46 protein-coding genes and 1 pseudogene (2 of these 47 only partly in view) are annotated in these 57671 nt (G+C 60.2%); 23 read left to right on the top strand and 24 right to left on the bottom strand.

Annotation, left to right across the window (positions count from 1 at the left end; genetic code table 11):
* On the top strand, nt 1-870 hold the 3' portion of the coding sequence (locus tag AC1MEW_RS05860; protein ID WP_201198356.1) for an acyltransferase. The gene continues 18 nt to the left of window position 1, outside the view; only the last 870 of its 888 coding nucleotides appear in the window; its start codon lies beyond the left edge, outside the window; its stop codon occupies nt 868-870.
* Nucleotide 871: 1 nt separating this feature from the next.
* Here the strand turns inward: AC1MEW_RS05860 and AC1MEW_RS05855 are convergent, their stop codons facing one another.
* A complete protein-coding gene (locus tag AC1MEW_RS05855; RefSeq protein WP_201198357.1) occupies nt 872-1423 on the bottom strand; it encodes a DUF2780 domain-containing protein in 552 nt (183 codons plus the stop codon).
* 344 nt (nt 1424-1767) lie between these two features.
* Between AC1MEW_RS05855 and AC1MEW_RS05850 the strand changes: the two genes are divergently transcribed.
* From AC1MEW_RS05850 to AC1MEW_RS05840, 3 genes are read left to right on the top strand one after another with little or no spacing between them, the layout of a single operon-like run.
* Nucleotides 1768-2361 (top strand): fasciclin domain-containing protein, encoded by a 594-nt coding sequence (locus AC1MEW_RS05850; protein ID WP_201256685.1) that lies wholly within the window; start codon nt 1768-1770, stop codon nt 2359-2361.
* Nucleotides 2362-2416: 55 nt separating this feature from the next.
* Complete coding sequence (locus tag AC1MEW_RS05845; protein ID WP_201256684.1) at nt 2417-3061, top strand: sigma-70 family RNA polymerase sigma factor; 645 nt, start codon at nt 2417-2419, stop codon at nt 3059-3061.
* Entirely contained in the window at nt 3058-3732 is a 675-nt protein-coding gene (locus tag AC1MEW_RS05840) for an anti-sigma factor (RefSeq protein WP_480425659.1), read from the top strand. Before AC1MEW_RS05845 ends, AC1MEW_RS05840 begins: the two co-directional genes overlap by 4 nt.
* Before the next feature lie 214 nt (nt 3733-3946).
* Here AC1MEW_RS05840 and fdhA read toward each other — a convergent pair whose 3' ends face one another.
* The 8 genes from fdhA to AC1MEW_RS05800 form a co-directional block, all read right to left on the bottom strand.
* Complete coding sequence (gene fdhA, locus AC1MEW_RS05835; protein WP_007947729.1) at nt 3947-5146, bottom strand: formaldehyde dehydrogenase, glutathione-independent; 1200 nt, start codon at nt 5144-5146, stop codon at nt 3947-3949.
* Nucleotides 5147-5353: 207 nt separating this feature from the next.
* Nucleotides 5354-6211: a formyltetrahydrofolate deformylase gene (purU, locus tag AC1MEW_RS05830; protein ID WP_201189863.1), complete on the bottom strand. Its 858-nt coding sequence runs from the start codon at nt 6209-6211 to the stop codon at nt 5354-5356.
* A gap of 197 nt (nt 6212-6408) precedes the next feature.
* Nucleotides 6409-7041, bottom strand: a complete 633-nt coding sequence (locus tag AC1MEW_RS05825; protein ID WP_201198360.1) for a sarcosine oxidase subunit gamma — start codon at nt 7039-7041, stop codon at nt 6409-6411.
* 156 nt (nt 7042-7197) lie between these two features.
* A complete protein-coding gene (locus tag AC1MEW_RS05820; RefSeq protein ID WP_480425656.1) occupies nt 7198-10215 on the bottom strand; it encodes a sarcosine oxidase subunit alpha in 3018 nt (1005 codons plus the stop codon).
* Entirely contained in the window at nt 10212-10541 is a 330-nt protein-coding gene (locus tag AC1MEW_RS05815; protein ID WP_201198362.1) for a sarcosine oxidase subunit delta, read from the bottom strand. The genes AC1MEW_RS05820 and AC1MEW_RS05815 overlap by 4 nt, the downstream gene beginning before the upstream one ends.
* 14 nt (nt 10542-10555) lie before the next feature.
* Entirely contained in the window at nt 10556-11806 is a 1251-nt protein-coding gene (locus AC1MEW_RS05810; protein WP_201190667.1) for a sarcosine oxidase subunit beta, read from the bottom strand.
* 23 nt (nt 11807-11829) lie between these two features.
* Nucleotides 11830-13083 carry a serine hydroxymethyltransferase gene (gene glyA / locus AC1MEW_RS05805; protein ID WP_201256681.1) on the bottom strand — a complete coding sequence of 418 codons (1254 nt, stop codon included), beginning with the start codon at nt 13081-13083 and terminating at the stop codon, nt 11830-11832.
* A gap of 291 nt (nt 13084-13374) precedes the next feature.
* The gene (locus AC1MEW_RS05800) at nt 13375-14091 is read right to left on the bottom strand and encodes a TraX family protein (protein WP_480425654.1); all 717 of its coding nucleotides are present in this window, start codon (nt 14089-14091) and stop codon (nt 13375-13377) included.
* Nucleotides 14092-14222: 131 nt separating this feature from the next.
* Between AC1MEW_RS05800 and AC1MEW_RS05795 the strand changes: the two genes are divergently transcribed.
* The gene (locus tag AC1MEW_RS05795) at nt 14223-15263 is read left to right on the top strand and encodes a threonine aldolase family protein (RefSeq protein ID WP_480425652.1); all 1041 of its coding nucleotides are present in this window, start codon (nt 14223-14225) and stop codon (nt 15261-15263) included.
* 249 nt (nt 15264-15512) lie between these two features.
* Nucleotides 15513-16337 carry an SDR family oxidoreductase gene (locus AC1MEW_RS05790; protein WP_322269837.1) on the top strand — a complete coding sequence of 275 codons (825 nt, stop codon included), beginning with the start codon at nt 15513-15515 and terminating at the stop codon, nt 16335-16337.
* Between the two features lie 122 nt (nt 16338-16459).
* On the opposite strand, the gene gbcB is transcribed toward AC1MEW_RS05790, so the two are convergent.
* Nucleotides 16460-17560 (bottom strand): glycine-betaine demethylase subunit GbcB, encoded by a 1101-nt coding sequence (gene gbcB / locus AC1MEW_RS05785; protein WP_201189876.1) that lies wholly within the window; start codon nt 17558-17560, stop codon nt 16460-16462.
* Between the two features lie 285 nt (nt 17561-17845).
* On the opposite strand from gbcB, the gene gbcA reads away from it, so the two are divergent.
* Nucleotides 17846-19141 carry a glycine-betaine demethylase subunit GbcA gene (gbcA, locus tag AC1MEW_RS05780; RefSeq protein WP_201198370.1) on the top strand — a complete coding sequence of 432 codons (1296 nt, stop codon included), beginning with the start codon at nt 17846-17848 and terminating at the stop codon, nt 19139-19141.
* Between the two features lie 123 nt (nt 19142-19264).
* Here the strand turns inward: gbcA and AC1MEW_RS05775 are convergent, their stop codons facing one another.
* The 10 genes from AC1MEW_RS05775 to AC1MEW_RS05730 all read right to left on the bottom strand — a co-directional run bounded on the left by AC1MEW_RS05775 (nt 19265) and on the right by AC1MEW_RS05730 (nt 35727).
* Nucleotides 19265-20509 carry a metallophosphoesterase family protein gene (locus tag AC1MEW_RS05775; RefSeq protein ID WP_480425650.1) on the bottom strand — a complete coding sequence of 415 codons (1245 nt, stop codon included), beginning with the start codon at nt 20507-20509 and terminating at the stop codon, nt 19265-19267.
* Between the two features lie 27 nt (nt 20510-20536).
* Complete coding sequence (locus AC1MEW_RS05770; RefSeq protein WP_480425648.1) at nt 20537-22396, bottom strand: c-type cytochrome; 1860 nt, start codon at nt 22394-22396, stop codon at nt 20537-20539.
* A 205-nt stretch (nt 22397-22601) separates the two neighbouring features.
* Nucleotides 22602-26054, bottom strand: a complete 3453-nt coding sequence (locus AC1MEW_RS05765) for a GMC family oxidoreductase N-terminal domain-containing protein (RefSeq protein WP_480425646.1) — start codon at nt 26052-26054, stop codon at nt 22602-22604.
* Between the two features lie 1142 nt (nt 26055-27196).
* Nucleotides 27197-27763: a GNAT family N-acetyltransferase gene (locus AC1MEW_RS05760; RefSeq protein WP_201189882.1), complete on the bottom strand. Its 567-nt coding sequence runs from the start codon at nt 27761-27763 to the stop codon at nt 27197-27199.
* 125 nt (nt 27764-27888) lie between these two features.
* The gene (gene etfB, locus AC1MEW_RS05755; protein WP_322269842.1) at nt 27889-28659 is read right to left on the bottom strand and encodes an electron transfer flavoprotein subunit beta; all 771 of its coding nucleotides are present in this window, start codon (nt 28657-28659) and stop codon (nt 27889-27891) included.
* Between the two features lie 15 nt (nt 28660-28674).
* The gene (etfA, locus tag AC1MEW_RS05750; RefSeq protein WP_322269843.1) at nt 28675-29895 is read right to left on the bottom strand and encodes an electron transfer flavoprotein subunit alpha; all 1221 of its coding nucleotides are present in this window, start codon (nt 29893-29895) and stop codon (nt 28675-28677) included.
* A complete protein-coding gene (gene dgcB / locus AC1MEW_RS05745) occupies nt 29895-31844 on the bottom strand; it encodes a dimethylglycine demethylation protein DgcB (protein ID WP_201198381.1) in 1950 nt (649 codons plus the stop codon). Before dgcB ends, etfA begins: the two co-directional genes overlap by 1 nt.
* A gap of 220 nt (nt 31845-32064) precedes the next feature.
* Nucleotides 32065-34125: a dimethylglycine demethylation protein DgcA gene (gene dgcA / locus AC1MEW_RS05740; protein WP_129440520.1), complete on the bottom strand. Its 2061-nt coding sequence runs from the start codon at nt 34123-34125 to the stop codon at nt 32065-32067.
* Between the two features lie 15 nt (nt 34126-34140).
* Nucleotides 34141-34671 carry a DUF5943 domain-containing protein gene (locus AC1MEW_RS05735; protein ID WP_201198383.1) on the bottom strand — a complete coding sequence of 177 codons (531 nt, stop codon included), beginning with the start codon at nt 34669-34671 and terminating at the stop codon, nt 34141-34143.
* Between the two features lie 78 nt (nt 34672-34749).
* Entirely contained in the window at nt 34750-35727 is a 978-nt protein-coding gene (locus AC1MEW_RS05730) for a dipeptidase (protein WP_201198385.1), read from the bottom strand.
* Between the two features lie 234 nt (nt 35728-35961).
* Between AC1MEW_RS05730 and AC1MEW_RS05725 the strand changes: the two genes are divergently transcribed.
* The 3 genes and pseudogenes from AC1MEW_RS05725 (at nt 35962) to AC1MEW_RS05715 (ending at nt 37050) form a co-directional block, all read left to right on the top strand.
* Entirely contained in the window at nt 35962-36363 is a 402-nt protein-coding gene (locus tag AC1MEW_RS05725; RefSeq protein ID WP_480425642.1) for a lysozyme inhibitor LprI family protein, read from the top strand.
* A gap of 7 nt (nt 36364-36370) precedes the next feature.
* Nucleotides 36371-36544 (top strand): annotated as a pseudogene (locus AC1MEW_RS05720) (helix-turn-helix domain-containing protein); the annotation flags it as partial.
* A gap of 89 nt (nt 36545-36633) precedes the next feature.
* Complete coding sequence (locus AC1MEW_RS05715; protein ID WP_322269847.1) at nt 36634-37050, top strand: DUF3010 family protein; 417 nt, start codon at nt 36634-36636, stop codon at nt 37048-37050.
* Between the two features lie 135 nt (nt 37051-37185).
* On the opposite strand, the gene AC1MEW_RS05710 is transcribed toward AC1MEW_RS05715, so the two are convergent.
* Entirely contained in the window at nt 37186-38130 is a 945-nt protein-coding gene (locus tag AC1MEW_RS05710; RefSeq protein WP_322269848.1) for a GlxA family transcriptional regulator, read from the bottom strand.
* 209 nt (nt 38131-38339) lie between these two features.
* Here AC1MEW_RS05710 and choX point away from each other — a divergent pair, with 209 nt between their 5' ends.
* The 6 genes from choX (at nt 38340) to AC1MEW_RS05680 (ending at nt 43885) form a co-directional block, all read left to right on the top strand.
* Complete coding sequence (gene choX / locus AC1MEW_RS05705; RefSeq protein ID WP_480425640.1) at nt 38340-39284, top strand: choline ABC transporter substrate-binding protein; 945 nt, start codon at nt 38340-38342, stop codon at nt 39282-39284.
* Nucleotides 39285-39360: 76 nt separating this feature from the next.
* Nucleotides 39361-40248: a 3-dehydrocarnitine:acetyl-CoA trimethylamine transferase CdhC gene (cdhC, locus tag AC1MEW_RS05700; protein WP_201198398.1), complete on the top strand. Its 888-nt coding sequence runs from the start codon at nt 39361-39363 to the stop codon at nt 40246-40248.
* A 212-nt stretch (nt 40249-40460) separates the two neighbouring features.
* Entirely contained in the window at nt 40461-41426 is a 966-nt protein-coding gene (locus AC1MEW_RS05695; protein WP_201198400.1) for an L-carnitine dehydrogenase, read from the top strand.
* 154 nt (nt 41427-41580) lie between these two features.
* Nucleotides 41581-42057, top strand: a complete 477-nt coding sequence (locus AC1MEW_RS05690; protein ID WP_201255499.1) for a thioesterase family protein — start codon at nt 41581-41583, stop codon at nt 42055-42057.
* 13 nt (nt 42058-42070) lie between these two features.
* Nucleotides 42071-43234 carry a gamma-butyrobetaine dioxygenase gene (locus tag AC1MEW_RS05685; RefSeq protein ID WP_201255498.1) on the top strand — a complete coding sequence of 388 codons (1164 nt, stop codon included), beginning with the start codon at nt 42071-42073 and terminating at the stop codon, nt 43232-43234.
* A gap of 387 nt (nt 43235-43621) precedes the next feature.
* Nucleotides 43622-43885 carry a hypothetical protein gene (locus tag AC1MEW_RS05680; protein WP_201255497.1) on the top strand — a complete coding sequence of 88 codons (264 nt, stop codon included), beginning with the start codon at nt 43622-43624 and terminating at the stop codon, nt 43883-43885.
* Nucleotides 43886-44054: 169 nt separating this feature from the next.
* Here the strand turns inward: AC1MEW_RS05680 and gbdR are convergent, their stop codons facing one another.
* Both gbdR and AC1MEW_RS05670 read right to left on the bottom strand, forming a co-directional pair.
* Nucleotides 44055-45158, bottom strand: coding sequence for a choline metabolism transcriptional regulator GbdR (gene gbdR, locus AC1MEW_RS05675; RefSeq protein ID WP_201198415.1), 1104 nt, complete (start codon nt 45156-45158; stop codon nt 44055-44057).
* A 613-nt stretch (nt 45159-45771) separates the two neighbouring features.
* Nucleotides 45772-47148 (bottom strand): L-serine ammonia-lyase, encoded by a 1377-nt coding sequence (locus tag AC1MEW_RS05670; RefSeq protein ID WP_201198417.1) that lies wholly within the window; start codon nt 47146-47148, stop codon nt 45772-45774.
* Nucleotides 47149-47583: 435 nt separating this feature from the next.
* Here AC1MEW_RS05670 and AC1MEW_RS05665 point away from each other — a divergent pair, with 435 nt between their 5' ends.
* The 3 genes from AC1MEW_RS05665 (at nt 47584) to choV (ending at nt 50618) form a co-directional block, all read left to right on the top strand.
* Entirely contained in the window at nt 47584-48531 is a 948-nt protein-coding gene (locus AC1MEW_RS05665; protein WP_201198419.1) for a choline ABC transporter substrate-binding protein, read from the top strand.
* A 66-nt stretch (nt 48532-48597) separates the two neighbouring features.
* Complete coding sequence (choW, locus tag AC1MEW_RS05660) at nt 48598-49443, top strand: choline ABC transporter permease subunit (RefSeq protein ID WP_201198421.1); 846 nt, start codon at nt 48598-48600, stop codon at nt 49441-49443.
* The gene (gene choV, locus AC1MEW_RS05655) at nt 49440-50618 is read left to right on the top strand and encodes a choline ABC transporter ATP-binding protein (RefSeq protein ID WP_201198423.1); all 1179 of its coding nucleotides are present in this window, start codon (nt 49440-49442) and stop codon (nt 50616-50618) included. The genes choW and choV overlap by 4 nt, the downstream gene beginning before the upstream one ends.
* Nucleotides 50619-50885: 267 nt before the next feature.
* Here choV and AC1MEW_RS05650 read toward each other — a convergent pair whose 3' ends face one another.
* Nucleotides 50886-52835, bottom strand: a complete 1950-nt coding sequence (locus AC1MEW_RS05650; RefSeq protein WP_322270815.1) for a BCCT family transporter — start codon at nt 52833-52835, stop codon at nt 50886-50888.
* 379 nt (nt 52836-53214) lie between these two features.
* On the opposite strand from AC1MEW_RS05650, the gene betI reads away from it, so the two are divergent.
* The 4 genes from betI to AC1MEW_RS05630 all read left to right on the top strand — a co-directional run.
* Nucleotides 53215-53808: a transcriptional regulator BetI gene (gene betI / locus AC1MEW_RS05645; protein WP_201198427.1), complete on the top strand. Its 594-nt coding sequence runs from the start codon at nt 53215-53217 to the stop codon at nt 53806-53808.
* A gap of 109 nt (nt 53809-53917) precedes the next feature.
* Complete coding sequence (gene betB / locus AC1MEW_RS05640) at nt 53918-55390, top strand: betaine-aldehyde dehydrogenase (RefSeq protein WP_201198429.1); 1473 nt, start codon at nt 53918-53920, stop codon at nt 55388-55390.
* A 217-nt stretch (nt 55391-55607) separates the two neighbouring features.
* Nucleotides 55608-57311: a choline dehydrogenase gene (gene betA, locus AC1MEW_RS05635; protein WP_201198446.1), complete on the top strand. Its 1704-nt coding sequence runs from the start codon at nt 55608-55610 to the stop codon at nt 57309-57311.
* Nucleotides 57312-57598: 287 nt separating this feature from the next.
* Nucleotides 57599-57671 carry the 5' end (the start) of a TldD/PmbA family protein gene (locus AC1MEW_RS05630; RefSeq protein WP_480425634.1) on the top strand. It continues 1370 nt past the right edge of the window, so the window shows 73 of its 1443 coding nt (coding positions 1-73); the start codon lies at nt 57599-57601; the stop codon falls past the right edge of the window.

Below are 57671 nucleotides of genomic sequence, written 5' to 3'. Positions count from 1 at the left end.
GGCTGTTTCGTTACCCTGCTGCTGTTACTCAACACCCTGGTCCTGTTCGGCCCGCTGATGGTGTTTGCCCTGCTCAAACTGGTCCTGCCCGGCCGTTATCGCGACTACGCCTCATGGTCGGTGATGTGGATCGCCGAAACCTGGGCCGAAATCGACAAGCTGATCTTCCGGCTGTGCATCCCAACCCAATGGGACATTCGCGGTGGCGATGACCTGCGTGGCGATACGTCTTATCTGGTGATCAGCAACCACCAATCCTGGGTCGACATCCCAGCGCTGATCCAGACCCTGAACCGGCGCACGCCGTTCTTCAAATTCTTCCTCAAGAGAGAATTGATCTGGGTGCCGTTCCTGGGCCTGGCCTGGTGGGCGCTGGATTATCCGTTCATGAAGCGCTACACCAAGGCGTTTCTGGCGAAGAACCCTGAACTGGCCGGCAAGGATCTGGAGATCACCAAAGCCGCGTGCGAGCTGTACAAACGCCAGCCGGTAACGGTGGTGAATTATCTGGAAGGCACACGGTTTACCGCGGCAAAAAGCGCTCAGCAGCAATCACCGTTCAGGCACCTGCTCAAGCCGAAGGCCGGCGGTGTGGCGTTTGTACTGGCGGCGATGGGCGAACAGCTGGACGCCATTCTGGATGTGACGATGGTGTATCCGCAGCAACGGATTCCGGGGTTTTGGGATTTGATCAGCGGCAACGTACCGAAGGTCATCATCGATATCCAGACCCGCGAACTGGACCCGGCGTTGTGGCAGGGGGATTACGAAAACGATCCGGTGTTTCGCGAAACGATCCAGAACTGGGTCAACCAGCTCTGGATCGAAAAGGATCAGCGCATCGACGCGTTGCGCGCCGAAAGCCGTTGAATCAGCTGCCAGCGCCCCAGATCCCGCCCAGGCTTTTCAGCAGTGGACCGCCAACGCCTTGGCCACCGAGGTACTGGAGGATCACCGGGGCAAATTTGCCGACCATCCCGCTGTCCATGCCCAGGGCGCCAAACGCGCTGTTCATGTCGCTGGTGCTTTTTACATTACCCAAGGCATTTTCCAGACCGGCCGATTTACCGGACGAACCGAGCATCCCGGCCAACGCCCCCATCTGACCGCCGCCGGACAGTTTGTCCAACCCCGGCACGTCTTTGGCCAGTTGCGAGTAATCGGTGGAGCTCAGTTGATTCTTCGCCAGCCCCAGCATTGCCCCGGTGCCGCCGACGGCTTGTTGCGGGGTAACGTTCAGTTGCGAAGTCAGCGCACCGAGCAGGCCCGCTGTTTGCGAGGTCGGCGCGGCATTAGTGGCCGCATCGCCGCCCTGCATGCTCGAAGCCGCTTTGGTCACATCGTCCAGGCTGAATGCTGCGAAGACCGGGCTGGCGGCCAGGGTCATGAGCGAAGCCAGTGCAAAACCGCGTGAAATCTTCATCGAGACAACCTCTTTAGGCATAAAACCGCCCACCCATGGACGGCGAAAAACTGTGTGTTGGACTGGCACCCCAGAGGATTGTTCCCTGTCCCCTGTAGGAGCGGGCTTTATGTGGCGAGGGGGCTTGCCCCCGTTCGGCTGCGAAGCAGTCGTCGGCCCGTTGAATGCGATCAGCCTGGAAAATGCGGGGGCCGCTTCGCGACCCAACGGGGGCAAGCCCCCTCGCCACAATTGACCACAGTCAGAAAAGAATTCCGTTGTGCTGCATCCAGTCTAGCCGCCCCTGCGTATATCAAGCACGGACAGACACTCCTGGCCGATTCTCCCCCACAAGGATCACCCCCATGAAACGCACTTCGATCAAAACCCCGTTGATTGCCAGCCTGCTGACCCTGGCCCTTGGCGGCGGATTCGCCCTGAACAGCGTGCAAGCGGCGAGCATGAGTCATGACAGCGTGATGGTTGGCGGCCAAGCCATGATGCCTAGCAAAGACATCATCGATAACGCCGTGAATTCCGCCGACCACACCACCCTGGTGGCCGCAGTCAAAGCCGCCGGCCTGGTCGACACCCTCAAAGGCAAAGGCCCGTTCACCGTGTTCGCCCCGGTCAACTCAGCGTTTACCGCCCTGCCCGCCGGCACTGTCGATACCCTGCTCAAACCAGCCAACAAAGCGACCCTGACCCACATCCTCACCTATCACGTGGTCGCCGGTAAGCTCGACATGATGACCCTGGCCGAGAAGATCAAGGCCGGCGGCGGCACCGCCGAACTCACCACCGTCGCCGGCGGCAAGCTGTGGGCGATGATGAATGGCCCGCACAACATCGTGATCAAGGATGAAAAAGGCGACGTCGCCGACATCACCACCTATGACGTGAACCAGTCCAACGGGGTAATTCAGGTCATCGACAAAGTGCTGATGCCCAAAGGTTGAGCAGTGCTCGCCGGCCCCGCGCATCGGGGTCGGCGTTTTCCTGAGGTATCCGCCCGTGAATGGAACAACTGCGCGCCGTGAACTAACCTCTGCCTGCAACCGGCACCGCTCGCAGCCAACCACCGCTATCTCGATTGCCCGGAGAACCGTTATTTCCATCGCCGACACCGATCAGCTCAGGCAGCTTCTGGCCCAGTGTTCATTGGGTGACCGCCGCGCGTTCGAGACGCTTTACCGCAGCGTCGGCCCGCGCTTGCACGGTGTCGCCCTGCGTTTCATGGGTCGGCATGACCTGGCCGAAGAGGTGCTGCAGGAAAGCTTCGTACGGATCTGGAACAACGCCTCGCGCTATGAATCGCACCTGTCGGCACCGCTGACCTGGATGATCAACATCACCCGCAATCAAGCCATCGACCAATTGCGCAAACACCGCGACCGGCCGCTGACCGATCTTGAAGAACAGGCCCTGGAGGATGAAAGCCCTTCGGCCCATGAATTGTTAAACCGCGCCCGCGAAGCCAAGGCCCTGAACCAGTGCCTGGAAAGCCTCGAAGGCATGCAGCGCCAATCGATCACCGTCGCCTATTTTCAGGGGCTGTCCTGCGCTGAACTGGCCGAACACCTGGCCGCGCCGCTGGGCTCGGTCAAATCCTGGATCCGCCGCGGTATGGAGCGCCTGCGCAGGTGCCTGGAATCATGAACTATCAAACCCCGACCTTGCGCCGCGCCCTTGCCGCCGATTACGCCATCGGCTTGATGCCTGCTGCGGCTCGCCGGCGTTTTGAACAGTTGTTGCTGGAGGACGCCGCTCTGCGTGCGGAACTGGCGAACTGGCAGGACAGCCTCACCAGCCTGACCGAAGCATTACCTGAACAACCGGTGCCGGATCGCGTGTGGCAAGGCATCACCGCACGCATCGATCCGCAAGAACTGCACGTGCCAGAGAAGCGTTCGTTCTGGAACTGGATACGGGTCACGGTCGCGGTGTGTGCACTGGCGGTGGTTATGTTCCTGAGCGTGCTTTATAACCGTGATGAAGCACGTTACAGCGCGACCCTGCTGACGGCCGATGCGCAACCGGCGCTCAAGGTACAAGCGCACGAGAATTACCTGCAAGTTGAGCCGTTGACGTTGGCGGCAGTTGATCCGGGACGCAGCCTGGAACTGTGGGCGATACCGGCGAACGGCAAGCCGATTTCCCTGGGGGTGATTCCGGCGGGCGGCAAGGGCAAGGTTGAGCTGAGCGAGGCGCAGAAGGCGCTGATCGGCAAGCCGATTGCGTTGGCGGTGAGCCTGGAGCCGAAGGGTGGTTCGCCGACCGGGCAACCGACGGGGCCGGTGTTGTATCAGGGGGCGTTGGCGGCACTCTGAAAGTACCGATGAGCTTTTGTGGCGAGGGAGCTCGCTCCCGCTCGGCTGCGCAGCAGTCGTAAAACCACCAGACACGTTCAGCCTGAAACAAAGCGGTGTGTGGTTTTGGGGTTGCTTCGCAACCCAGCGGGAGCAAGCTCCCTCGCCACAGGGTTTGTGTTCTACCAATAAAAAACGGCGACCCGAGGGTCGCCGTTTTGCATTGCGTGAAGCCTTACGCCGCGCTGAACAGCTTGTGCGGATCGATCACAAACTTCTTCGGTACGCCGGCATCGAACTCGCCGTAGCCACGTGGTGCGTCATCCAGGCTGATGACTTCCACGCCAACGATGTCGGCAATGTGGATACGGTCCCACATGATTGCCTGCATCAGTTGGCGGTTGTACTTCATCACAGGCGTCTGGCCGGTGTGGAAGCTGTGGGATTTGGCCCAGCCCAGACCAAAGCGAATGCTCAGGCTGCCCATTTTCGCGGCAGCGTCCACAGCACCCGGATCTTCAGTCACGTACAGGCCCGGAATACCGATTTTGCCCGCCACGCGAACCACGCCCATCAGCGAGTTGAGCACGGTAGCCGGTGCCTCGTGTTTCACGCCGTCATGACCGTGACCGCGCGCTTCGAAGCCTACGGCGTCGACGGCGCAATCCACTTCTGGCTCGCCCAGCAATGCAGCGATTTGTTCGTGCAGCGGAGTGTCGAGGGACAGGTCAGCGATTTCGAAACCCTGAGCCTTGGCATGCGCCAGGCGCACGGTGTTGACGTCACCGATGATCACCACCGCCGCGCCCAGCAGGCGAGCCGAAGCGGCAGCCGCCAGACCGACCGGGCCGGCACCGGCGATGTACACGGTGCTGCCTGGACCAACGCCGGCCGTCACTGCGCCGTGGTAACCGGTCGGCAGGATGTCGGAGAGGCAAGTCAGGTCGCGGATTTTTTCCATCGCGCGATCGCGATCCGGAAGTTTCAGCAGGTTGAAGTCAGCGTACGGCACCATCGCGTATTCAGCCTGGCCGCCGGTCCAGTCACCCATGTCGACATAACCGTAAGCACCGCCGGGACGGGCCGGGTTAACGCTCAGGCAAACACCGGTGTGCATCTCTTTGCAGGAACGGCAGCGCCCGCAAGCGACGTTGAACGGTACGGACACCAGGTCGCCGATTTGCAGGTTTTCGACGTCGCTGCCCTTCTCGATCACTTCACCAGTGATTTCATGCCCCAGCACCAGGCCGGTTTGAGCCGTGGTACGACCGCGCACCATGTGCTGATCGGAACCACAGATGTTGGTGGACACCACACGCAGGATGACAGCGTGATTAATCTTCCTGCCGCGCGGGTCCTGCATTTTCGGATAGTCGATTTTCTGTATTTCGACCTTGCCATTGCCGAGATACACCACACCACGATTGCCAGACATGCTTTCACCTCGCTGTTGTTTTTATGTAGCGGTCGCGTCGCCATGGAGCGGCGGCGCGTTGATTGCTCGGGTTAGTGCTTGTGTCTTTTGTTGTTTGTTATGGCCTCTTCGCGAGCAAGCCCGCTCCCACATTGGTTTTGCGGTGTACCCGAGATTTGTGGGCAGACACAAATCCCCTGTGGGAGCGGGCTCGCTCGCGAAGGCGTCCTAAAGAACGACCGTGCGATTGGCGTTCAAAAACACTCGTCGTTCAATGTGATAACCAACCGCTCGGGCCAGGGTCAGGCCTTCGATATCCCGCCCCTTGGCGATCAAATCTTCCGGGTAATGGCTGTGGTCCACCGCTTCCACGCCTTGGGCGATGATCGGGCCTTCGTCCAGGTCGTTGTTGATGTAGTGCGCCGTCGCGCCGACCAGTTTCACGCCTTTGTTGTAGGCCTGGTGATACGGCTTGGCGCCCTTGAAACCCGGCAGCAGGGAGTGGTGAATGTTGATCGCCTTGCCGTCGAGTTTGCGGCACAGTTCCGGCGACAGGACCTGCATGTAACGGGCAAGGATCACCAGTTCGGCGCCGGACTCTTCGATCACCTGCCACACCTGACGCTCTTGCGACGGTTTGTCGTTCGGGTCGAGCGGGAAGTGGTAGTACGGAATCTGGTGCCAGTCGGCCAACGGTTTGAGGTCCGGGTGGTTGGAGACCACGGCGGCCACGTCCATCGACAACTGGCCGATGCGCTGGCGGTAGAGCAAATCGTTGAGGCAGTGATCGGCCTTGGAGACCATGATCACCACTTTTGGCCGATAGTTCGGCGCGGTGAGTTCGAAGATCATGCCGAAGGCCTGGCCACGCTCTGCCAGGCCGGCGCGGAAGGCGAGTTCGTCGAAGCCGTCGGGCTGGCGGAATTCCACGCGAATGAAGAAACGGCCCGAGAGTCGGTCATCGAAGGAATGATGCTCGGTGACGTAGCAGCCCTGCTCGAACAGAAAGCGGGTCACCGCATCCACGGTGCCGAGGACGCTTGGGCAGTCGGCGGTCAGAATCCATGTGTCTGGGGCGCGGCTCATAGTGCGGTGACTCCTGTTCGAAAATACCTACGCGACTGCGAAGACCTGTGGCGAGGGGGCTTGCCCCCGTTCGGCTGCGAAGCAGTCGTAAAACCGGCAAACGCGGTGTGTCAGTCAAACCGCGTCTTGAGGATTTGGGGCTGCTGCGCAGCCCAACGGGGGCAAGCCCCCTCGCCACAGGTGGGAACGATCATCCATCAGGCCTGAACGCTAAGCCCGTATTCAGCGGCCGCATCCTGCAACCACAACCACCAGTAATCCGAGAAGCTGCGACGAATCAGCAGTTCCCAGGTGTCTTCGGCGGTGTGGCGGATCACCAGTTGCGACTTGGCAAACACGGTGCCAACAGCCTTGCCCACCGGGAAGCTGTTGGGGTGTACGTCGTAGCTGGTGGATTTCATCAGCACCTGGCGCACATTCGGGCCGCTCAGTTCGAGGATCTGCTGGCCGCCGCTGACGTTGACGATCTGGATGTGCAGGTCGCCCAGCGCTTCACGGAGTTTTTGCTCGGCGGCGAATTCTTCACCGCTCGGCACGATCAGCAGCCATTCATCCGGCCCCATCCATTGCAGGCTGGATTCGCCTTTGACGATGACGGTCAGGGCGCCGGGCAATTCGATGCCCAGGGCCTTGTGCACGCCAGCGCTGAACGCGGCATCGTGGCCATCGCCACGAATGGTCAGGTGGCCGAGGAGTTTTTTCTCACGCACGATCACGCCGGCGTTTTTGCGGCCCTTACCCACCAGGCTGGCGAGGTCGGCATGATGCAGCGACGACTCGGCCTTGGCCCCGGTGGTTGGGCGTTGTTGGTAAACATTGGCTGCGGTCATAAAGCACCTGTTCCTGAATTCTGTTGAGTCCGGCCCTTGTGGCGGCTGGTCTGACGCCATCGCGAGCAGGCTCGCTCCCACATTTGACCGCGTTCCCCTGTGGGAGCGAGCCTGCTCGCGATGGCGTCAGCAGGCACCCCACAGGACTCGAGGCCATTAGATGTTCTGGCGATCACCCTTCGGATCGAAGAACACCGAAGAAACAATCTCCGCCTCGATCACGCTACCGTCGGCCAGCGGTGCGAACACCCGCTCACCGATGCGTTTCAAGCCGCCCTTCACCACACCCATGGCAAACGAATAGCCGAGGGAGTTGTGCGCGTAGCTGGAGGTCACGTGACCAACCATGGTCATCGGGATGGTTTGCTTGGTGTTGAACACCAGTTGCGCCCCTTCCGGCAGCCATTTGGTCGGATCGATCGGCTTCAGGCCCACCAACTGTTTACGTTGATCACGCACGCAGTCTTCGCGGTTCATGCCACGCTGGCCGATCCACGAGAACGGTTTGGTGCGACCGACACACCAACCCATGTTCAGGTCGTCAGGGGTCATCGAGCCGTCAGTGTCCTGGCCGACGATGATGAAACCCTTCTCCGCCCGCAGTACGTGCATGGTTTCAGTGCCGTACGGAGTCAGGTTGTACTGCTTGCCAGCCGCGACGATTTTCTCGAGCACGCCCATGGCGTAGTCGGCTTGCACGTTGACTTCGTACGACAGCTCACCGGTAAACGAAATCCGGAACACCCGCGCCGGCACACCGCCCACCAGGCCTTCTTTCCAGGTCATGAACGGGAACGCTTCGTTGCTCAGATCAATGTCGGTAACTTCGCTGAGCAGCTTGCGGCTGTTCGGCCCGGACAGGGTCATGGTTGCCCAGTGATCCGTCACGGAAGTGAAGTACACCTTCAGGTCTGGCCATTCAGTCTGTTGGTAGATTTCCAGCCATTGCAGCACGCGTGCAGCGCCGCCGGTGGTGGTGGTCATCACGAAATGGTTGTCGGCGAGACATGCGGTTACGCCGTCGTCGAACACCATGCCGTCTTCTTTGCACATCAGGCCGTAGCGGGCTTTGCCCACGTCGAGCTTGGTCCAGGCGTTGGTGTAGATGCGGTTCAGGAACTCCCGCGCATCCGGGCCTTGAATGTCGATCTTGCCGAGGGTCGACGCGTCCAGCAGGCCGACGCTGTCGCGCACGGCTTTGCATTCGCGCTTGATCGCGGCGTGCAGGTCTTCGCCGTTTTTCGGGAAGTACCACGGACGTTTCCACTGACCGACGTCTTCGAATTCAGCACCGTTTTTTACGTGCCAGTGATGCAGCGCGGTGAAACGTACTGGTTCGAAGATGTGCCCACAGTGACGGCCGGCTACAGCGCCGAAGGTCACCGGCGTGTAGTTCGGGCGGAACATCGTGGTGCCCATTTGCGGGATGGTCACGTTCAGCGAGCGGGCGGCGATGGCCAGACCGTTGACGTTGCCGAGCTTGCCCTGATCGGTGCCGAAGCCCAGCGCGGTGTAGCGTTTGACGTGCTCGACCGACTCGAAACCTTCGCGGGTCGCCAGTTCGATAGCGGCGGCGGTGACGTCGTTTTGCAGGTCGACGAATTGCTTCGGCGCCCGTGCGGTCGCTTTTTCGTGCGGCACCTGGAACAGCGCCAGAGTCGGCTCTTCATGACGAGTCAGGGCTTTGGGCAGTACGCCCTCGACCACACTGAAACCGGCTTCGCTGGCAGCGCGAGCGCCCCCTTCAAAACCATCGGCCAGGGAATCGCCGAGACCATAGACACCGTTGATGCCACCGACGCACACGCGTTTCTGCGGTGCTTCGCCCGGTACGAAACCGAGGATGTCTTCACGCCAGGTCGGTTTGCCGCCCAGGTGCGAAGCCAAGTGGACCACCGGGCTGTAGCCGCCGGAAGTGGCAACGAGGTCGCAATCCAGCCATTCGCCAGGACTGGTCACAGCGTGGGCTTTGACATCAATCGCCGCCACGCGAGCCGCGGTAACGTGCTTGCTGCCACGGGCTTCGATCACGGCGCTGCCGGTCAGGATGCGGATGCCTTTGGCGCGTGCCTCTTCAACCAACGCACCGCGCGGGTTACTGCGGGCGTCGGCAATCGCGACGACTTGCAGGCTGGCATCGAGCCAATCCAATGCAACGCGGTAGGCGTGGTCGTTGTTGGTCGACAGCACCAGTTTCTTGCCCGGTGCTACGCCGTAACGACGAACGTAAGTCGACACAGCGCCGGCGAGCATGTTGCCCGGCACGTCGTTGTTGCCGTAAACCAGTGGACGCTCGCAAGCGCCGGTCGCCAGTACTACGCGTTTGGCGCGAACCCGGTGAATACGCTGACGGACCTGGCCAATCGGAGCGCGGTCGCCGAGGTGATCAGTCAGGCGTTCGTGAATGGTCAGGAAGTTATGGTCGTGGTAACCGTTGACGGTGGCGCGCGGCAACAGCAGCACGTCCGGGGTGTCTTTCAGTTCCGCGATGACGCTGGCAACCCATTCGGTCGCCGCTTTGCCGTCGAGGCTTTCGCGGGAATCGAGCAGGCTGCCGCCGAACTCTTCCTGCTCATCGGCCAGGATTACACGAGCACCGCTGCGCGCAGCGGCCAATGCAGCGGCCAGGCCAGCAGGGCCGGCGCCGACGATCAGCACGTCACAGTGCTGGTTCATGTAGTCGTAGGTGTCCGGATCGTTCTCGGTCGGCGAGCGGCCAAGACCGGCAGCCTTACGAATGTACTTCTCGTAAGTCATCCAGAACGATTGCGGGTACATGAAGGTTTTGTAGTAGAAGCCCGGCGGCATCAGCTTGCCGCCGACCTTGCCGAGAATCCCCATCATGTCGTTGTTCACGCTCGGCCAGCCGTTGGTGCTGGTGGCGACCAAACCTTGGTACAGCGCTTGTTGCGTGGCGCGCACGTTCGGGATTTGCGTAGCTTCGGTGGCGCCGATCTGCAGCACCGCGTTCGGCTCTTCGGCACCGGCGGCGAAGATGCCGCGTGGCCGGGAATACTTGAAGCTGCGACCGATGATGTCGACACCGTTGGCCAGCAAGGCTGCAGCCAGGGAATCGCCTTCAAAGCCTTTGTAGACCAGGCCGTTGAAGGTGAAGCTCAGCACTTTGTTGCGGTCGATCCGTCCGCCGTTGGACAGGCGATTGATCTGGCTCATACCTTCTCTCCCAGAGCCGTGGCGGCCGCTTTCGGGCTGTCGGTCTTGTCGGTGAATTGTGGCTTGGTGCCGATCTTGTAGGTTTCGAGAATCTCGTAGGTCACGGTGTCGCGGGTCGCGTTGAAGTACTGACGGCAACCGGCGGCGTGAATCCACAGTTCGTGGTGCAGACCGCGAGGGTTATCGCGGAAGAACATGTAGTCGCCCCACTCCTCGTCGGTGCAGGTAGTCGGATCCAGTGGACGCGGGATGTGCGCCTGACCGGATGCGTGGAATTCCTCTTCGGAGCGCAGTTCGCCGCAGTGAGGACAGAAGATATGCAACATGGGGATTTCTCCTGTTAGTGGGCAACCGCAGCAGCGCCGTGTTCATCGATCAACGCACCGTTGTGGAAACGGTCGATGGAGAAAGGTGCAGCCAATGGGTGCATTTCACCCTTGGCCAGGCTCGCGGCAAATACGTTGCCCGAGCCAGGTGTTGCCTTGAAGCCGCCGGTGCCCCAACCGCAGTTGAAGAACATGTTCGGTACCGGGGTTTTCGAGATGATCGGGCATGCATCCGGGGTGGTGTCGACGATGCCGCCCCACTGACGGTTCATACGTACGCGGGACAGCACCGGGAACATCTCGACGATGGCCTGGATGGTGTGCTCGATCACCGGGTACGAACCGCGCTGGCCGTAACCGTTGTAGCCGTCGATGCCGGCGCCGATCACCAGGTCGCCCTTGTCGGACTGGCTGATATAACCGTGCACGGCGTTGGACATGATCACGCTGTCGATAATCGGCTTGATCGGCTCGGACACCAGCGCTTGCAGCGGGTGGGATTCGATCGGCAGGCGGAAACCGGCAAGTTTGGCCATGTGCCCGGAGTTACCGGCGGTCACTACGCCGACGCGCTTGGCGCCGATGAAACCCTTGTTGGTTTCAACACCGATGCACACGCCGTTTTCCTTGCGGAAACCGATCACTTCGGTCTGCTGGATCAAGTCCACGCCCAAGGCGTCGGCGGCACGGGCAAAGCCCCAGGCCACGGCATCGTGACGAGCCACGCCGCCACGGCGCTGAACGGTTGCGCCCAGCACCGGGTAGCGGGTGTTCCTGGAGCAGTCGAGGTACGGAATCTCGTCGGCCACTTGCTTGGCATCGAGCAGTTCGCCATCGACGCCGTTGAGGCGGTTGGCGCTGACCCGACGCTCGGAATCACGAATGTCTTGCAGGGTGTGGCACAGGTTGTAAACGCCACGCTGGGAGAACATCACGTTGTAGTTCAGGTCCTGGGACAGGCCTTCCCACAGTTTCATCGCGTGTTCGTACAGGTGCGCCGACTCGTCCCACAGGTAGTTGGAGCGAACAATGGTGGTGTTGCGCGCGGTATTACCGCCGCCCAGCCAGCCTTTCTCGACCACGGCCACGTTGGTGATGCCGTGCTCCTTGGCGAGGTAGTAGGCGGTCGCCAGACCATGCCCGCCACCGCCGACGATGACCACGTCATAGACCTTTTTAGGGGTCGGCGTGCGCCACATTTTCTGCCAGTTTTCGTGATGGCTGAGGGAGTGTTTGAAGAGGCCGAAGCCCGAATAGCGTTGCATAGTCATTTACTCCAAAACCGCGCTCAGCGATAAACCGGAAAGTCCGCGCACAGGGCTGCCACTTGCTGCGCGACATTCGCCTCGACATCGGCATCGCCGAGGTTGTCGAGGATGTCGCAGATCCAGCCGGCCAGCGTCACGCACTGGGTAACCTTGAAGCCGCGAGTGGTCACCGCCGGGGTGCCAATGCGCAGGCCCGAGGTCACGAACGGCGACTGTGGATCGTTCGGCACAGCGTTCTTGTTCACGGTGATGTGGGCGCGACCGAGGGCAGCGTCCGCTTCTTTACCGGTGAGGCCCTGACGAATCAGGCTGACCAGGAACAGGTGGTTGTCAGTGCCGCCGGACACTACATCGTAGCCGCGTTTGATAAACACGCCGGCCATGGCCTGGGCGTTGTCGATCACTTGTTGTTGGTAAGCCTTGAAACCAGGCTCCAACGCTTCCTTGAAGCACACCGCCTTACCGGCGATCACGTGCATCAGCGGGCCGCCCTGACCACCGGGGAACACGGCGGAGTTGAATTTCTTTTCCAGTTCTTCGTTGGCCTTGGCCAGGATCAGGCCACCACGTGGACCGCGCAGGGTTTTGTGGGTGGTGGTGGTGACCACATCGGCGTACGGCAGCGGGTTCGGGTACAGGCCGGCAGCGACCAGACCGGCGACGTGAGCCATGTCGACGAAGAAGTACGCGCCAACCTTGTCAGCGATCTGACGGAAGCGCGGGAAGTCCAGAGTCTTCGAATAGGCCGAGAACCCGGCGATGATCATTTTCGGCTTGTGCTCGACCGCCAGGCGCTCGACTTCGTCGTAGTCGATCAGGCCGGTGTTGGTGTCGATGCCGTACTGAACGGCGTTATAGAGCTTGCCGGAGAAACTGACTTTGGCGCCGTGGGTCAGGTGACCGCCGTGGGCCAGGCTCATGCCCAGCACGGTGTCGCCTGCGTTCAACAGGGCCAGATAAACCGCGGCGTTCGCCTGGCTGCCGGAGTGCGGCTGGACGTTGGCGTAATCGGCGCCGAACAGTTGCTTGGCGCGCTCGATGGCCAGGGCTTCAACCTTGTCGACGTGCTCGCAGCCACCGTAGTAGCGCTTGCCCGGATAACCTTCGGCGTATTTGTTGGTCAGGCCACTGCCTTGCGCTTCCATGACGCGTTTGCTGGTGTAGTTCTCTGACGCGATCAGTTCGATGTGATCTTCCTGGCGTTGCTCCTCGGCATTCATCGCCGCCAGCAGTGCATCGTCGTAGCCCTTGATCTGGTCTTGCTTGCTGAACATCGCGTCTCTCCCAGCGGCGGCTTGTGCGCCTTTCGTCTCGGTGAGGCACGTACCTTTCGGCAGTGCCCTTTGGATGCGATGGTATGACCGGCGCAGACAGGTCAAATGCCTATGGACGCCACGCAAAGGTGCGTTTACGACATGGGCTGAAATGGCTGGCCGAACACGGTCATCGAATCAGCTGAGATCCCCTGTGGGAGCGGGCTTGCTCGCGAATGCGTCAGGTCAGTCAACATCGTTGGTGGATGACAAACCGCATTCGCGAGCAAGCCCGCTCCCACAGGGAATGTGTCAGGCGATGAGTTGGTGCAAGGCCAACAGTGCGAGGAAATGCGCGGGGTAGAGCACATACGCCCAGCGGCGCATCGGCGGCGGCTTGAGGCGACCGGCATGTCGCAACAGAAGTACGCCGGCCAGTGGCGCGATCAGACAAGCGGCGATCCCGAAGATCGCCACACTGTTGCCCAACTGCGCCGCCTCATATAGCACCTGCCACTGATTCGCCGCCAGACACACCAACCCCGGCAACAGGCTGAAATACCACGGCCGGCGGATCACCAGCAGCATCGTCAGCGGCAACAGCACGCCGAAGAAACCGAACATCAGTCGCTCCGGGAACAGCACCGCGAGCAACACGCAAGCGACCGCCAGCAGTCGCGATTGAAGCGTCGGACTTTGCCAGCCCCGCGCCACCAACAGGCCCAGCGCCAACGTCGGCAGCACGTTCAACGTGTCGGGATCAGGAATGAACAACCGATAGGGAATTTCACTAATCGCACTAAACAGCATCAACCAACCCAGATAGCGCCACTGACCGTCAGTCGTTACCGCACGCATGCGCGCCAGATTCGCCGCCATCGCCAGACAGAACCAGGGAAACGCCAGCCTGCCCGGCACATACAGAAAATCGAGGGAGTAACCGACATATCGCAGGTGATCGAGCACCATGCTCAGCAGCGCCAGCCACTTGAGCAGATCCAGCGCGCCGTCCCGTTGCGTCATGTGCATAATTGCCCGTCAATTGTGTAATTTTCTGACAGCATCATCGCGTGTGCTCTCCGGACGATCTTCGGTAAAGTGCGCACCATCATTGACCACAAAACCCTTCACCATAGGGGTTTTGAACACGGAATCAGGCCATGACCGATAAGAGCCAACAATTTGCCAGCGACAACTATTCCGGTATCTGCCCTGAAGCCTGGGCGGCCATGGAACAGGCCAACCACGGCCACCAACGCGCTTACGGCGACGACGAGTGGACCGCCCGCGCATCCGACGATTTCCGCAAACTGTTTGAAACCGACTGCGAAGTGTTCTTCGCCTTCAACGGCACCGCAGCCAACTCGCTGGCCCTGTCGTCGCTGTGCCAGAGTTACCACAGCGTGATCTGCTCGGAAACCGCCCACGTCGAAACCGACGAATGCGGCGCGCCGGAATTCTTTTCCAACGGTTCCAAACTGCTGGTCGCACGCACCGAAAACGGCAAGCTGACCCCGGAATCGATCCGCGAAGTCGCCCTCAAGCGTCAGGACATCCACTACCCGAAACCCCGCGTTGTGACCCTGACTCAGGCCACCGAAGTCGGCAGCGTCTACACCCCGGAAGAAATCCGCGCCATCAGCGTCACCTGCAAAGAACTCGGCCTGAACCTGCACATGGACGGCGCACGATTCTCCAACGCCTGCGCATTCCTCGGCTGCTCCCCGGCCGACCTGACCTGGAAGGCCGGCGTCGACGTACTGTGCTTCGGCGGCACGAAAAACGGCATGGCGGTGGGAGAGGCGATTCTGTTCTTCAACCACAAACTGGCTGAAGACTTCGACTACCGCTGCAAACAGGCCGGGCAACTGGCTTCGAAAATGCGCTTCCTGTCCGCCCCGTGGGTCGGCATCCTGGAAAACGACGCCTGGCTCAAATACGCCAAACACGCCAACCATTGCGCGCAACTGCTGGCGGAACTGGTCAGCGACATCCCAGGCGTGGAACTGATGTTCCCGGTACAAGCCAACGGCGTGTTCTTGCAACTCTCGGAGCCGGCCATCGCCGCACTGACCGCCAAGGGCTGGCGCTTCTACACCTTCATCGGCAACGGCGGCGCACGCTTCATGTGCTCGTGGGACACCGAAGAAGAGCGCGTGCGGGAATTGGCGGCGGATATCCGCGAAGTCATGTCCCGCTAAGAGCAACCTGCCCCCCTGTGGCGAGGGAGCTTGTCGAAACGTCGCACCGTCCCGCTCGGCGGCGCAGCCGTCGTAAAACCAGCCAATGCGGTCTGCCTGACAGACCGCATTCTCAGTAGTTAGGGCCGCTTCGCAGCCCAGCGGGAGCAAGCTCCCTCGCCACAGTGACCGCGTACACCTGAAGACTTCGTCTACATTGTCTGGCGAGCCGTTCCATCTGCTCAGACAATAATAATCAGGAGCGCACGCATGTCCTTACAAGGCAAAACCCTGTTCATCACCGGCGCCAGCCGGGGCATTGGTCGCGAGATCGCACTGAGGGCCGCGCGGGATGGGGCCAATATTGTGATTGCCGCCAAGAGCGCCGAGCCGCATCCCAAGTTGCCGGGCACGATTTTCAGCGTGGCCAAGGAAGTCGAGGCGGCGGGTGGCAAGGCGTTGGCGTTACAGGTGGATGTGCGCGATGAAGTGGCGGTGCGTGAGGCGCTGGCCCGGGCCAATGAGCATTTCGGCGGGATTGATGCACTGATCAACAATGCCGGGGCGATCAAGTTGACGGGTGTTCAGCACGTCGAGCTTAAGCGCTTCGACCTGATGCATCAGATCAACACCCGCGCGGTATTGCTCTGCAGCCAGGCTGCCCTGCCCTATCTGAAGAAAAGCAGCGGACACATTCTCAGCATTTCCCCACCGCTAAACCTGGCGAGCAAATGGTTCGCGCAATACAGCCCTTACACCGTGACCAAGTACGGCATGAGCATGCTGACCCTGGGCATGAGTGAGGAATTCGCCAGTTACGGCATCAGCGTCAACTCGCTGTGGCCGCAGACCATGATCGCCACCGCTGCCATCGAATTTCAGCTCGGTTCGCGGGAATCCTTCAAACACGCACGAACGCCGGCGATCATGGCGGATGCTGCTTACGCGATTCTGAGCAGTAGCGGTCGCAGCATTACCGGGCGGTTGCTGATCGATGAAGAGATTCTCGGAGAAAACGGGGTGACGGATTTTGAAGGCTATCGGTTTGAACCGGGCTCAACCGACAAACTGATGCCGGACCTGTTTGTCGACTGAAAACACCGACCCATGTGGGAGCGGGCTTGCTCGCGAAGGCGGCGTGTCATTCGACATCAATGTTGACTGATCCGACGCCTTCGCGAGCAAGCCCGCTCCCACATTAGGTTTTGCGCAGTGCGTTAGAACTCAATCCGCACATCGCCCTTCGGCACGCTGCAGCACGACAAAATAAACCCTTCGGCCTCGTCTTCCTCGGTAATCCCGCCGTTGTGGTCCATTTCGACCTCGCCACCCAACTTCATCACCTTGCACGTGCCGCAAATCCCCATCCCGCACGCCTTCGGAATCAGCAGGCCAAGCTTGGCCGCCGCCGCATGCACCGTCTCACCCGGCGCCACGCGAATGCTCTTGCCGGATGCAGTGAATTCCACTTGATGCAGGTCCGCCACGTCGATGTCCGGTGCGTCGGCGGCGATTTCGGCTTGTTCCACCGCATCGGCACGGGCTTCCGGTGGCGTCGCACCGAAGGATTCCTCGTGATAACGGCTCATGTCGAAGCCGACCGCTTCGAGCATGCGCTTGACCGCGTTCATGTACGGCGTCGGGCCGCAGCAGAAGACTTCGCGTTCCAGGAAGTCCGGGGCCATCAGTTCGAGCATCTTGTGGTTCAGGTAACCGCGATAACCAGCCCACGGTTCGCCCAGACCATGCTTCTCGCAGATCAGGTGCAGGCTGAAGTTGTCGATCCGCGACGCCATGTGTTCCAGCTCGCGGTGGTAGATGATGTCTTTCGGTGAGCGGGCGCTGTGGATAAACACCATGTCGACGTTGCCGTTGGTGTCGTAGAACCAGCGCGCCATCGACATGACTGGCGTAATACCAACGCCGCCGCTGAGGTACAAAACCTTCGGCGCGGTGAAGTCCATGGCGTTGAACAGCCCGACCGGCCCGTGCACCGCCAGCTCCTGGCCTTCATGCAGGGTGTCGTGCAGCCAGTTGGAGACCTTGCCCCCCGGTACACGCTTGATCGTCACCGAAAAGCTGTACGGCACCGACGGTGAGCTGGAAATGGTGTAGGAGCGCATGATCGGCACGCCGTCGATTTCCAACTCCAGGGTGACAAACTGCCCCGGCTTGAAGAAGAACAGGATTGGCTGATCGGCCATAAAACAGAAGGTGCGCACGTCCCAGGTTTCCTGGATGACTTTGACGCAACGGACGATGTGTCGACCATTGGCCCAGGTCTGGGTGGTTACCGGATTCAGGAAGCTGTTGGACATGCTGTTCTCCACCGCCGATGGTCGGCCTTATGTTGGCGATTCTGCGTATAGCGCGAGCCACCCATTTACCTATCTGCGACATTCACATACTTATCGCGACCAGCCCCCAATTACCGGGGGTTGCGCGTCGGGAACAGATTGGGCCATGTCGCCCATGGATAAGGTTCTGGGCAGCGCCGGGCCCACACTCGCTTCACACAAAGACAGATTCTTTACACCTTGCGTAGCAAACCGTATCAGCCACTTTTCGCCGGCCACACAGAAATGGCCTTGAGGATCAAATCGATGGACGTCACCGCAAAAATCAGCCTGGGCGATCCGCTGGAACCCGCACGCAAGGCCACTGCACAAATGCTGCAAGAGCGCGAGCGCACTTACTCGCTGCCGCAGCCGTTTTACTCTGACGAGCGGCTGTTTGATATCGATATGCAGGAGATCTTCCAGAAAGAGTGGCTGATCGCCGGCATGACCTGCGAAATCCCGACCAAGGGCAACTACCTGACCCTGCAAGTCGGCAAGAACCCGATCATCGTGATTCGCGGCGCCGAAGGCGTGGTGCATGCGTTCCACAACGTCTGCCGCCACCGCGGCTCGCGTCTGTGCACCAGTGAAAAAGGCAAAGTCGCCAAACTGGTCTGCCATTACCACCAGTGGACCTACGAGCTGGACGGTCGCCTGCTGTTCGCCGGCACCGAAATGGGCGCCGACTTCGACATGAAGCAGTACGGCCTCAAACCTGTAAATGTGAAGACTGCTGGCGGCTACATCTTCATCAGCTTGTCGGAGAACCCTCCTGCAATTGATGACTTCCTGCAGACGCTGAACCATTACATGGAACCGTACGACATGGAGAACACCAAGGTGGCGATTACCACCACCTTGATGGAAAAGGCCAACTGGAAACTGGTGCTGGAAAACAACCGCGAGTGCTACCACTGCAACGCGTCGCACCCGGAACTGCTGAAAACCCTGCTGGAATGGGACGACGTCACCGACCCGCGCGCCGACCAGGGCTTCAAGGACCACGTCGCTGCTTCCGCCGCTGCCTGGGAAGCCGAGAAGATTCCTTACGCTCACGCCAGCTTCGGCCTGCGTAACCGTATCGTGCGCATGCCGCTGCTCAAGGGCACCGTGTCGATGACCATGGACGGCAAACAGGGCTGCGCCAAACTCATGGGCCGGATCAAAAACCCGGACCTCGGTTCGATGCGCATCCTGCACCTGCCGCACTCGTGGAACCACTGCATGGGCGACCACATCATCGTGTTCACCGTGTGGCCGATCAGCGCCCAGGAAACCATGGTCACCACCAAGTGGGTCGTGCACAAGGACGCCGTCGAAGGCGTGGACTACGACGTGGAGCGCATGCGCCAGGTCTGGGATGCCACCAACGATCAGGACCGTCGCCTGGCCGAAGAGAACCAGCGCGGGATCAACTCCACCGCTTACCAGCCTGGGCCTTACTCCAAGACCTATGAGTTTGGCGTGGTGAACTTTGTGGATTGGTACAGCGAGCGCCTGCTGAACAACCTTGGGGCTGAGCCTGCGCCTTACCTCAAAGGTGTGCCGGTTCAGGGCTAACATCAAAAGCTTCGCGAGCAAGCCCGCTCCCACAGTTGACCGTGTTGTTCACAGATGTTGTGCACGACACAGATCCAATGTGGGAGCGGGCTTGCTCGCGAAAGCGGTTTCACATTCACCCAATCATTTTGAAGACCACCGCACCGACCCATCCTCACCAATAAACGTCTCCTCGATGTTCTCCCCCACCAACCTCACTTTCACATAACCATTCAACACCCGATCCGGGTACGCCTCATCCTGCGCATTTTGCGTTTCCGACCACAGCACCCGCGAATGCCCGTCCAGCTCGCTGGCATTGCCGTATGGAATCGCCCCATGCCCGGCGCAGCGCGCATGCAACCCGCCCTGGGTCGCGTAGCAAATGCCGTTGTGCAAATGCCCCCAATACCAGTAATCCGGCTCCCGTCCCAGCGCATCACACACCGGTTGATACAGCGCGGTTTTGTTATGCCCGGAAATATCGAAGCCTTGGTGATGACTGAGCACCATGATCTTTTTGCGCTGGGGCAGCTCTTTCATCCAGGCGATCTGCTCCTTGTTCAGCGTGCCGTCCATGTACAGGTTCATCGCATCCGAGGCATACGCACTGTCGAGGCCGATCACCAGCCAGTCGTCGTTGTACAACGCGAAATAACTGGTGCCCTGTTGTTGGGGAAAACGCTTGGCCAGTTCCTTGAAGTAGCCGTGGGCACCGCTGTACATCTCGTGGTTGGAATTGAGCGTGAACGAACCGTGCTTGCCCATCGGCCAGCCGACCATATCGACATCTTCCTGAGAGTGCGAGCCGGCGTAGTACACGTCCCCCAAGTGAATGGTGAAATCAGCCTGGGCGAGCTGCATCTGATTGGCCACTGCCACCGCCGGAGCGTGGGTATCGAACGGCCCGGTGCCCCAGTCGCCGGCAATCGCCAGGGTCACGTCGCTGTCCATTTTCATCAGCGCCGGGGTGGTGGTGAACGGTGCGTGATGGCGCAGGTTTTCAATCCACTTCAGCAGCGCCTCGCTCCACAGCAGGTCCAGCAGCTCCCATTTTCGACAACCGAGCAAGCTGCCATCCTTGAGCACCCGGGTTTGCAACTCCTCGGTCGATTGCGGCAACGGCGTGGCATTGCCGATGTGCAGGATCGACAAACCGTGGGACAACTCCCACGGCACGCTCGGTTCATCGTCCGGCAGTTCGCCGTGTTTGAGCACGTATTGCGCCTGATCGTGACCGCGTTGCAGCAGCGTGACAATGGCCTCGAACTCTTCGGGCTCGATGTCGCTGATGAGTTTTTTCCAGGCCATGTCCAGCCGTGTATACAACCCGTGCAGGCGAACCTTGACCTTGTCGTACTCATGTTCCCAATGAGCGACTAGTGACATGTTGGCATTCCTCCATCCGTAGTGGGATCACAGGGTTTTCATGAATTCGATGAGCGCCCGTTTGTCGACGTCCGACAGTTGCGTGCCATACAGGTGGCCGCTGTTGTGATTGCCTTCAAGTCGAGTGTCGAATTTGAAACCGCCCGGTGTTTGACCCGTGGTGACGAAGCCAACCTTCTGTTGGTCGTAGACGTCGGAACCGGTGAAGAACACCTGCGGCCGCTGTTCCGGCGGTTGCAGCAAATCCCACAGTGTCGGCACCGAGCCGTTGTGCAGGTAAGGCGCGCGCATCCAGATGCCGTCGGTGGGGGTGTTGCTGTAGCTCTGGGTCTTGCGGTAGGCGTTGAAGTCGAACGGCGGTTTCTTGAAGCCGTGGAAGGCGTCGACTAAACCGGTGGTGAACGAGTCCAGTCGATGAGGATCGGTGCCCAGTTCATCGATGCTGGTGGTGACCTGGCCGGTGTCGGTGCGGCCGAATTCATGGCAACTGGCGCAGTTTTTGTCCCAGATCGGTTTGCCTTGGGCGACCTTGGCCTGATCCAGCGCCCACGGCCACGCCGGTGGCTTGGTACCGAGCAGCCAGTTGGTCACGCGGTTGAAGCTTTCGGGCAGTACCGATTCCGGCGTCGCACCCACGGCCATGGCCGCTGCGTAGTTACGCTCGTGGATGTCGTTGTTGTTGCCGTCCCAGTGCAGGTACAGCGACTCCCGGGGTTTCTGGTTCCAGACTTGCGGCAAGTCGACGGTGCCGATGGTCGAGTCATCCGGGAAGCCGAACACCACCATTTTCGTCGGGTTGAAGGTGTCGGTACGCCCCGGTCCTTGGGGTGGCCGCAGTTTTTGCCAGGCGTAGGCCTGTTTCTGTTTGAGCAACGCGCTCTTGGCCATCGGGATGATCAGGTAGCGGTTGTACAACCGTTCGAAAAAACCGAGCTGGAACTTGCTATTGATCGCCGTCATCACCGCATCGGTGGTGAATTTCGGATCACTGGCGCAATCGTAGGCGAACCACTGGAACGCTTGCAGTTGCAGGGTGTTGGCCGGTGCGGTGGCCACTGTTGTGGCGACGTCGCTGGCATTCGCCCGGTAGGAACCGGTGTGGCACAAGGCGCAGTTCGGCTCGACCGTCGGGTAGCCGATCTGCCGCTTGGCCATGCCGATGGGCAGGTCCTTGCCGTTTTCGTAGAGGAAGCCAAAGACTTCGTAGCCGCCGGGTTTCGGCAGTTTCTCCGGGCACATCTGCGGCAGCACGGCGAACAGGTAATACGGGATTCGCGCTTCGATGCCGAGGCCGATGGCGGCGTATTTGTAGTGATCTTCGTCGGAGGCGTATTTCTGCGCTGGCACCACTCGCAGCATCTGGTACCAGGTTTCGTAGCCGATGAATCCGAGCAGCAGCACCACGATCAGCGTGCCGACTTTGAACCCATGACTTTGCCAACGCCGTGCCCAGCCCGCGCGCCATTCCCGCCAGCCGTCGCAGAGCAGCGCCAGCGGTCGATTGGCCGGCGATGTGCCGAGGTACAGCAGAATCCCGAGGATCAGAAAGAAGCTCAAATCCCCCATCAGCATCGGCACAAATACCGTGGCCTGGTTGCTCGTGTTGATCAGGTAAATCCAGAACGCCACGGCGATCAGCCGCGTCAGCACGCACAACCAGGAATGCACCACGAAGCGCGGCGCGTTGAAGCCCGACGGCATGTAGAACACGCTGATGCCGACCAGCAACATGCCAGCGTTTTCCAGCCAGGGATCGGAGAGTTGCGGCGCCAGGCCGAGCATCGATGTCAGCAGCGCCGGGGCGAACAGGGCCGGCAACGCGAAGAACATATTCATCACGATGCCTAGCCAGATGAAGCGTTGAAACCAGCGGATGTAAGTGTCCATATCATCCATTTCCTTGTTGTCACCAAAACCCGAGGTAACACACCTGTGGCGAGGGGGCTTGCCCCCGTTCGGCTGCGAAGCAGTCGTAAAACCTGCGAATGCGGTTTCTCCTGATGGACCGCATACACCGGTTTGGGGCCGCTTCGCGACCCAACGGGGGCAAGCCCCCTCGCCACAAAAGCTCCCTCTCCACAGGGGATTTGCGTTAGCCGAGGGCGGTCTTCTCCAGGTGTTGCAGGATGATCGGGTACACATCGACCACCGCGTCCTTGCCGAACATGCAGTCGATATGGCCATAACCCGGCACCACCTGCCGGCTATAGCGTTCCGGCCCGTGGACCTTACACACCCGCTCATAGGTCCTGAGCGTGCTCTCCGGCAGGTAGCACTGGTTGTCCGCCCCGCTGATAAAGCAGATCGGCATGCTCAACCGGTCGAAGTGCGACATGTAGACGTCTTCACCCTTGAAGTTCACCAGATGACCTTTGCGCACGATCAGCGCCAGGTGCTCGAAGGTCTGCATGTTCGACTCGCCAAACAGCTCGTGCAGGTTGTCGTGCAAGGTTTCATTGAGGGTGTCGTGGCGGTACAACGACGCGTACATGAAGGTGATGCGGTGGCACACCGGGTTGGTGCAGTAGCCCTGGGCCTCGATCCGGGCGTAGCCGTTGAGGGCTTTGTCGTAGAGTTTGTTGAACCAGTTCTCCTTGTTGTCGGCGTAGGCGGTAAGGGATTTGACCCCGATGGCATCGAGCATCCCCGGCAAGTGCAAACCGGCCTTGAGCCCGGTGGCCGTGGCCACGACGGTATCGGCGGCTATCTGCGAGCAAACCACTGACCGCACACCTTGCAGCCCGGCCAGCAGCGACATGAAGAAGGTCGTCGCGCCGTAGCAATGCACCACGCACTGCACGTCGGCGGCCCTGGTCGCCTGCTGAATCTGGCCGATGGCAGCCTTGAAGTCGTACTCGGCGATCTGGTCGCCATTCCATTCCTTCTTGCTCGCCGGCAGCAGGATGCTCACCCGCAAATCCAGCAACCAGACGTCGTACTCGTGCTTGCACAGGTACTCCAGCAGGTTGGTCTGGATGGTGTCGGTGGAGAAAATATTCGAGCCCACACCCAGCCCGTGCACCAGCATCACCGGGCCTTTGGTGCCACCCTGATAACGGGTCAGGCGCAGTTCGACGTTGTCCTCGGTCGGGAAGAAATGCACGCTCGGAGTTGGCGCATCCAGCGGTCGTTTCAGCCGCGGTGGTGCGTCGGGGTTGAAGTAGATGTCGCCGGCAAACACGCCGCCATAACTCTCCCAGAGAATCCCGGCGAAGAACTTGCCGAAGCGTGCCAGGCCTTCAATGCGCTCGCGCTCGTTGCGGGCGTTGAGCACTTTCATGGTGGTCATTTGCTTGGCGAAATCGGTCGGGTGAATATGCATCACCCCGGAACCGATCACCGCACCGGTCTTGTCCGGCCCGCTATACAGCGTGACGTACAGCGTGCTGGTGTCATGCCAGATATTCAGTACGCCGTTGTCTTCCGGCACGGTTTTGAAGGCGCTGAAGAAATAGTCCTGGCCGTCCTCGGCGGTCAGCTTCATGTCGTATTTCATGTGGCGCACGCCGACCTGTTCTTCGTACTGCTCGAACAGATTGAACACGCCATTGCTGGCAGTCAGCGGCTGCGGCGACAGGCCCGGCGCATCCAGCGTGCCAACCAGGGTGGCGGCGTGTTCCGGTTCCTTGATCATGCGGTTGAGGTCGTTGGCGGTGATGGTCAGGGTGAACTCGATGGGCGAGTTTTCCGATTCGCCGCGAGTGGCTGCTGCTTCATACAACGGCAGGTCGGTGCCCTGAGGCTGGGTGAAGTCCTTGGAGAAGTAGCCCTTCATGGTTTCGGTGAACTGCACGCCGAGGGTCGGCGGTGCGACTTGTTTGCGCGGCGCTGAAGGCAACGTGTAATCGATCTGCCAGCCACGATCAGCCGCCAGCAGGCCCATGTTGCGCTCGCTTACTGCCGAGATGGTCAGCAGCGGATTGACCGCCAGGGACGTCGGAATCACTGCGCCGTCGGTCACGTACAAACTGGCATACACGTCAGTGCCGCTGACACCGCTGAACACCTGGCCCTTGTGGTTGACCACGCCCTGCCCCGCATCCTCGCCCATCACGCAACCGCCCAACGGGTGGACCGAAACGATGCTGTGTTTGAGCAACTCGGTCCAGATCGGATTCTCGACCCAAACCCCGCCCAACGCCTTGGTGCTCAGGTGTAGGCGCTCATTGCCGAGTTTGACGTTTTCCTGCTCGCCAACACCGGGCCAATCGATGCGCAACTGATCCTTGCTGTCGAGCACCATCCGGCCCTTGCCGTCGTCGTGGCTCATGATCAGGTAGGTCTGCATGTTGTGCAGCGCGCCGTAATAAGGCCCGCGCAGAAAGCTTTCGGCTTCGCGCTCCTTGTATTTCATCTTGCCGGTGAAGCTGTCGTCGGTCGCCACGCCGATCAGCTCGGCGAACCCGGCCATGCTCGGTACCATCGGCCGGCCGAGGGCGCCGGGGATCGAGCCTTCTTCGATGACCATGCGGCTGCGCCAGTCGCCTTCGGTGCGCATGTCGATGACCGAGGTGATGCACGGGCCGACCGGGTGCAGCTCCTTGGCCGGATGCGCGCCGAAACCAATGCCGTTGATCGGCTGTTCGCAGTTATGGCCGAAGCCGAGGATGTCGCCGTTGCCGCTCATGTTTTCGCCGAGCTGGTTGGAGGTCGACAGGCCTTTGTCCCGGGAACGCAGGAGGATTTCGGTGGAACCCAGGGTCCCGGCGGACACCACCACGATGTCGGCTTTGACGAACAGCGTCGGCGCCGAGAACGTCTCGCGACCGCTGTCCAGGTATTGGAAGTGCACGATCCAGCCATCGCCGTCGCGCTCCAGGTGCCGCACTTCGGCCTGGCAGAAAATCTCCGCGCCGTGGTTCGAGGCGTCTGGCAGATAGTTCATCAGCGTGGTGTTCTTGGCCTTGTTGTTACAGCCCGAGACGCAGTCGCCGCAGTGGTTGCAAGGCAGTTGTTCGACGCCGACGTGGTTGAGGTTGTTCGGCAGCTTGTCGAAGGTCACGTTGATCGGCGGCCGGTAAAAGTGCGCGCCTTGCTTGAGGTAATCCGCCGATTTTTTGTTGGCTTCGAGTTTGGGCAATACCGGCGAGGTGCTGGGATACGGCATGGGCTTGAGCATTTCCCGGGCCCGGGCGTAGCCATCCTTGAGCAAGGTGTCGCGATGTTCGCGCACCGCCAGCGGCCAGCGCGGATCGTCGAACACACCGGGTTCCGGTTCCAGGGCGACGTTGGCGTTGATCAGCGAGGTGCCGCCCAAGCCACAACCGACCACCACGTTCTGCTGGGCATTGACGTGCAGGTCGAACAACCCGGTACGCGAGCCGATGTGGCCGTCCGGGTCATGCACCTGCAACTCCTCGGTGGCCGCGATCATGGTGTTGGGGTACTCGCCGGGCTGCATTTCCCGACCGCGCTCCAGCAGGCACACCCGCTTACCGGCCCGGGACAGGCGCGAAGCCGCGATCCCGCCGCCATAGCCGGAGCCGATGACGATCACGTCGTAGTGTTCCTTGATGTCGCTGATGGGCGTTGCGATCCGGGTCATGGGTTTTTTCCTCTCTCAGGCTGATGGGGCAACTCTGCGGTTGCCTGCTATCAATGGGCGAACGAACACCTGGCCACTGAGCGAACTCAGCGACAGCAAAGCTGTGGCGTTGGAGGGGTCAAGCGCTATAGACGGGCACGCTGATTGGCCGCTCGGCGATGGATGCGCTTACGCAGCGAAGTCGCAGGAACCGGGACGCAGGCCGTGCAGGGAGTGGGGTGCAGGTGGTGTGGCTGGCTATCCATCACGCGTTCTCCCTGAACCAGATGTGGATAAGTAACGGTTGTCCTTGGTAACTGGTTAGTGAAGACAGGCGGCAGATTGAAGTCAAGGAAGAGCCTTAGACCTGTATGAAATCTGATCTATTACGTTCAGGCCTATGCGGGGCGTGGCTTGTAGGGTTTAGCGAACAAGTTATCCACACCTCCACCCACAGCAAATGGGGACAAGTATGGATTTACTGGGAATACGCTTGAAAATTAGTGAAGAAAAACCGTGACTTATCCAGAAGCAGGGTTCTGGATGGCAATTGGTTGTTTTTTGATCTACATCCTACAAGCCACGTTTTATATGGTCTGTAGAGGATGGCGAACACCTTATCCACAGAAGCGCCAACAGACTTTGGGGGCAACTTTGACGACTCTGTGGAAAACCTGCCTAAGGCTTGATAAATCGGGGTTTCCAGGCGGTTTGTCGGCGTAAAACAGTGATTTGGTTATTTTTTAATCAGACGCGTCACAAGCCCGGTTTATATGGCCTGCAGCGGACAGCGAACATCTTATCCACAGAAGCGCCAACAGAGATTGGGGGCAAGTATTGGCTCGCGGGCAAAGTTATCCTCGGGAAAAAGCTTGAAAAAACCGCGAGTTAGGCTGGTTGTTTTTTGTACGAAGGGCTGCAGGGTTTGATTGGCGTGGGGTGTAGCGAGGGGCGAACATGTTATCCACAGAAGCACTAACAGGGATTGTGGGTAAATCCAAAAATCCCTGGGGATTGTGGGTATGCCCATACTCTGTGATCGACATCGAACCACTGTGGGAGCGGGCTTGCTCGCGAAGGCGGTGAATCAGGCGACATTGATGTTGGATGTGACGGCCTCTTCGCGAGCAAGCCCGCTCCCACAGGGATTGGGTTCACATGCCTTATGGCCGATACATCAGATAAGCCTCGCCGGTAACCCGAATCATCGGGTGCGGTGTGATCTGGCAGGTGTCGACGATACGGAAGCCATGCCGTTGATAGAACCGACAGGCGCCGGTATTGGCCGCGTAGTCGATCAAGCTCAAGCCGTTGAGCCCCAGCTGATTGGCCCGGTCGTACGCGTAGGCGAGGAATTGTTGGCCCAAGCCCTGATTGCGCCAGCCTTCATGCAGCGCCAGGCTCGAAATATAAAGGGTGTCGGGGATTTCCATCGTGGCATACGGCGCCAGGACCGGATCGGTGACGGGAGCGGCCAGCGGGTCGTAACGCATCACGTAGCTGTGCAGCATGCCGATGACGTTCCCCTCAGCCTGCGCGATCAGGCAGTTCTGCCAGGAGAAGTCGACGTCGTCACGGGCGTAGCGACTGGCACCGACATCCAGCAAGTCCTGGCCGGGCTGCGCCAGTTGGCTCCAGATGTAATCCGCGGCACCTTCCGATGAAATCTGAAACAAGCGAGCAATCTCCCGCGCATCCGCGCGCAGGGCCGAACGAAATTCAACTGCCATTATTTCCCCCTGTGGGAGCGGGCTTGCTCGCGAAAGCGGTGGCTCAGTCGACATCAATGTTGAATGTCAGTCCGCTTTCGCGAGCAAGCCCGCTCCCACATTATTAGATCTACGCTGGTTATCTGTTAGCGGACGACGCCTTCTTCAATCAACAACTTCAGAATTGCTTCGGCCCCGGCTTGCGCAGTGACGCCTTTAAGCACCTGCCCGCCCCCACCGCTGGCCTTGGCCGTCGCGGCTTTCATGCGGTCTGCGCCGCTTTTGGCCTTGATCACTTTCAGGCGTTTAGGCCGTGGTTTGGCCGGTTGCAGGGTTGCGACCGCCAGCAGTTCATCGTCGATGACTTCGACGTCTTCAGCCTGCAACACCCCACGCCGGGCTGGGCCGTAAGCGCTTTGCCGAGGCTTCGGCGCTGCGTTATCCACAGTCGCCAGAAACGGCAGCCGTACTTTCAAGCGACGGCGTTGACCACGTGGCAACGCTTGCAACACCAGGGCCGAATTACCGTCGATGGATTCGACCTGAGCCAGTCCCACCACCAGCGGCCAGCCGAGGCTTTCAGCCAGCAGGAACGGCAACATGCCAGAGCCCTCACCGGTTTCAGCCTGGCTGCCGGTCAGAACGACCTGCGCCCCGGCATCGCGAAGATAAGCAGTCAACGCCGGCAGCGCGTCGGCGCCTTCCGGCTGTTCCAGAACATGCAGTTGTTCCAGGCCCATGCCCAAATAGGCACGCAATGCAGGTTCCGCGACGTCGCCGGCATGCAGCACTTGCAGGTTATCCCCAGCCAGTTGCAGGCCCAGTTCCACGGCGCGCGCGTCCTGTTCGGCGCGGCGTGGCCGGCCGGAGGTCGGGTGGGCGCCGATGGACACCAGGCTGATGACGTTAGTACTCATAACCCTTTCCTTCCCTTAAGCCGCATCGCGCTTGGCGTCGTTGCGATAAGCCGCTATCGCATCGATCAAGGCTTGAAGAATCTCGGCGCTCTCGCCGATCACCGACAGGTCGGCCCGTTTGATCATGTCGCAGCCAGGATCGAGGTTGATCGCCACCACCTTGTCGCAGGCACCGATGCCTTGCAGGTGCTGAATCGCCCCGGAAATCCCCACGGCCACATAAACCCGCGCGGTGACCCAGGTGCCCGACGCACCGACCTGACGGTCGCGGGCCATGAACCCATCGTCCACCGCCACCCGCGATGCGCCTTCGGTAGCGCCCAATGCTTCGGCTGTCCTGTGGAAAAGTCCCCAGTCCTTGACCCCGTTGCCGCCAGAGAAAATGAACTCAGCTTCGGCCATTGGAATCGCCGCCGGGTCCACCGCCACCGCGCCCAAATCTTCGATACGTGACAGGCTACGAACCACGGCTGTGGATAACTCCACCGGCAAGGCTTCGTGACGGGTTTCGCTGACAGGTTCGGCGCATTCAACAGCGGCCAGAATCAAGCGTGCTACCGGGCGCGCAAGGTCTTGCAAGCCCGCACCGGCGCGGCCGATGCATTCCTGGTCCTTGACCTGCCAGACCCGCGTGGCCGGGCGTTCGCCCAGTGCCGCGGCAAAGCGTCGACCGAGTTCGCCACCACCGCTGCGGCTGTCCGGCAGCAACCAGTGACGCGGGTTGAACTGGTTATCCACAGCCCGCAGGCCCTGGACCCGTTGTTCCGGTGCATAACCGCTGAATTCATCACCATCGAGCACCAGCAAGCGATCGACACCTGCGGTGGCGAAAGCGTTTTCTTTGTGTTCGCCGAAAACCACTGCAAGCACCGCGCCGTCGTTGCCGGCCAACTGATGAGCGAGGCCGAGCAAGTCGCGGTCGTGGCTGCTCAAGCGACCGCCGACCATGTCCGGCACCACGCAGATGTAAAACGCTGGTGCAGGCACTTGATGCAGCGGCAGTTGCACTTCAACGGCGGCCGAACGTTTGGTCGCCCCGCCCTGCTGTGCGCCGCTGCGGTCGATGCGCTTGATGCCGTTAGGCCCGATAAAACCAATGCCATGCAGATTCTTGCGGATGACGCCGTTCGGGCCCATCCAGCTGTGTTGCGCCGGTTGCATCGCCGCGTGCAGCGGGTGCAAACGGTTACGGGCAATCCATTCGGCGCGGGGGTCGCGGCGGATAATGTCGCTCATCAGTGGGCCTCCGCAGGTTCACGTTTGGCCGGGGTGCTCGGCTTGCTCGGTGCGGCGTCTTCGAGCAATGCATCGGCCACCAGTTCGGCGATGTCCTTGATCAGCGGACGCGGTTCGACCACGCCTTCGAGCATCGCGGTGCATTGTGGGCAACCCACAGCTACCAGTTCGGCGCCGGTTTCACGAATGTCGTCCATGCGCATGTCGGGGATCCGTTGCTTGCCCGGAATGTCGGTGATCGGCGCACCGCCACCGCCACCGCAGCAGCGCGAGCGGAAACCGGAGCGTTGCATTTCCTTCACTTCAATCCCGAGGGCGCGCAGCACTTCACGCGGCGCCTCGTATTCACCGTTGTAGCGACCGAGGTAGCACGGGTCGTGATAAGTCACGCTGGTGCCTTTGTGCTGGCCGAGGTTCAGGGCGCCAGCGTCGATGATTTCGGCCATGTAGGTGCTGTGGTGCTGCACGAGGTAGTTGCCGTCGAAGGCGCCGTACTCGTTTTTCAGCACGTGGAAGCTGTGCGGGTCGCAGGTGACGATGCGGTTGAAGCTGTATTTCGCCAGGGTCTGGATGTTGCGTTTGGCCAACAACTGGAAGGTCGCTTCGTCGCCCAGGCGTCGGGCCACGTCACCGCTGTCGCGTTCTTCAAGACCGAGCACCGCGAAGTCGACCTTGGCCGCTTTCAGCACTTTGACGAAGGCGCGCAAAGTGCGCTGGTTGCGCATGTCGAAGGCACCGTCGCCGACCCAGAACAGCACGTCGACCGACTTCTTCTCGCTGAGCAGGTTGAGGTTCAAGTCCGCCGCCCAGTTCATCCGCCCGCCTGGGGCGAAGCCGCCAGGGTTGTCAGTGGCGATCAGGTTTTCCAGGACTTCGGCGCCCTTGTTTGGCGTGGCGCCTTTTTCCAGCGTCAGATGGCGGCGCATGTCGACGATGGCGTCGACGTGCTCGATCATCATCGGGCATTCCTCGACGCAGGCGCGGCACGTGGTGCAGGACCAGAGGGTTTCGGCGTCCACCAGACCGTTAACGATCGGTTGATGCGGGTTACCGGCGTGTTCACCGATGGCTTTGCCGGGATAGGGGCTGCCAGCGAACTTGGCGTCGGTGCCGCCGGCCAAGCCGACGACCATGTCTTGAATTAGTTTTTTCGGGTTCAGCGGCTGGCCGGCGGCGAACGCCGGGCACGCTGCTTCGCATTTACCGCACTGTACGCAGGCGTCGAAACCGAGCAGTTGGTTCCAAGTGAAATCCTTGGGTTTTTCCACGCCCAGCGGCGCGGTCGGGTCGCTCAGGTCCAGCGGTTTCAAACCGGTGGAACGACCACCATTAAAGCGTTCAGCGCGACGGTGCCAGGCCAGGTGCAGGGCACCAGCGAAGGCGTGCTTCATCGGTCCGCCCCAGGTCATGCCGAAGAACAATTCCGAGACGCCCCAGAGCACGCCGACACCGAGGATTGCCGCCAACAGCCAACCGCCGAAGTTTTCCGGGAGGATGCCGGCGACCGGCAGGGTCAACAGGAAGAAGCTCGCGGAGAATGCCAACAGGCTTTTGGGCAAACGCATCCATGGCCCTTTGGACAGGCGGGCCGGTGGGTGGCGACGGCGCAGGAACATGAAAATCGCACCGACGAACATCACCGCCGTCATCAGCAACAGTGCATAGCCGAGGAAGCGGTTATGCAGGCCAAAACCGTGCACCAGAATTGCCAGCACGATGGACGCCACCGCACCACCGGCCGTGGCCACGTGGGTGTTGGCGATGTATTTGTCCCGCGCGACCACGTGGTGCAAGTCGACCATGTAGCGCTTGGGCATGGCCAGCAGGCCGCCGATCAGGTCGACTTTCGAAGCCCGGCCCCGGCGCCACATAGCCACCCGCCGCAACGCGCCCAGGACACCCAGGCCCAGGGCAGCGAACAGCAGGATTGGAAGAAGGGTGTTCAACATGTGGAGCTCCCAAAGACCTCGGGGTCTTGCACGGGTTCATGTGCGTGCCGATGAAGGCCTGGCACCTACCTGTGGCGAGGGGGCTTGCCCCCGTTCGGCTGCGAAGCAGTCGTAAACCGGCCAACGCGTTCTTACTGACAGACCGCATTGGCTGATTTTGGGGCCGCTTCGCAGCCCAACGGGGGCAAGCCCCCTCGCCACAGTGATGGTGGTGATGCGCTTAGAAATCCTTGCACAACCGCAGGGCGTCGTAGATCGCCGCGTGGGTGTTGCGCTGGGCCACGCAGTCGCCGATGCGGAACAGCAAGTAGCCGTCACCCGCCTGGCTCAGCGATGGCTGCGGCTTGATCGCGAACAAGGCTTCGATGTCCATCTGGCCTTTGTTGCGCGACGCTTCCTTCAGCGCGTAATAGATTTCTTCGTCCGGACGCACGCCGTTTTCGACGACGACCTGGTCCACCACCCGCTCCTCTTTGGCGCCGGTGTATTCGTTTTCCAGCACCGCCACCAACTTGTCGCCTTCGCGGTAGACCTTCTCCAGCATCATGTCGCCGGTCATGATCACTTCTTTGGGGTACATGCTGCGGTAGTACGTCGGGAACGATGTGCCGCCAATCGCCACGCCCGGTTTGATGTCGTCGGTGACGATCTCGACCTGGCTGCCCTTGTCGGCGAGGAAGTCGGCAGTGGACATCCCGGTGAATTCGCAAATGGTGTCGTAGACCAGCACGTTCTTGCCCGGCGCTACTTTGCCGTCAAGGATGTCCCAACTGCTGACCACCAGGCCTTCCGCCGCGCCCCAGTGTTCGTTCTGCTCCAGGAATGGATGGCCGCCAACCGCGAGCACCACCACGTCCGGACGCAGGTCGAGAATGGTCGCCGCATCGGCGGCCACGCCCAGGCGCAGGTCGACTTTCAGCCGCGCCAGCTCAAGCTGGAACCAGCGAGTGATACCGGCAATCTGGTCCCGTTGCGGGGCTTTCGAAGCAGTGGTGATCTGCCCGCCGATGAATTCTTTCTTTTCGAACAGGGTCACGTCGTGGCCACGTTCGGCCGACACGCGAGCCGCTTCCATCCCGGCAGGACCGGCACCGACCACCACGACTTTGCGTTTCACACCGGTCGATTTCTCGATGATGTGCGGCACGCCCATGTATTCACGGGAGGTCGCGGCGTTCTGGATGCACAGTACGTCCAGGCCCTGGTACTGACGGTCGATGCAATAGTTGGCACCGACGCATTGTTTGATCTGGTCGACCTGGCCCATTTTGATCTTGGCGATCAGGTGCGGGTCAGCGATGTGGGCGCGGGTCATGCCGACCATGTCGACGTAGCCGCCCTCCAGAATCCGCGTTGCCTGGTTCGGGTCCTTGATGTTCTGCGCGTGCAGCACCGGAGCCTTCACCACTTCCTTGATACCGGCCGCCAAATGCAGGAATGGCTCCGGTGGATAACTCATGTTCGGGATAACGTTGGCCAGGGTGTTGTGGGTGTCGCAACCCGAACCGACCACGCCGATGAAGTCGATCATGCCAGTGTCGTCGTAGTACTTGGCGATCTGCTTCATGTCCTCGTGGGACAAGCCGTCCGGGTGGAACTCGTCACCGCACAGACGGATGCCGACACAGAAATCCGGGCCGACTTCCTTGCGAACAGCCTTGAGGACTTCGAGGCCGAAACGCATGCGGTTCTCGAAGCTGCCGCCCCATTCGTCGGTACGTTTGTTGACGCGCGGGCTCCAGAACTGGTCGATCATGTGCTGGTGCACCGCCGACAGTTCAACGCCGTCCAGGCCACCGGCCTTGGCGCGGCCAGCCGCGGTGGCGTAGTTGCCGATCACCCGCCAGATTTCTTCCGGCTCGATGGTTTTGCAGGTCGCGCGGTGCACCGGTTCACGGATGCCCGATGGCGACAGCAGCGTTGGCCAATGCTCGCCGTCCCAACGCGAGCGTCGGCCCATGTGGGTAATCTGGATCATGATCTTGGCGCCATGCTTGTGCATGGCATCGGCCAGATTCTGGAAGTGCGGGATAATCCGGTCATCGGCCAGGTTGACCGATTTCCACCAGCCTTGCGGGCTGTCAATGGCCACGCTGGAGGAACCGCCGCAAATCGCCAGGCCGATCCCGCCCTTGGCTTTCTCTTCGTAATACTTGACGTACCGGTCGGTGGTCATGCCGCCGTCGGTGGCATAAACCTCGGCGTGCGCGGTGCTGAGCACGCGGTTACGGATGGTCAGTTTGCCGATCTGGATCGGCTGGAACATTGCTTCGAAAGCCATGGCGGGGTCCTCGACTTACAACGGCTTGACGGTGAACAAACCGTCGTCGTGGCCTTCTTCGGAGCCACCGTAGACTTGCTCGGCAACGGTGCGGATGCTGCTGCCGCGGGCTTGCAGAATCTGGTCCATGGCACCGGCAAACCAACCAGTGAACATGTAGTCGACCTTGCGGCCGACCTTGCCGTACACGTAGACGAACGCCGAGTGTTCAAGCTTGACGCTGGCGGTGCCTTTGTCGAGGTCGATGTCCTGGATCTTGAACAGGCCCCAGCCGCGTTGCGACAGGCGTTTCATGTAGTGTTCGAACACCGCGACGCCTTCCAGACCGTGGCATTCAGCTTCTTTTTCACACCAGTGCCAGGCGGATTTGTAGCCGGCCTTGTAGAGAATTTCGGCGTAGGCGTCGCTGCCCAGCACTTCCTCGATGCCCATGTGGTTGTTGACGAAGAAGTGACGCGGTACGTACAGCATTGGCAGGGCGTCGGAGGTCCAGACACCGGTTTCGCTGTCGACTTCGATTGGCAATTGCGGGGCGATCTTGGCCATGGAAACTTAACTCCAGAAAATTTGGGTGTTGCCCCCGGCGCGGACGGCCGGGGGAAAGGATTCTTCAGATGCGGCGGCTTATTCGCCCCAGACGTCTTTGAGGACGTTGACCCAGTTCTCGCCCATGATCTTGCGGACCACGCGCTCGGAGTGGCCGCGCTTGAGCAGCGTCTCGGTCAGGTTCGGGAACTCGCCGACGGTGCGGATGCCCAGCGGGTTGATGATCTTGCCGAAGCTGGTCAGACGGCGGGCGTAGCCCTTGTCGTGGGTCAGCATTTCGAAAAAATCCTGGCCATGACCCTGGGTGAAGTCGGTGCCGATGCCGATGGCGTCTTCGCCGACGATGTTCATGGTGTATTCGATGGCTTCGGCGTAGTCGTCGATGGTCGAATCGATGCCCTTGGCGAGGAACGGCGCGAACATGGTCACGCCGACAAAACCGCCGTGGTCAGCAATGAACTTCAGTTCTTCATCGGACTTGTTGCGCGGGTGCTCTTTAAGACCCGACGGCAGGCAGTGGGAGTAGCAGACTGGCTTTTTGGATTCGAGGATGACTTCTTCGGAAGTCTTGGAACCCACGTGGGACAGGTCGCACATGATGCCGACGCGGTTCATCTCGGCGACGATCTCGCGACCGAAGCCCGACAACCCACCATCACGCTCGTAGCAACCGGTGCCGACGAGGTTCTGGGTGTTGTAGCACATCTGCACCACGCCAACGCCGAGCTGCTTGAAGATCTCGACATAGCCGAGTTGGTCTTCAAAGGCATGGGCGTTCTGGAAACCGAAAATGATCCCGGTCTTACCCTGCTCCTTGGCTTTACGGATGTCAGCGGTGGTTTTCACCGGGATCACCAGATCGCTGTTCTCGCGGATCAGCTTCTGGCTCGCGGCGATGTTATTGATAGTGGCCTGGAAGCCTTCCCACACCGACACAGTGCAGTTGGCTGCGGTCAAACCGCCCTTGCGCATGTCTTCGAACAGTTCGCGGTTCCACTTGGCGATAATCAGCCCGTCGATAACGATGCTGTCGGCGTGCAATTCGGCTGGGCTCATCAGGCAGTCCCCTATTAGCGATTCATGCGCCGAATCGTGTGCCGGCGCTTTGGGGCCAGCATATGCCTGAGGACCGGGGCAGCCGGGTGCAAAAACGACAGGGGGTTTGCCGAAAGCGTCAATCTGCGACAAAGGGTCGTTGTCGGGCATGATCGCCCACCTGTTCAAGGGCCTGCGCATGGGCCAGAATTCGCGGCATTACTGAATTGGCACTGAAAAAAGGGCGGCGGCGCAATGAAATCAATCTTCCTGGCTTTGGCACTAATAGCGACCGGCGTACAGGCGGCCGAAGAGTCCGAGAACAACCCCTGCGATGCCGTCGAAAACGACGTCCAGACCCTGGAATGCTCGGCCTACAGCCGAACCACCGCCGAGCAATTGCTCAAAGACAACTACCAGGGGCTGAACGAGCGTCTGCAAGCGGCTTATAGCAAGAACGCGGCGCAATTGGCCGACATCTCCGCCAAGCTCAAGGTTGCTGAGCAGCAATGGCAGAAGACCCGGGATGCGGATTGCGCAGTGGAAGCCTTCCCGGCGACGAGTGGTAGCAAGGCGTTTACGATTGCGCAGAATGATTGCGTGGCACGGATGAGCGATGAGCGGTCGGAGTTTTTGGAGTCGATTTCGCAGGAGTGAGGCTGTAATGGAAAACAATATGATCCCCCACGAAGTAGTCATCCGTATCACCGACGGCGCGCTCCCGGTTCAGGCTTGGCGTGAATACCTGAACCTTACTCAGGATGAAGTTGCCGAACGCATGGGCGTTTCGCAATCGGCCTTTGCCGAGCTAGAAAGCGTTTCGAAGCCCCGCAAGTAAACCCGCGAGAAGATTGCATCCGCATTTGGCATCAACGCCGATCAGCTTGAGCTGTAAGCTGCACGCCATCAGCCAGTTAAGGGATTCAAATGAAAATCTGCGGCATCGAAATCAAAGGCAGCGAAGCGATCATCGCCGTGGCCTCCCTCGACGGTCAGGCGCTGAGCCACGTCGCCCTGGCCACCAAGAAAATTGCTTTGGACGATGACGACGAGGCCGCCAACGTCAAAGTCTTCGCCGCTCAGGTCGCCTCGTTTGTGCGTGAGAATGCCATTGATCGGATTGCGATCAAGAAGCGCAGCAAGAAAGGTGAGTTTGCCGGTGGGCCGACCACGTTCAAGATCGAGGGCGTTTTCCAGTTACTGGACAATTGCGAGGTGACGCTGCTGTCGCCGCAGACGATCAATGCGCAGAACAAGAAGTTTGATTTTGAACTGCCGGGGTCGCTGAACAAGTATCAGCATGAGGCGTTCAAAGCGGCGTGTTCTGCGCTGATGAAGAAATAATCCTCTCTCCCAGACAATGAAGATCAACTGTGGGAGCGGGCTTGCTCGCGAATGCGGTGGGTCAGTCACTTCAAATCTCGACTGATGCACCGCATTCGCGAGCAAGCCCGCTCCCACATTGGTTTTGTGTCTGGCTCAGACCTTCGCGGTACGCCGGTCTTCCCGCGGACACCGCTCAAACCGCGCCCGATAACTGCGGGTGAAATACGACGGCGATTCAAACCCGCACGCGATGCTCACTTCCAGCACGCTCATATCCGTCTGGCGCAACAACTGCCGGGCCTTCTCCAGCCGTAGCCGCAGATAAAAGTTGCTCGGCGTATCGTTCAGGTGCAGGCGAAACAGGCGTTCCAGTTGGCGCCGGGTCACCTTTATTGACTCCGCCAAATCCAGCGTGCTCAGCGGCGGTTCGCTGTGTTGCTCCATCTCTCCAATCACATGCACAAGCTTCTTGTTGCTGATGCCATAACGCGTGGCGACTTCCATGCGCTGGTGGTCTTTGCGTGGGCGGATGCGGCCGAGCACGAATTGTTCGCTGACCTGGATCGCCAGTTCCGGGCCGTGGGCCTGGCCGATGAGGTCGAGCATCAGGTCGATGGACGCGGTGCCGCCCGCCGAGGTGATGCGGCGGCGATCGATCTCGAACAGTTCCTGGGTGACGCTGAGCTGTGGATAAGATTCCTTGAACGCGTCGATGGCTTCCCAGTGCAGGGTCAGGCGATGGCCGTCGAGCAAGCCAGCTTCGGCAAGGACGAAGCTGCCGGTGTCGATGGCGCCGAGGGTCACGCCTTCGTTGTCCAGCCGGCGCAGCCAGTGCTCCAGCGCCGGGGTAGCGAATTTCAGCGGTTCGAAACCGGCGATCACCAACAGCGTCGCGCCTTTCTTCAGCGGCTCCAGCGCCGCGTCGGCGTTGACCGACATGCCGTTGCTGGCCAACACCGCGCCGCCATCGGCACTCAATACATGCCAGCGATACAGCTCGCCACGAAAGCGATTGGCGACCCGTAGCGGCTCAATTGCCGAGATAAAACCGATGGCCGAGAAACCCGGCATCAACATGAAGTAGAAATCCTGGGACATGGAGCGCACTCGACTGGCAGGTAACGAGAGGGCGGGAAGCGTGTGGACGTTGATACGCCAGTTGTCCACGGCATTCAAGAGGTCAGGTCGCTGCAGTGCAAGAGCTGGTCGCCGCAGTGCGCTTTCATGGGGGCTTAGCTGCGTAACTTGGCATCACCGGCGCACGAAGACACCGGGACCCACAATAACGACCTGCCGAGGAACCCACCATGAAACGACTGATCAGCAGCTGTGTTCTTGCACTCAGCGGTACCGCTTTCTTGAGCGCCAGTGTCATGGCGGCCGAACCTGCTGCGTGCCAGAACGTGCGCATGGGCGTAGTGAACTGGACCGACGTGATCGCCACCAGCGCCATGACCCAGGTATTGCTCGATGGCCTCGGCTACAACACCAAACAAACCAGCGCGTCCCAGCAAATCATCTTCGCCGGGATCCGCGACCAGCGCCTGGACATGTTCCTGGGCTACTGGAACCCGCTGATGACCCAGACCATCACCCCGTTCGTTGATGGCAAGCAGGTCAAAGTGCTGGAAGCGCCGAGCCTGAAAGACGCCCGCGCGACCCTCGCCGTACCGACTTACCTCGCCGACAAAGGCCTGAAAACCTTCGCCGACATCGCCAAGTTCGAAAAAGAACTGGGCGGCAAGATCTACGGCATCGAGCCAGGCTCGGGCGCCAACACCCAGATCAAGGCGATGATCGCCAAGAACCAGTTTGGCCTCGGCAAATTCCAGCTGGTCGAGTCCAGTGAGGCCGGCATGCTCGCGGCGGTGGATCGCGCTGTGCGCCGCAACGAAGCCGTGGTGTTCTTCGGCTGGGCGCCGCACCCGATGAACGTCAACGTGAAAATGACCTACCTCACCGGCAGCGACGACGCCCTGGGCCCGAACGAAGGCATGGCCACGGTCTGGACTGTCACCGCACCGAAATACGCCGAACAATGCCCGAACGTCAGCCGTTTGCTGAACAACCTGACGTTCACCGCCGCCGATGAGAGCCGGATGATGCAGCCGCTGCTGGATCACAAGGACGCCTTCGCATCAGCCAAGCAATGGCTGCAAGATCACCCGCAAGACAAGCAGCGCTGGCTCGAAGGTGTGACCACCTTCGATGGCAAACCGGCCGCCGACAACCTGCAATTGACCAGTAAATAAATCCGACATCAATAACCGACTCGCAGCCCGTGAAGGGCTGCGTCCGGACACATCACGCCTGCAAGGAACTCGCCTCATGAACCACGACGTCATCATCACCTGCGCACTCACCGGTGCTGGCGACACGACCGCCAGAAGCCCACACGTGCCGGTCACCCCGAAACAAATCGCGGCCGCCGCCGTGGAAGCCGCCAAGGCTGGCGCCACCGTGGTCCACTGCCACGTTCGCGACCCCGAAACCGGCAAGTTCAGCCGTGACGTAGCGCTGTACCGCGAAGTGATGGAGCGGATCCGCGAGGCGGACGTCGACATCATCGTCAACCTCACCGCCGGCATGGGCGGCGACCTGGAAATCGGCGCGGGCGAAAATCCGATGGAGTTCGGCCCGAACACTGACCTGGTCGGCCCGTTGACCCGTCTGGCCCACGTTGAAGCACTGCTGCCGGAAATCTGCACCCTCGATTGCGGCACCCTGAACTTCGGCGATGGCGACACCATTTACGTCTCCACCCCGGCCCAGCTGCGCGCTGGCGCCAAACGCATTCAAGAGCTTGGCGTGAAAGCCGAGCTGGAAATCTTCGACACCGGTCACCTGTGGTTCGCCAAGCAGATGATCAAGGAAGGCTTGCTCGACAACCCGCTGTTCCAGCTGTGCCTAGGCATCCCGTGGGGCGCGCCGGCCGACACCACCACCATGAAAGCCATGGTCGACAACTTGCCGGCCGACGCAGTCTGGGCGGGGTTTGGCATCGGTCGCATGCAAATGCCGATGGCCGCACAAGCGGTGCTGCTCGGCGGCAACGTACGGGTCGGGCTGGAAGACAACCTGTGGCTGGACAAAGGCGTGCTGGCGACTAACGGCCAACTGGTCGAACGCGCCAGCGAAATCCTCAGCCGCCTCGGCGCTCGTGTCCTGACCCCAGCGGAAGGCCGGGCAAAAATGGGCCTGACCAAGCGCGGTTAACCCCCCCACACACCTCACCTGTGGGAGCGGGCTTGCGTGGCGAGGGGGCTTGCCCCCGTTGGGTCGCGAAGCGGCCCTAAAACCTGCAACCGCGGTGTGTCAGGCATACCGCATGCGATGGTTTACGACTGCTTCGCAGCCGAACGGGGCAAGCCCCCTCGCCACAAAAGTCCGCCCCACAGGGGTTCACTGAATCTCTTTAGGAAGTCGCCATGAGCTTTATCACCGAAATCAAAACCTTCGCCGCGCTGGGCAGCGGTGTCATCGGCAGCGGTTGGGTCTCCCGCGCCCTCGCCCACGGCCTCGACGTGGTGGCGTGGGACCCGGCGCCCGGTGCCGAAGCGGCCCTGCGCAAGCGTGTCGCCAATGCCTGGGGCGCTCTGGAAAAACAAGGCCTGGCACCGGGTGCATCACAGGATCGGCTGCGCTTTGTCGCGACGATTGAAGAGTGCGTGCGCGACGCGGATTTCATCCAGGAGAGTGCCCCTGAACGCCTGGAACTGAAACTCGAATTGCACGGCAAAATCAGCGCGGCGGCCAAGCCCAACGCACTGATCGGCTCCAGCACCTCGGGGCTTTTACCGAGCGAGTTCTACGAAGGTTCGACCCACCCGGAACGTTGCGTGGTCGGGCATCCGTTTAACCCGGTTTATCTGCTGCCGTTGGTGGAAGTGGTCGGTGGCAAAAACACCGCGCCAGACGCCATTCAAGCGGCGATCAAAGTCTATGAATCCTTGGGCATGCGCCCGCTGCATGTACGCAAGGAAGTGCCGGGTTTTATCGCCGACCGTTTACTCGAAGCGCTGTGGCGTGAGGCGCTGCACCTGGTCAACGACGGTGTGGCGACCACCGGTGAAATCGACGATGCGATTCGCTTTGGCGCCGGGTTGCGCTGGTCGTTTATGGGGACGTTTTTGACCTACACCTTGGCGGGCGGCGATGCCGGGATGCGGCACTTCATGGCGCAGTTCGGGCCGGCGTTGCAGTTGCCGTGGACGTATCTGCCGGCGCCGGAGCTGACGGACAAGTTAATTGATGATGTGGTGGATGGGACCAGTGATCAGTTGGGTACGCACAGCATTTCGGCACTGGAGCGCTATCGTGATGATTGCCTGCTGGCGGTGCTGGAGGCGGTGAAGACCACCAAAGAGAAGCATGGAATGGCCTTCAGCGAGTAACCAGTCAGCAGGCCTGGCCCCTTCGCGAGCAAGCCCGCTCCCACATTGGTTCTGCGTTGTGACATAGACAGTGTTCACACCACAAATCCCCTGTGGGAGCGGGCTTGCTCGCGAAGGCGACAGCTCAGTCACCACCAACATCGGAACCTCACCCATGCCCACCCTCACCACCTACCAAACCAAAATCCTCCCCGACTGGGTCGACTACAACGGCCACTTGCGCGACGCCTTCTACCTGCTGATCTTCAGCTACGCCACCGACGCGCTGATGGATCGCCTGGGGATGGACAGCAACAACCGCGAAGCCAGCGGTCATTCGCTGTTCACCCTCGAACTGCACCTCAATTACCTGCACGAAGTGAAGCTCGACGCCGACGTCGAAGTGCACACCCAGATCATCGCTCACGACCAAAAACGCCTGCACCTCTACCACAGCCTCCACTTGGTAGGCGGTGACAAGGAACTGGCCGGCAACGAACAAATGCTGCTGCACGTCGATCTCGCCGGGCCGCGCTCCGCACCGTTCAGCGCAGAAACCTTGAGCAAACTGCAAGCCATCGTCGCCGAGCAAACCGATCTGCCAACCCCTGACTACATTGGCCGAGTGATCGCACTGCCCACACAAAAATAACAAGGAGCCCGTCATGAACACCGCCGCTGCATTTGCCGATTTCCGTACCTACCCGTTGATCAGCGCATTGGCCGGCGCGCAGACGCTGGCGGACCGCGTCCTGGTGAAATGGGCCGATGGCCGGGCCAGCCCCTTTCATCATCAATGGCTGCGGGATAACTGCCCGTGTCCGCAATGCGTCTACACCGTGACCCGCGAACAAGTACTGGAAATCGTTGATGTCGCTGAAGACCTGACACCGACCCAGGCGCGCATCGATGCTGAGGGTTGTCTGTGCATCGATTGGCAGGACGGTCATCTCAGCCGCTTCGATCCGGGCTGGCTGCGGGCGCATGCGTATGACGACGAATCCCGTGCCGAGCGTCAGGCAGGCAAGCCAAAATCCAGATTATGGAACAGCGAGCTGAAGCTGCCGGTGTTCGAGTATCAAGCACTGATGGACGACAGCGACGCCTTGTTGCAATGGCTGCTGGCGGTGCGCGATATCGGTCTGACTCAGGTGCGCGGCATACCCACCGAACCCGGCTCGTTAAAGCTGATCGCCCAGCGGATTTCCTTCATCCGCGAGAGTAATTTCGGCGTGCTGTTCAACGTGCAATCCAAAGCCAATGCCGACAGCAATGCCTACACCGCTTTCAACCTGCCGCTGCACAGCGACCTGCCGACTCGCGAGTTACAACCGGGGCTGCAATTTCTGCATTGCCTGGTCAATGACGCCGAGGGTGGCGAGAGTATTTTTGTCGACGGTTTTGCGATTGCCGAGGCGTTGCGCCAGGAAGATCCCGAGTCGTTCAAAGCTCTGTGTGAAATCCCCGTGGAGTTCCGCAACAAGGACCGCCACAGCGACTACCGCTGCCTGGCGCCGATCATTGCGCTGGATGCGTTGGGGCAGGTGTCAGAGATCCGCATGGCGAACTTTTTGCGTGGGCCGTTCGATGCTTCGGCGGAGCAGATGCCCAAGCTGTATCGCGCCTACCGACGCTTTATTGCAATGACCCGCGAGGCGCGGTTCCGGGTGATGACGCGGCTTAATCCCGGCGAGTTGTGGTGCTTCGACAATCGTCGCACGCTCCATGCCCGCAACGCGTTTGACCCAGCTACCGGCGCCCGGCATTTCCAGGGGTGTTATGTGGATCGGGATGAGTTGTTGTCGCGCATCCTCGTGTTACAGCGCTAAACCGCGTCATCGTTCATTCGCGAGCAAGCCCGCTCCCACAGTTGACCGCATTCTTCTGATAGAACTCGGTCAACTGTGGGAGCGGGCTTGCTCGCGAAAGCGGTCTCTGAATCCACACAAAACCTCCTGACTGAAAGGCAAAAAAAAGCCCCGATCAAGCCGTCACAGGATCGGGGCAGAGGGTACTGTTGAGGAGCTGTTGCGCGAGGGTGACCAAACCTTCGTGAAGCCAGCTGAATCCAGTGTGCCTACTCCCTGCCCCGGCGAGTTAGCCGAAAACGACCTGTTCATAGGTATTGCGGCCATTGCGACAAATCGTCCTTGCCGACACCCCGTGCCCCTACCAGAATCGAGCCACGACACCGTTCCCTGAAGAAGGATTGCGTCATGATGTACGCCGATTTGATTGACCAGGAAGACCTGCTGGGCCAACTGAAGTCGTTAGGATTTCAAGTGCCGAGCGGCGCAACAGCGGAGCAGGCATGCGAGTGTGCAGTGCGAGGTTTGAACGATGAGCGGGCGATGACGCTGCGCACCATGGTCAAGCAAATGTACACCAGCAGCGCGACCATCCTGCCGGCCGTGCGCCAGGCGATCGACAAGCAATTGCTGCCGGCGTTGGCCGTTTACCAGCAGAGCCGTAGTGCCTGAATATCAGCACTGAGCAGCTTCATGTGGCGAGGGAGCTTGCTCCCGCTCGACCGCGAAGCGGTCGCAAAACCAGCGAATGCGGATTGTCTGAACGACCGCACATACCGGTTTTGGGGCTGCTTCGCAGCCCAACGGGAGCAAGCTCCCTCGCCACAGTAGCCCGTGCGGTTTAGAGCCTTACGCTGGCGAAGGTCGACTCATTACGCGCCTGACTCAACGCCGACAACGGCCCGGACAACGGCGACAGCACCAGCGCTTGCGGCAACGGCATCATCGCCACCTGTTGCGTGGTGTTCGACCCTACGCGCTCGTCACGCGGCGGAATGCCGAAGTATTCGCGGTAGCACTTGGAGAAGTGCGGCGTGGAAACAAACCCGCACACCGACGCCACTTCGATGATCGACATCGGCGTTTGCTTGAGCAACTGCCGGGCACGGATCAAGCGCAGTTTCAGGTAGTAGCGCGACGGCGAGCAGTGCAGGTATTTCTGGAACAGCCGCTCCAGCTGACGGCGAGAAACGGCGACGTACACCGCCAGTTCGTCGAGGTCGATCGGCTCTTCCAGGTTGGCTTCCATCAGCGCAACGATTTCCTGCAACTTCGGCTGGTTGGTGCCGAGCATGTGCTTGAGCGGCACGCGTTGGTGATCCTGCTCGTTGCGGATGCGCTCGTAGACGAACATCTCCGAGATCGCAGCCGACAACTCACGACCGTGATCACGGCTGATCAGGTGCAGCATCATGTCCAGCGGCGCGGTGCCACCGGAGCTGGTGAAGCGGTTACGGTCGAGGGTGAACAACCGGGTGCTCATGGCCACGCGCGGGAAAGCTTCCTGCATCGAGGCCAGGCATTCCCAGTGCACGCTGCAATCGAAGCCGTCCAGCAGACCGGCGCAGGCCAAGGCCCAACTGCCGGTGCAGACCGCGCCGAGGCGACGGGACTGACGGGCCTGGCTTTGCAGCCACGACACGTGTTCGCGGGTCACGGTGCGCTGAATGCCGATACCGCCACAGACGATGATGGTGTCCAGGGCCGGCGCTTTGTGCATGGAGCAATCGGGGGTGATCTGCAGACCGTCACTGGCCCAGACCTGGCCGCCGTCGACGGTGAGTGTGGTCCAGCGATACAGCTCGCGGCCGGACAATTGGTTGGCCATGCGCAGGGGTTCTACTGCGGAGGCCAGAGAAATCAGCGTGAAATTGTCCAGCAGCAAAAAGCCGATGGATTGAGGCGCACGGTTCTGGGGTTGAGCCCCGGAGTTGAACGTCGTCATCGCGGTATCTCCTCACACAAAGCGGGTGATGGCCTCAGGCGGAGGCTCTTGTTATTGCCATCGTTCTCGCGTGGGAGACGGGCTTTGTAATGACAGAGCAATTGCCATGCCTAAAGTTGAATGGTCATTCAATAACTCCTGAAAACGACGTCGCGGCGTGTCTATATAAGCCGTGCGCAGAATGGGGGTTATAAGTGCCATCAACGCGAGCAAATGCGCTGCGCCGCAGGCTGTGAGCAAATCGGTAGCACTTGTGGGAACAGGGGCTGCGACGTGCTGGAGAAGAGTGTCACCGCAAGCACAGGTGACAGGCGGTAATGGCCAACATGGATCCCGGATCCGGGGAAAGTGGCTTGTCTGATTACGACGCGCTAAAAGGTGGCGCGTTTTGGAGCGGGTGTTCACTTAGCGCGCAGTTTTGACTGGTCTTCTCTGGCAACAGGGATTTCTGTGGCGAGGGAGCTTGCTCCCGCTGGGGCGCGAAGCGGCCCTGAAACCTGCAACCCAGTTCTTTCAGATGAACCGCGCTGGCTGGCTTTGCGGCTGCTGCGCAGTCGAGCGGGAGCAAGCTCCCTCGCCACAGAAAATCATTTCACCAGTGAACCAAGTGGCCTCAACACTCCACCGCACTAACCGCCAACCCACCGCGCGATGTCTCTTTATATTTGTCATGCATGTCGGCACCGGTATCGCGCATGGTGCGGATCACCCGATCCAGCGAGATAAAGTGCTGACCATCACCACGCAACGCCATCTGCGCCGCGTTGATCGCTTTCACTGCGGCAATCGCATTGCGCTCGATGCACGGCACTTGCACCAACCCACCAACCGGGTCGCAGGTCAGGCCAAGGTTGTGTTCCAGACCGATTTCCGCCGCGTTGCACAACTGCTCAGGCGTAGCGCCAAGAATCTCCGCCAACCCGGCCGCCGCCATGGCGCACGCCGAGCCGACTTCACCCTGGCACCCGACTTCGGCCCCAGAGATCGATGCGTTCTTTTTGCAGAGAATCCCCACCGCGGCGGCACTGAGGAAATAGTCGACGACGTTGGCCTCGGTCACCACCTCGCTGAACTTCATAAAGTAGTGCAACACCGCCGGAATGATCCCCGCCGCGCCATTGGTCGGCGCCGTGACCATACGCCCGCCGGCCGCGTTCTCTTCGTTGACCGCCAGGGCGAACAGGTTGACCCATTCCATCGCGCTCAACGTCGAGCCGATCACGTTGGGCTTACCCAGCTCTTGCAGGCTGCGATGCAACTTGGCCGCCCGCCGACGCACATTCAATCCGCCGGGCAAGATGCCTTCGTGCTTGAGGCCCTGATCGACGCAATCCTGCATGGCGCGCCAGAGTTTCATCAGGCCGCTGCGGATTTCCTCTTCGCTGCGCCAGACCTTCTCGTTGGCCATCATCAACTCGGCCACGCGCAGATTGTGCTTCTGGCAGAGCTCAAGCAGCTCTACTGCACTGGAAAAGTCGTAGGGCAACACGGTGCGATCCAGGTCCACCACACCGCTGGAGGCTTGCGCCTCATCGACGACAAAACCGCCGCCAATCGAATAGTAGGTGTCACGGTGCAGCTCACCGTGATCGCCTTCTACAATTAAAGTCATGGCATTCGGGTGAAACGGCAGGTTCTCGTCGATCAGGCGCATGTCCCGAGCCCAAATGAATGGCACTGACAAGCGTCCGTCGAGCAACAAGGTGTGGGTTTCGCGCAGGCTCTCGATGCGGATACCGATTTGCGACGGGTCGATCGCGTCCGGCCACTCGCCCATCAGGCCCATGATCACGGCGTTATCGCTGCCGTGACCGATGCCGGTGGCCGACAACGAACCGTAAAGCTGAACTTCGACGCGTCTTACTTGTTCCAAAAGACCCTGCTCACGCAAACCTTGCACGAACAACGCCGCTGCCCGCATAGGCCCGACGGTGTGCGAACTGGAAGGGCCAATGCCGATTTTGAACAGGTCGAAAACGCTGATAGCCATTACTGCCGAACTCCTGGATGTGCCAACTCCGGACGCAAAAGCGCCCAGTGACGGAGCTGCTACGCTCAAGCTGCAATCCGCCGAGATGGCCGCATCATCAGGCTTTTGTCATGTCGTTCGACGTCTCACACCGACGCACTCATGTCCACCAACGCCGCGTGTCTTTTACGTAGCGCTTTCGCCGTTTTTTTGCGGTTCAGAGGGGCAAACAGGGCTTAAAAAAGCTGTAAACGACGTCACTGACACTGGATGCGACCATCCCTGTACTGGTTACGACGCACCCTGTAGGCGTCAGATTTTCACTGGTACATGATCGTATCGACTCGATTGCAAGGCGCCGTGGTAGAGCTGTCTCCAAAACGCCATCCAACCGCAACCCATAAGTGCGGTGGTCCAATCGGAACACTGCCAAAAAAAACACAAAGGAGTCCACCCATGAAAGGTTCCCCGTCGTTGTTGTTGGCCGCCATGCTGAGTCTGCCGTTACTGGCTCAAGCCGCAGAACCCGCTCAATGCAGCACCGTAAACTTCTCTGATGTCGGCTGGACCGACATCACCGCCACCACCGCAACCACCAGCGTCGTGCTCGACGCCCTGGGTTACAAAACCAAGACCACCATGATTTCCGTGCCCGTGACCTACAAGTCCCTGGCCGACGGCAAGAACATGGACGTGTTCCTCGGTAACTGGATGCCGACCATGGAAAACGACATCAAGGCCTACCGCGATGCCGGTAGCGTTGACGTCGTTCGCACCAACCTCGTCGGCGCCAAGTACACCCTCGCCGTGCCGCAGGCGCTGTACGACAAAGGGCTGCATGACTTCGCCGACATCGCCAAATTCAAGAAAGAACTCGACGGCAAGATCTACGGCATCGAACCGGGTAACGACGGTAACCGCCTGATCCAGACCATGATCGACAAGAACGCCTTCGGCCTCAAAGACGCTGGCTTCAAAGTCGTCGAGTCCAGCGAAGCGGGGATGCTGTCGCAGGTCGACCGCGCCCAGAAACGCGATACCGCCGTGGTCTTCCTCGGCTGGGCACCGCACCCGATGAACAAGCGCTTCAAGATTCAATACCTGACCGGTGGCGATGACTTCTTTGGCCCGGACTTCGGTGCGGCCACGGTGGCCACTAACACCCGCAAGGGCTACGTCCAGGAATGCAGCAACGTCGGCACTCTGCTGAAGAACCTGGAATTTACCGTGGACATGGAAAGCTCGCTGATGGGCAACATCCTGGACGACAAGATGAAGCCTGACGCAGCTGCCAAGGCCTGGCTGAAAAAGAATCCAAAGGTGCTTGATACCTGGCTCGCTGGCGTGACCACCATTGACGGTAAACCAGGCCTGGAGGCCGTGAAAGCCAAGCTCGCGCAGTAATCGCTTACGCCGGGCGAGTTCGCTCGCCCGGGCTGTTTATTTCCTTGCATGCGGACGTTCACTACCATGCTGATTGATCAGAAAATCCCCTTAGGCCAGTACATCGCGAGCTTCGTTGAATGGTTGACGCAACACGGCGCCAGCACATTCGACGCGATCGCCGTGACACTGGAAACGATGATCCACGGCGTGACGTTCGCGTTGACCTGGTTCAACCCGTTTGCATTGATCGGCCTCATCGCACTACTGGCCCACTTCATTCAACGAAAGTGGGGACTGACCGTTTTCGTCATCCTCTCCTTTCTGCTGATCCTCAATCTGGGGTACTGGCAGGAAACCATGGAAACCCTGGCCCAGGTGCTGTTTGCCACCTTCGTCTGCGTGATCATCGGCGTGCCGTTGGGCATCGTCGCCGCGCACAAACCGATGTTCTACACACTGATGCGTCCGGTGCTCGATCTGATGCAGACCGTGCCGACCTTCGTGTACCTCATTCCGACCCTGACCCTCTTCGGGCTGGGCGTGGTCCCGGGTCTGATCTCGACGGTAGTGTTCGCGATTGCCGCGCCTATCCGCCTGACCTACCTGGGTATCCGTGATGTTCCCGCAGAACTGATGGACGCCGGCAAAGCCTTTGGCTGCTCGCGCCGTCAACTGCTCTCTCGTATCGAACTGCCCCACGCGATGCCAAGCATTGCGGCCGGTATCACCCAGTGCATCATGCTGTCGTTGTCGATGGTGGTGATCGCGGCACTGGTGGGCGCCGATGGCCTGGGCAAACCCGTGGTCAACGCACTGAACACCGCCGATATCGCCCTGGGCTTCGAAGCCGGGTTGGCAATCGTACTGCTGGCGATCATGCTCGACCGTATCTGCAAACAACCCGACGCTAAAGTAGGGGGTGACGCATGAGCATTATTCGCTTCGAAGACGTCGACGTCGTCTTCTCCAAAGACCCGCGCGAGGCGCTCAAGCTCCTCGATCAGGGCATGACCCGCGACCAGATCCTGAAAAAAACCGGCCAGATCGTCGGTGTTGAAAAAGCCAGCCTGGACATCGAAAAAGGCGAAATCTGCGTGCTGATGGGCCTGTCCGGCTCCGGCAAATCCAGCCTGCTGCGTTGCATCAACGGTCTCAACACCGTCAGCCGTGGCAAGTTGTTCGTCGAGCACGAAGGCAAGCAGATCGATATCGCTTCCTGTACCCCGGCAGAACTGAAAATGATGCGCACCAAGCGCATCGCGATGGTGTTCCAGAAGTTCGCCCTGATGCCTTGGCTGACGGTGCGCGAGAACATCAGTTTCGGTCTGGAAATGCAGGGTCGTCCTGAGAAAGAACGGCGTAAATTGGTGGACGACAAGCTTGAGCTGGTGGGCCTGACCCAGTGGCGCAACAAGAAGCCCGACGAGCTCTCCGGCGGTATGCAGCAACGTGTCGGCCTGGCCCGTGCACTGGCGATGGACGCCGATATTCTGCTCATGGACGAACCGTTCTCGGCCCTCGACCCGCTGATCCGCCAAGGCCTGCAAGACGAATTGCTGGAACTGCAAAGCAAGCTCAACAAGACCATCGTTTTCGTCAGCCACGACCTTGATGAAGCGCTGAAACTCGGCAGCCGTATCGCCATCATGAAAGACGGCCGCATCGTGCAGTACAGCGTGCCGGAAGAAATCGTGCTGAACCCTGCGGACGATTACGTGCGGACCTTCGTGGCCCACACCAACCCGTTGAACGTGCTGTGCGGTCGCAGCCTGATGCGCACCCTCGACAACTGCAAACGCATCAACGGTTCGGTGTGCCTCGATCCGGGCGGCGATTCGTGGCTGGACCTGGCCGAAGGCAACACCATCAAGGGCGCACGCCAGAACGGTGCCAGCCTGGACCTGCAGAACTGGGCGCCGGGGCAAGCGGTTGAAGCCTTGGGTCGTCGGCCAACGCTGGTGGACTCCAACATCGGCATGCGTGATGCGCTGCAGATTCGTTACCAGACCGGCAACAAACTGGTGCTGCACGACAACAACAAAGTGGTGGGGATTCTGGGCGACAGCGAGCTGTACCACGCGCTGCTCGGCAAGAACCTGGGCTAAGGCAACAGACACAAAAACGCCGCGAGAGGATCGCGGCGTTTTTGTTAGTACAGATATTTGGCTGTAAACACGGACCACTGTGGCGAGGGGGCTTGCCCCCGTTGGGTCGCGCAGCGGCCCCATAGCCAGATAATACGGTCGTTCAGATACACCGCATTATCCGGATTTACGACTGCTTCGCAGCCGAACGGGGTGATGCGGCGTTCCGACAAGCCCCCTCGCCACAATAGAGCCGCGGTGCATTCCCTGCACCGCAGACCTCAAGTCTCAGCTATAGACACGGCCAAGGAGCTGCCGATGGCTTTCAAACTGATCGAGCACGTCACGGGTGATCTGATCCTGAGCGAAGCCCATCAAGTCGTAGTCCTGGCTGCCGTTGTGCAGGTACACCTCGGCGCGGTAGTAACGTGCACGCGGTTCATCGGCACTATGCGCCGGCACCGTCTCGCTCGCTGCTGCCAAGTAACCGTCCAGGCTGACTTCGTAGACAAAAGGGTTGCCCTCTTCCATCTCGATCCGCAGGCCCATGCAACGCTTGGACTTGCCCAGCAACGTTTGCACGTCCAGGCCCTGAGCACGCAATTGCACCGCGGCATCTTCCAGCGCCGGGCTGACTTGCTTGTCCATGAAACGCTGAACGATCGACTGGTTCGGTTGCAGGTCCAGCTGAGTCAAACGCTCACTGAAACCACGACGACCGCGCGCGGCCAACTCCGCTTGCTCCTGCTCGATCTGCACGTCCTGGCGCATCGCCTTGTGCAAGCCGAACATAAAGAACACCAGCACCACCGAGAACGGCAGACCGGCCAGCACCACCATGGTTTGCATGGCTTCGAAGTTACCGGCGAACAACAGGCCGATGGTCACCAGGGTAATCACCGCCGACCAGAAGATCCGCAGCCAGTGCGGGGCATCTTCATCAACGTTGCCGCCCTTGCAGGAAAGGTTGGCCATCATCACCGCGCCGGAATCCGCCGGGGTCAGGAACAACACGAAACCAACAAAAATCGACACGCCGATGACGATTTTCGAGGCCGGGTAATGCTCAAGCAATTGGTAGATCGCCATGGACGGCTGTTCGAGTGCCGTCTTCCCGAGCTCCACCGCCCCATGGTTCATCACCAGGTCCAAGGCCGAGTTACCGAAGATCGACAACCACGCCAGGGTGAAACCCAGCGGGATCAGCAGCACACCAGCAACCAGTTCACGCACCGTGCGACCACGGGAAATACGCGCGATAAACATGCCGACAAATGGGGCCCAGGAAATCCACCAGGCCCAGTAGAACAGGGTCCACAGGCCCATCCAGCGTTCGGTCTTGTCGGCGCTGCCTTCGTACACATAGAGATCGAAGGTTTTCAGCACGATACCGTTCAGGTAGTCACCGATGTTCTGCACGAAGCCGTTGAGCAGGTGCAGCGTCGGGCCGAACAGCAGCACGAAAATCAGCAGACCGCTGAACAGCACGATGTTCAGGTTGGACAGACGACGGATGCCGTTTTCCACACCGGACACGGCAGCAATGGTCGCCACGGTGCTCATCACGATGATCACGATCAACAGGTTGGTGTTGCTGTGTTCCATGCCGAACAGGTTTTCAAGGCCCGACGACACTTGCAGCGAACCAATCCCCAGGTTCGTCACCAGCCCCAGCAGGGTTACGAACATGCCGAAGCCGTCCACCGCATGACCAGCCGCGCCTTTGACCCAACGCTCGCCCACCAGCGGATACAGCGCCGAACGCAACGCCAGCGGCTGGTTATGACGGTAAGCAAAGTAAGCAACGGCCAGACCGACCAATGCGTAGATCGCCCAGCCGTGCAGGCCCCAGTGCAGGAATGTCAGTTGCACTGCCTGACGGGCAGCCATGTTGCTGGCGGCCACGCCTTCCGGCGGGTTGAAGTAGTGGTCCAGCGGCTCGGACGCACCGAAGTACAGCAGCGAGATGCCGATACCCGAGGAGAACAGCATCCCCGCCCAGGCGCCGTAGCTGAAGTCCGGGGTGTCGTCCTTGCTGCCCAGTTTGAGCTTGCCGTAGGACGAAAACGCCAGGCCGACCACGAACACCAGGTAAGCAGCGATCACCACCATGTAGTACCAGCCGAAGCTGCGGGACAACCAGGCTTGGGCGATACCGAGCAATCTGCCGGCCTCTTGCGGGGCAATGATCAGAATGGCGGTCAACAACAGGATCAACGCGGTAGAGGTGTAGAACACCCAACCGTTGACCGTCACCTTCTCGGGTGGGGTCTTTATAAGAGAGGCAGAACTCATGGCACAGATGCTCCGGGCAGTGCGGGAGAAGAACACAAGGCAACGCGTTACCCGACCAATCGGTTAGTTGGCAGCCGACCGGCGGGTGATATAAAGACAGCCCGAAAAAAGCCCGAAGCCCCGGAGCGCCAGTGCGCGGGGGTTTCGAGCGTTTTCAGATGTCGTTTTTCCGCCAGCTACACGTAGGAAAAACCTGTAGGCAGCGACGAATTGTCGCAGATCTTATTCTTTGTTGATTGAACGTTCAATCAAAACAAAATAGACTGGCCTTCAATCCGATAGACGTTTTTCGTCCGTCGGAAGGCCTAAGGAGATGTGCAAGATGCCCAAGGTCGGTATGCAACCCATCCGCCGTCAGCAATTGATCGAAGCCACATTACAGGCTGTCGATCAGGTCGGAATGGGGGACGCCAGCATTGCGCTGATCGCCCGTTTGGCCGGTGTCTCGAATGGCATCATCAGTCACTATTTTCAGGACAAGAATGGCCTGATCGCCGCCACGATGCGGTATCTGATGAGCGTCCTCAGCGAGAGCGTCACCGCGCGCCGCCAGGCGCTGGCAGATGACAGCCCACGGGCCCATCTGCAGGTGATTATCGAAGGCAACTTCGACGCCAGCCAGGTCAATGGCCCGGCAATGAAAACCTGGTTGGCCTTTTGGGCCACCAGCATGCACCAGCCGTCATTGCACAGGTTGCAGCGGATCAACGATCACCGTCTGTATTCCAACCTGTGCTGCCAGTTCCGCCGTGTATTGCCGCTTGATCAAGCGCGCAGTGCCGCCCGTGGCCTGGCAGCCCTCATTGATGGCTTGTGGTTGCGCGGCGCGCTGTCGGGAGACGCTTTCGACACCGAGCAGGCGCAACAGATCGCTTACGAATACATGGATTTCCAATTGGCCAAGCAGGTGAGTTAGAGCACACATAAACGCTCAACCCCTGAACTGCTGCTGATCGGTGTTGCCACAACCTAATGGCATCACCCCAGTGGCCTACGCCAACCACTTATGCACTTGCGAGGACACTATGGCCCGTTTCGAACTGCAAAAACTCTACATCGATGGCGGTTACTCCGACGCCAGCAGCGACGCCACCTTCGAAGCCATTAACCCGGCTAACGGTGAAGTCCTCGCAACCGTACAGCGTGCGACGAAAGAAGACGTCGAACGCGCTGTGGTCAGCGCTGAAAAGGGCCAGAAAATCTGGGCTGCCATGACCGCCATGGAGCGTTCGCGCATCCTGCGTCGTGCCGTTGATATCCTGCGCGAGCGCAACGATGAACTGGCCGCGCTGGAAACGTTGGACACCGGCAAGTCGTTCTCCGAAACCAAGTACGTCGACATCGTTACCGGCGCTGATGTGCTGGAGTACTACGCAGGTCTGGTTCCGGCCATCGAAGGCGAGCAGATCCCGCTGCGCACCACTTCGTTCGTCTACACCCGTCGCGAGCCACTGGGCGTCGTGGCCGGTATCGGCGCGTGGAACTATCCGATCCAGATCGCCCTGTGGAAATCCGCACCGGCCCTGGCGGCCGGCAACGCGATGATCTTCAAGCCAAGCGAAGTCACCTCCCTGACCACCCTGAAACTGGCCGAGATCTACACCGAAGCCGGCGTTCCGGCTGGCGTGTTCAACGTCCTGACCGGCAGCGGCCGTGAAGTCGGCACCTGGTTGACCGAACACCCACGCATCGAAAAAATCTCCTTCACCGGCGGCACCGATACCGGCAAGAAGGTTATGGCCAGCGCTTCGGCCTCGTCACTCAAAGACGTGACCATGGAACTGGGCGGCAAATCCCCGCTGATCATTTTCGACGACGCCGACCTCGATCGCGCCGCCGACACCGCGATGATGGCCAACTTCTACAGCTCCGGCCAGGTCTGCACCAACGGCACTCGCGTGTTCGTACCGACTCACCTGAAAGCTGCTTTCGAAGCCAAGATCGCCGAGCGCGTTGCGCGCATCCGCATCGGCAACCCGGAAGACGAAAACACCAACTTCGGCCCGCTGGTCAGCTTCGCCCACATGGAAAGCGTGTTGGGCTACATCGCCAAAGGTAAGGAAGAAGGCGCTCGCGTGCTGTGCGGCGGCACCCGCCTGACAGACGGCGACTTTGCCAAAGGTGCATTCGTGGCACCGACCGTGTTCACCGACTGCACCGACGAGATGACCATCGTGCGCGAAGAAATCTTCGGCCCGGTCATGGCCATCCTGACCTACGACACCGAAGAAGAAGTGATCCGTCGTGCCAACGACACCGACTTCGGCCTGGCGGCCGGCATCGTCACCAAAGACCTGAACCGCGCTCACCGCGTGATTCATCAACTGGAAGCCGGTATCTGCTGGATCAACGCCTGGGGCGAGTCCGACGCCAAGATGCCGGTCGGCGGCTACAAGCAATCGGGTGTTGGCCGTGAGAACGGCATCAGCTCGCTGAACAACTTCACACGCATCAAATCGGTACAGGTCGAACTGGGCGATTACGCCTCGGTTTTCTGATCCACGCGAAGTCTGGAGTGAACGCCATTGTGGCGAGGGGGTTTACCCCCGTTGGGCTGCGAAGCGGCCCCATCCCAGACACCGCATGTCTTCAGATAGAAAGCGGTCGCTGATTTTGCGACTGCTGCGCAGCCGAGCGGGAGCAAGCTCCCTCGCCACAAGTTAAGTGGCAGCTCGGCCACCCGCGACCTGACCACTTTCAAAGAGGGTGCATTTAATGTCCCAAGAATACGATTACATCATCATCGGTGCCGGCTCGGCCGGTAACACCCTGGCGACCCGTTTGACTGAAGACGAAGGCGTCACCGTCCTGCTGCTCGAAGCGGGCGGCCCGGACTACCGTTTCGACTTCCGCACGCAAATGCCGGCCGCTTTGGCGTTCCCGCTGCAAGGCCGTCGCTACAACTGGGCCTATGAAACCGATCCAGAGCCACACATGGATGGTCGCCGGATGGAATGCGGTCGCGGCAAAGGCCTCGGCGGTTCCTCGCTGATCAACGGCATGTGCTACATCCGCGGCAACGCGATGGACTACGACAACTGGTCGAAACTGCCAGGCCTGGAAGACTGGGACTACCTGAACTGCCTGCCGTATTTCCGCAAGGCTGAAACCCGCGACATCGGCCCGAACGACTACCACGGTGGCGAAGGTCCGGTCAGCGTGACCACGCCAAAGGCCGGCAACAACCCGCTGTTCCACGCGATGGTTGAAGCAGGCGTGCAAGCCGGTTACCCACGCACCGAAGACCTGAACGGTTACCAGCAGGAAGGCTTCGGCCCGATGGACCGTACCGTGACGCCGAACGGCCGTCGCGCCAGCACCGCTCGCGGTTACCTGGACACAGCCAAGAAGCGTTCGACCCTGACCATCGTTACCCACGCCCTGACCGACAAGATTCTGTTTGAAGGCAAGCGTGCAGTCGGCGTGCGTTACTTGATCGGCGCCGCTGAAGAGCGCGTTGAAGCCAAGGCCCGCAAAGAAGTGCTGCTGTGCTCCGGCGCCATCGCTTCGCCGCAGATTCTGCAACGCTCCGGCGTCGGCCCGGCCGAACTGCTGAACAAGCTCGACATCCCGGTGGTCCACGATCTGCCAGGCGTCGGCGAAAACCTGCAGGATCACCTTGAGCTGTACCTGCAATACGCTTGCACCCAACCGGTCTCGCTGTACCCGTCGCTGCTCTGGTACAACCAGCCAGCCATAGGTGCCGAGTGGCTGTTCAACGGTACCGGTATCGGCGCCAGCAACCAGTTCGAAGCCGGCGGTTTCATCCGTACCCGCGAAGAATTCGATTGGCCGAACATCCAGTACCACTTCCTGCCGGTCGCGATTAACTACAACGGCAGCAACGGTGTGAAAGAGCACGGCTTCCAGGCACACATGGGTTCCATGCGTTCGCCGAGTCGCGGTCGTATCCAGGCCAAGTCCAAGGATCCGCGCGAGTACCCAAGCATCCTGTTCAACTACATGGCCACCGAGCAAGACTGGCAGGAGTTCCGCGATGGCATCCGCCTGACCCGTGAAATCATGCAGCAGCCTGCACTGGACGCCTACCGTGGCCGCGAAATCAGCCCGGGCATCGACGTGCAAACCGATGAGCAGCTCGACCAGTTCATCCGCGAACACGCCGAGACCGCGTTCCACCCGTCCTGCTCCTGCAAAATGGGCACCGACGAAATGGCTGTGGTTGACGCTGAAGGTCGCGTACACGGCATGCAGAGCCTGCGGGTGGTCGATGCCTCGATCATGCCGATCATCACTACCGGCAACCTGAACGCACCAACGATCATGATCGCCGAGAAAATCGCCGACAAGATCCGTGGTCGTCAGCCATTGCCGCGTAGCAAGGCTGCTTACTTCGTGGCCGGTGATGCACCGGTGCGTGGCAAGCCGCTGCGGGATGTGAGCCCTACTGCCCAGTAAGACCGTTACACCGCGGCGCAGCCTTCGCGAGCAAGCCCGCTCCCACATTGGATCTCCAGTGAACACAGCATTTGTGAACACAGATGATCCAATGTGGGAGCGGGCTTGCTCGCGAAGGGGCCCGACCAGACAGCACATCTTCTCCTGACCCACCTCGGGTAAACCTTTCCTACACCGTTTCAAGCTTGATCCTACCCCCCGCGCAGGCCTAATCTAGCGCCACGCAAACGTTTCACTCCCCCTCGCCACACCGATACGCCGCTTCTCCCTACCAAGGAGGTTCTCGAATGTTCGATTTCCACCCCCAGCTCAAGCAGCGTTTTGCTGCGTTGCGCACGGGCGCTGAATTCTTTTCGCTGC

The sequence above is a fragment of the Pseudomonas sp. ASL4 genome, from assembly GCF_056680395.1.
This window is presented reverse-complemented; position numbering and strand designations above follow the sequence as displayed.

What these genes read in the sequence shown, in the direction of transcription:
- AC1MEW_RS05715 (WP_322269847.1), top strand. Translation starts at nt 36,634, where the DNA reads ATGAAAATCTGCGGCATCGAAATCAAAGGCAGCGAAGCGATCATCGCC.
- AC1MEW_RS05775 (WP_480425650.1), bottom strand. Translation starts at nt 20,509, where the DNA reads ATGTCACTAGTCGCTCATTGGGAACATGAGTACGACAAGGTCAAGGTT.
- dgcA (WP_129440520.1), bottom strand. Translation starts at nt 34,125, where the DNA reads ATGGCTTTCGAAGCAATGTTCCAGCCGATCCAGATCGGCAAACTGACC.
- AC1MEW_RS05810 (WP_201190667.1), bottom strand. Translation starts at nt 11,806, where the DNA reads ATGCAACGCTATTCGGGCTTCGGCCTCTTCAAACACTCCCTCAGCCAT.
- AC1MEW_RS05735 (WP_201198383.1), bottom strand. Translation starts at nt 34,671, where the DNA reads ATGGCCAAGATCGCCCCGCAATTGCCAATCGAAGTCGACAGCGAAACC.
- AC1MEW_RS05685 (WP_201255498.1), top strand. Translation starts at nt 42,071, where the DNA reads ATGAACACCGCCGCTGCATTTGCCGATTTCCGTACCTACCCGTTGATC.
- AC1MEW_RS05765 (WP_480425646.1), bottom strand. Translation starts at nt 26,054, where the DNA reads ATGACCCGGATCGCAACGCCCATCAGCGACATCAAGGAACACTACGAC.
- betB (WP_201198429.1), top strand. Translation starts at nt 53,918, where the DNA reads ATGGCCCGTTTCGAACTGCAAAAACTCTACATCGATGGCGGTTACTCC.
- gbcA (WP_201198370.1), top strand. Translation starts at nt 17,846, where the DNA reads ATGGACGTCACCGCAAAAATCAGCCTGGGCGATCCGCTGGAACCCGCA.
- AC1MEW_RS05690 (WP_201255499.1), top strand. Translation starts at nt 41,581, where the DNA reads ATGCCCACCCTCACCACCTACCAAACCAAAATCCTCCCCGACTGGGTC.
- etfB (WP_322269842.1), bottom strand. Translation starts at nt 28,659, where the DNA reads ATGAGTACTAACGTCATCAGCCTGGTGTCCATCGGCGCCCACCCGACC.
- AC1MEW_RS05680 (WP_201255497.1), top strand. Translation starts at nt 43,622, where the DNA reads ATGATGTACGCCGATTTGATTGACCAGGAAGACCTGCTGGGCCAACTG.
- gbcB (WP_201189876.1), bottom strand. Translation starts at nt 17,560, where the DNA reads ATGTCCAACAGCTTCCTGAATCCGGTAACCACCCAGACCTGGGCCAAT.
- AC1MEW_RS05850 (WP_201256685.1), top strand. Translation starts at nt 1,768, where the DNA reads ATGAAACGCACTTCGATCAAAACCCCGTTGATTGCCAGCCTGCTGACC.
- AC1MEW_RS05725 (WP_480425642.1), top strand. Translation starts at nt 35,962, where the DNA reads ATGAAATCAATCTTCCTGGCTTTGGCACTAATAGCGACCGGCGTACAG.
- fdhA (WP_007947729.1), bottom strand. Translation starts at nt 5,146, where the DNA reads ATGTCTGGCAATCGTGGTGTGGTGTATCTCGGCAATGGCAAGGTCGAA.
- AC1MEW_RS05770 (WP_480425648.1), bottom strand. Translation starts at nt 22,396, where the DNA reads ATGGACACTTACATCCGCTGGTTTCAACGCTTCATCTGGCTAGGCATC.
- purU (WP_201189863.1), bottom strand. Translation starts at nt 6,211, where the DNA reads ATGAGCCGCGCCCCAGACACATGGATTCTGACCGCCGACTGCCCAAGC.
- AC1MEW_RS05795 (WP_480425652.1), top strand. Translation starts at nt 14,223, where the DNA reads ATGACCGATAAGAGCCAACAATTTGCCAGCGACAACTATTCCGGTATC.
- betA (WP_201198446.1), top strand. Translation starts at nt 55,608, where the DNA reads ATGTCCCAAGAATACGATTACATCATCATCGGTGCCGGCTCGGCCGGT.
- AC1MEW_RS05815 (WP_201198362.1), bottom strand. Translation starts at nt 10,541, where the DNA reads ATGTTGCATATCTTCTGTCCTCACTGCGGCGAACTGCGCTCCGAAGAG.
- AC1MEW_RS05670 (WP_201198417.1), bottom strand. Translation starts at nt 47,148, where the DNA reads ATGGCTATCAGCGTTTTCGACCTGTTCAAAATCGGCATTGGCCCTTCC.
- etfA (WP_322269843.1), bottom strand. Translation starts at nt 29,895, where the DNA reads ATGAGCGACATTATCCGCCGCGACCCCCGCGCCGAATGGATTGCCCGT.
- betI (WP_201198427.1), top strand. Translation starts at nt 53,215, where the DNA reads ATGCCCAAGGTCGGTATGCAACCCATCCGCCGTCAGCAATTGATCGAA.
- AC1MEW_RS05800 (WP_480425654.1), bottom strand. Translation starts at nt 14,091, where the DNA reads ATGCACATGACGCAACGGGACGGCGCGCTGGATCTGCTCAAGTGGCTG.
- AC1MEW_RS05760 (WP_201189882.1), bottom strand. Translation starts at nt 27,763, where the DNA reads ATGGCAGTTGAATTTCGTTCGGCCCTGCGCGCGGATGCGCGGGAGATT.
- gbdR (WP_201198415.1), bottom strand. Translation starts at nt 45,158, where the DNA reads ATGACGACGTTCAACTCCGGGGCTCAACCCCAGAACCGTGCGCCTCAA.
- AC1MEW_RS05820 (WP_480425656.1), bottom strand. Translation starts at nt 10,215, where the DNA reads ATGAGCCAGATCAATCGCCTGTCCAACGGCGGACGGATCGACCGCAAC.
- choW (WP_201198421.1), top strand. Translation starts at nt 48,598, where the DNA reads ATGCTGATTGATCAGAAAATCCCCTTAGGCCAGTACATCGCGAGCTTC.
- AC1MEW_RS05730 (WP_201198385.1), bottom strand. Translation starts at nt 35,727, where the DNA reads ATGAGCCCAGCCGAATTGCACGCCGACAGCATCGTTATCGACGGGCTG.
- AC1MEW_RS05840 (WP_480425659.1), top strand. Translation starts at nt 3,058, where the DNA reads ATGAACTATCAAACCCCGACCTTGCGCCGCGCCCTTGCCGCCGATTAC.
- choV (WP_201198423.1), top strand. Translation starts at nt 49,440, where the DNA reads ATGAGCATTATTCGCTTCGAAGACGTCGACGTCGTCTTCTCCAAAGAC.
- AC1MEW_RS05790 (WP_322269837.1), top strand. Translation starts at nt 15,513, where the DNA reads ATGTCCTTACAAGGCAAAACCCTGTTCATCACCGGCGCCAGCCGGGGC.
- AC1MEW_RS05855 (WP_201198357.1), bottom strand. Translation starts at nt 1,423, where the DNA reads ATGAAGATTTCACGCGGTTTTGCACTGGCTTCGCTCATGACCCTGGCC.
- cdhC (WP_201198398.1), top strand. Translation starts at nt 39,361, where the DNA reads ATGAACCACGACGTCATCATCACCTGCGCACTCACCGGTGCTGGCGAC.
- AC1MEW_RS05695 (WP_201198400.1), top strand. Translation starts at nt 40,461, where the DNA reads ATGAGCTTTATCACCGAAATCAAAACCTTCGCCGCGCTGGGCAGCGGT.
- dgcB (WP_201198381.1), bottom strand. Translation starts at nt 31,844, where the DNA reads ATGTTGAACACCCTTCTTCCAATCCTGCTGTTCGCTGCCCTGGGCCTG.
- AC1MEW_RS05825 (WP_201198360.1), bottom strand. Translation starts at nt 7,041, where the DNA reads ATGACCGCAGCCAATGTTTACCAACAACGCCCAACCACCGGGGCCAAG.
- choX (WP_480425640.1), top strand. Translation starts at nt 38,340, where the DNA reads ATGAAACGACTGATCAGCAGCTGTGTTCTTGCACTCAGCGGTACCGCT.
- AC1MEW_RS05665 (WP_201198419.1), top strand. Translation starts at nt 47,584, where the DNA reads ATGAAAGGTTCCCCGTCGTTGTTGTTGGCCGCCATGCTGAGTCTGCCG.
- glyA (WP_201256681.1), bottom strand. Translation starts at nt 13,083, where the DNA reads ATGTTCAGCAAGCAAGACCAGATCAAGGGCTACGACGATGCACTGCTG.
- AC1MEW_RS05710 (WP_322269848.1), bottom strand. Translation starts at nt 38,130, where the DNA reads ATGTCCCAGGATTTCTACTTCATGTTGATGCCGGGTTTCTCGGCCATC.